The organism is Pseudomonas sp. IPO3774 (assembly GCF_013386835.1).
GTDB lineage: Bacteria > Pseudomonadota > Gammaproteobacteria > Pseudomonadales > Pseudomonadaceae > Aquipseudomonas.
In genome coordinates this window covers 1-56,530 of the sequence record NZ_JACAQY010000017.1, presented here as the reverse complement: position 1 = coordinate 56,530, position 56,530 = coordinate 1, and the positions used below count along the sequence as shown (strand labels likewise).

Annotated in this window: 53 protein-coding genes (1 of these 53 cut by a window edge); 18 read left to right on the top strand and 35 right to left on the bottom strand. The window is 60.4% G+C overall.

What is annotated here, in order from left to right:
• The 3 genes from clpB to rluD form a co-directional block, all read right to left on the bottom strand.
• Positions 1–1,068: the 5' portion of an ATP-dependent chaperone ClpB gene (clpB, locus tag HYE77_RS10655; RefSeq protein WP_003215904.1), read on the bottom strand. It extends 1,497 nt beyond the left edge of the window; the window shows 1,068 of its 2,565 coding nt (coding positions 1–1,068); the start codon lies at positions 1,066–1,068; its stop codon lies beyond the left edge, outside the window.
• 151 nt (positions 1,069–1,219) lie between these two features.
• The gene (pgeF, locus tag HYE77_RS10650; protein WP_008432852.1) at positions 1,220–1,945 is read right to left on the bottom strand and encodes a peptidoglycan editing factor PgeF; all 726 of its coding nucleotides are present in this window, start codon (positions 1,943–1,945) and stop codon (positions 1,220–1,222) included.
• Complete coding sequence (rluD, locus tag HYE77_RS10645; RefSeq protein WP_003215899.1) at positions 1,942–2,904, bottom strand: 23S rRNA pseudouridine(1911/1915/1917) synthase RluD; 963 nt, start codon at positions 2,902–2,904, stop codon at positions 1,942–1,944. The genes pgeF and rluD overlap by 4 nt, the downstream gene beginning before the upstream one ends.
• A gap of 149 nt (positions 2,905–3,053) precedes the next feature.
• On the opposite strand from rluD, the gene HYE77_RS10640 reads away from it, so the two are divergent.
• Both HYE77_RS10640 and HYE77_RS10635 read left to right on the top strand, forming a co-directional pair.
• Entirely contained in the window at positions 3,054–4,079 is a 1,026-nt protein-coding gene (locus tag HYE77_RS10640) for an outer membrane protein assembly factor BamD (RefSeq protein WP_102369923.1), read from the top strand.
• A gap of 126 nt (positions 4,080–4,205) precedes the next feature.
• Entirely contained in the window at positions 4,206–4,439 is a 234-nt protein-coding gene (locus HYE77_RS10635) for a PP0621 family protein (RefSeq protein ID WP_026078011.1), read from the top strand.
• On the opposite strand, the gene thiO is transcribed toward HYE77_RS10635, so the two are convergent.
• The 5 genes from thiO to pilV form a co-directional block, all read right to left on the bottom strand.
• Complete coding sequence (thiO, locus tag HYE77_RS10630) at positions 4,426–5,535, bottom strand: glycine oxidase ThiO (protein ID WP_003215894.1); 1,110 nt, start codon at positions 5,533–5,535, stop codon at positions 4,426–4,428. The genes HYE77_RS10635 and thiO overlap by 14 nt on opposite strands.
• Before the next feature lie 62 nt (positions 5,536–5,597).
• On the bottom strand, positions 5,598–5,999 hold the full coding sequence (locus HYE77_RS10625) for a type IV pilin protein (RefSeq protein ID WP_003215892.1): 402 nt from the start codon (positions 5,997–5,999) through the stop codon (positions 5,598–5,600).
• 12 nt (positions 6,000–6,011) lie between these two features.
• A complete protein-coding gene (locus tag HYE77_RS10620; RefSeq protein WP_102369924.1) occupies positions 6,012–6,539 on the bottom strand; it encodes a PilX N-terminal domain-containing pilus assembly protein in 528 nt (175 codons plus the stop codon).
• 7 nt (positions 6,540–6,546) lie between these two features.
• Positions 6,547–7,254, bottom strand: coding sequence for a PilW family protein (locus tag HYE77_RS10615; RefSeq protein WP_177068767.1), 708 nt, complete (start codon positions 7,252–7,254; stop codon positions 6,547–6,549).
• The gene (gene pilV / locus HYE77_RS10610; RefSeq protein WP_008432845.1) at positions 7,251–7,727 is read right to left on the bottom strand and encodes a type IV pilus modification protein PilV; all 477 of its coding nucleotides are present in this window, start codon (positions 7,725–7,727) and stop codon (positions 7,251–7,253) included. The genes HYE77_RS10615 and pilV overlap by 4 nt, the downstream gene beginning before the upstream one ends.
• Positions 7,728–7,945: 218 nt before the next feature.
• On the opposite strand from pilV, the gene HYE77_RS10605 reads away from it, so the two are divergent.
• The gene (locus tag HYE77_RS10605) at positions 7,946–8,527 is read left to right on the top strand and encodes a GspH/FimT family pseudopilin (protein ID WP_008432843.1); all 582 of its coding nucleotides are present in this window, start codon (positions 7,946–7,948) and stop codon (positions 8,525–8,527) included.
• Here the strand turns inward: HYE77_RS10605 and ispH are convergent.
• The 6 genes from ispH to murJ all read right to left on the bottom strand — a co-directional run bounded on the left by ispH (position 8,481) and on the right by murJ (position 15,932).
• Positions 8,481–9,428: a 4-hydroxy-3-methylbut-2-enyl diphosphate reductase gene (gene ispH, locus HYE77_RS10600; RefSeq protein ID WP_003215881.1), complete on the bottom strand. Its 948-nt coding sequence runs from the start codon at positions 9,426–9,428 to the stop codon at positions 8,481–8,483. The genes HYE77_RS10605 and ispH overlap by 47 nt on opposite strands.
• A gap of 116 nt (positions 9,429–9,544) precedes the next feature.
• On the bottom strand, positions 9,545–9,982 hold the full coding sequence (gene fkpB, locus HYE77_RS10595) for an FKBP-type peptidyl-prolyl cis-trans isomerase (protein ID WP_003215879.1): 438 nt from the start codon (positions 9,980–9,982) through the stop codon (positions 9,545–9,547).
• 7 nt (positions 9,983–9,989) lie between these two features.
• The gene (lspA, locus tag HYE77_RS10590; protein WP_003215877.1) at positions 9,990–10,499 is read right to left on the bottom strand and encodes a signal peptidase II; all 510 of its coding nucleotides are present in this window, start codon (positions 10,497–10,499) and stop codon (positions 9,990–9,992) included.
• Positions 10,492–13,323 (bottom strand): isoleucine--tRNA ligase, encoded by a 2,832-nt coding sequence (gene ileS, locus HYE77_RS10585; protein WP_177068766.1) that lies wholly within the window; start codon positions 13,321–13,323, stop codon positions 10,492–10,494. Before ileS ends, lspA begins: the two co-directional genes overlap by 8 nt.
• 13 nt (positions 13,324–13,336) lie before the next feature.
• Entirely contained in the window at positions 13,337–14,275 is a 939-nt protein-coding gene (gene ribF / locus HYE77_RS10580) for a bifunctional riboflavin kinase/FAD synthetase (protein ID WP_003215874.1), read from the bottom strand.
• Positions 14,276–14,393: 118 nt separating this feature from the next.
• The gene (gene murJ / locus HYE77_RS10575) at positions 14,394–15,932 is read right to left on the bottom strand and encodes a murein biosynthesis integral membrane protein MurJ (protein ID WP_008432837.1); all 1,539 of its coding nucleotides are present in this window, start codon (positions 15,930–15,932) and stop codon (positions 14,394–14,396) included.
• A 254-nt stretch (positions 15,933–16,186) separates the two neighbouring features.
• Here murJ and rpsT point away from each other — a divergent pair, with 254 nt between their 5' ends.
• Positions 16,187–16,465: a 30S ribosomal protein S20 gene (rpsT, locus tag HYE77_RS10570; RefSeq protein ID WP_003215870.1), complete on the top strand. Its 279-nt coding sequence runs from the start codon at positions 16,187–16,189 to the stop codon at positions 16,463–16,465.
• A gap of 100 nt (positions 16,466–16,565) precedes the next feature.
• On the opposite strand, the gene HYE77_RS10565 is transcribed toward rpsT, so the two are convergent.
• From HYE77_RS10565 to rplU, 5 genes are all read right to left on the bottom strand, one after another.
• On the bottom strand, positions 16,566–17,030 hold the full coding sequence (locus tag HYE77_RS10565; RefSeq protein WP_008432835.1) for a CreA family protein: 465 nt from the start codon (positions 17,028–17,030) through the stop codon (positions 16,566–16,568).
• A 17-nt stretch (positions 17,031–17,047) separates the two neighbouring features.
• Entirely contained in the window at positions 17,048–18,166 is a 1,119-nt protein-coding gene (proB, locus tag HYE77_RS10560; protein ID WP_003215866.1) for a glutamate 5-kinase, read from the bottom strand.
• A gap of 123 nt (positions 18,167–18,289) precedes the next feature.
• A complete protein-coding gene (gene cgtA, locus HYE77_RS10555; protein ID WP_003215864.1) occupies positions 18,290–19,513 on the bottom strand; it encodes an Obg family GTPase CgtA in 1,224 nt (407 codons plus the stop codon).
• A gap of 193 nt (positions 19,514–19,706) precedes the next feature.
• The gene (gene rpmA, locus HYE77_RS10550) at positions 19,707–19,982 is read right to left on the bottom strand and encodes a 50S ribosomal protein L27 (protein ID WP_003215862.1); all 276 of its coding nucleotides are present in this window, start codon (positions 19,980–19,982) and stop codon (positions 19,707–19,709) included.
• A gap of 34 nt (positions 19,983–20,016) precedes the next feature.
• On the bottom strand, positions 20,017–20,331 hold the full coding sequence (gene rplU, locus HYE77_RS10545; protein WP_003176051.1) for a 50S ribosomal protein L21: 315 nt from the start codon (positions 20,329–20,331) through the stop codon (positions 20,017–20,019).
• A gap of 239 nt (positions 20,332–20,570) precedes the next feature.
• On the opposite strand from rplU, the gene HYE77_RS10540 reads away from it, so the two are divergent.
• The 3 genes from HYE77_RS10540 (at position 20,571) to HYE77_RS10530 (ending at position 22,524) form a co-directional block, all read left to right on the top strand.
• Positions 20,571–21,539 carry a polyprenyl synthetase family protein gene (locus HYE77_RS10540; protein ID WP_003215860.1) on the top strand — a complete coding sequence of 323 codons (969 nt, stop codon included), beginning with the start codon at positions 20,571–20,573 and terminating at the stop codon, positions 21,537–21,539.
• 188 nt (positions 21,540–21,727) lie between these two features.
• Positions 21,728–22,069: a zinc ribbon domain-containing protein YjdM gene (locus tag HYE77_RS10535; protein ID WP_003215858.1), complete on the top strand. Its 342-nt coding sequence runs from the start codon at positions 21,728–21,730 to the stop codon at positions 22,067–22,069.
• A 197-nt stretch (positions 22,070–22,266) separates the two neighbouring features.
• On the top strand, positions 22,267–22,524 hold the full coding sequence (locus HYE77_RS10530) for a hypothetical protein (RefSeq protein WP_003215856.1): 258 nt from the start codon (positions 22,267–22,269) through the stop codon (positions 22,522–22,524).
• 54 nt (positions 22,525–22,578) lie between these two features.
• Here the strand turns inward: HYE77_RS10530 and HYE77_RS10525 are convergent, their stop codons facing one another.
• Both HYE77_RS10525 and HYE77_RS10520 read right to left on the bottom strand, forming a co-directional pair.
• The gene (locus tag HYE77_RS10525; protein ID WP_003215854.1) at positions 22,579–23,196 is read right to left on the bottom strand and encodes an FKBP-type peptidyl-prolyl cis-trans isomerase; all 618 of its coding nucleotides are present in this window, start codon (positions 23,194–23,196) and stop codon (positions 22,579–22,581) included.
• Between the two features lie 113 nt (positions 23,197–23,309).
• Positions 23,310–23,798 carry a TIGR00645 family protein gene (locus tag HYE77_RS10520; protein ID WP_003215853.1) on the bottom strand — a complete coding sequence of 163 codons (489 nt, stop codon included), beginning with the start codon at positions 23,796–23,798 and terminating at the stop codon, positions 23,310–23,312.
• Between the two features lie 166 nt (positions 23,799–23,964).
• Between HYE77_RS10520 and HYE77_RS10515 the strand changes: the two genes are divergently transcribed.
• Entirely contained in the window at positions 23,965–25,800 is a 1,836-nt protein-coding gene (locus HYE77_RS10515; RefSeq protein ID WP_177068765.1) for a hypothetical protein, read from the top strand.
• A 51-nt stretch (positions 25,801–25,851) separates the two neighbouring features.
• Here the strand turns inward: HYE77_RS10515 and HYE77_RS10510 are convergent, their stop codons facing one another.
• Positions 25,852–26,178, bottom strand: coding sequence for a hypothetical protein (locus tag HYE77_RS10510; protein ID WP_003215849.1), 327 nt, complete (start codon positions 26,176–26,178; stop codon positions 25,852–25,854).
• Between the two features lie 200 nt (positions 26,179–26,378).
• Positions 26,379–28,817 (bottom strand): Lon protease family protein, encoded by a 2,439-nt coding sequence (locus HYE77_RS10505; RefSeq protein ID WP_003215847.1) that lies wholly within the window; start codon positions 28,815–28,817, stop codon positions 26,379–26,381.
• Between the two features lie 267 nt (positions 28,818–29,084).
• Here HYE77_RS10505 and HYE77_RS10500 point away from each other — a divergent pair, with 267 nt between their 5' ends.
• From HYE77_RS10500 to HYE77_RS10485, 4 genes are all read left to right on the top strand, one after another.
• The gene (locus HYE77_RS10500; RefSeq protein WP_003215845.1) at positions 29,085–29,573 is read left to right on the top strand and encodes a DUF3015 domain-containing protein; all 489 of its coding nucleotides are present in this window, start codon (positions 29,085–29,087) and stop codon (positions 29,571–29,573) included.
• A 93-nt stretch (positions 29,574–29,666) separates the two neighbouring features.
• A complete protein-coding gene (locus tag HYE77_RS10495) occupies positions 29,667–31,520 on the top strand; it encodes a DUF4105 domain-containing protein (protein WP_177020432.1) in 1,854 nt (617 codons plus the stop codon).
• Positions 31,521–31,909: 389 nt separating this feature from the next.
• On the top strand, positions 31,910–32,266 hold the full coding sequence (locus HYE77_RS10490; protein ID WP_102369931.1) for a hypothetical protein: 357 nt from the start codon (positions 31,910–31,912) through the stop codon (positions 32,264–32,266).
• Between the two features lie 70 nt (positions 32,267–32,336).
• A complete protein-coding gene (locus tag HYE77_RS10485) occupies positions 32,337–32,834 on the top strand; it encodes a GreA/GreB family elongation factor (RefSeq protein WP_177068764.1) in 498 nt (165 codons plus the stop codon).
• Here HYE77_RS10485 and gdhA read toward each other — a convergent pair.
• Entirely contained in the window at positions 32,831–34,168 is a 1,338-nt protein-coding gene (gene gdhA, locus HYE77_RS10480) for an NADP-specific glutamate dehydrogenase (RefSeq protein WP_177068763.1), read from the bottom strand. The two genes, HYE77_RS10485 and gdhA, sit on opposite strands and share 4 nt — an antisense overlap.
• A gap of 349 nt (positions 34,169–34,517) precedes the next feature.
• Complete coding sequence (ettA, locus tag HYE77_RS10475) at positions 34,518–36,182, bottom strand: energy-dependent translational throttle protein EttA (RefSeq protein ID WP_003215833.1); 1,665 nt, start codon at positions 36,180–36,182, stop codon at positions 34,518–34,520.
• A 285-nt stretch (positions 36,183–36,467) separates the two neighbouring features.
• Here ettA and HYE77_RS10470 point away from each other — a divergent pair, with 285 nt between their 5' ends.
• Together HYE77_RS10470 and glyA are read left to right on the top strand one after the other, a co-directional pair.
• Positions 36,468–40,319 carry a bifunctional diguanylate cyclase/phosphodiesterase gene (locus tag HYE77_RS10470; RefSeq protein ID WP_177068762.1) on the top strand — a complete coding sequence of 1,284 codons (3,852 nt, stop codon included), beginning with the start codon at positions 36,468–36,470 and terminating at the stop codon, positions 40,317–40,319.
• A 241-nt stretch (positions 40,320–40,560) separates the two neighbouring features.
• The gene (gene glyA, locus HYE77_RS10465) at positions 40,561–41,814 is read left to right on the top strand and encodes a serine hydroxymethyltransferase (protein ID WP_008432824.1); all 1,254 of its coding nucleotides are present in this window, start codon (positions 40,561–40,563) and stop codon (positions 41,812–41,814) included.
• Positions 41,815–42,011: 197 nt separating this feature from the next.
• On the opposite strand, the gene yjiA is transcribed toward glyA, so the two are convergent.
• From yjiA to HYE77_RS10450, 3 genes are all read right to left on the bottom strand, one after another.
• Entirely contained in the window at positions 42,012–42,971 is a 960-nt protein-coding gene (gene yjiA, locus HYE77_RS10460; RefSeq protein WP_003215828.1) for a GTPase, read from the bottom strand.
• Positions 42,972–43,118: 147 nt separating this feature from the next.
• On the bottom strand, positions 43,119–43,316 hold the full coding sequence (locus tag HYE77_RS10455; protein ID WP_003176208.1) for a YbdD/YjiX family protein: 198 nt from the start codon (positions 43,314–43,316) through the stop codon (positions 43,119–43,121).
• Positions 43,317–43,331: 15 nt separating this feature from the next.
• The gene (locus tag HYE77_RS10450) at positions 43,332–45,398 is read right to left on the bottom strand and encodes a carbon starvation CstA family protein (RefSeq protein ID WP_003215826.1); all 2,067 of its coding nucleotides are present in this window, start codon (positions 45,396–45,398) and stop codon (positions 43,332–43,334) included.
• Between the two features lie 173 nt (positions 45,399–45,571).
• Here HYE77_RS10450 and HYE77_RS10445 point away from each other — a divergent pair, with 173 nt between their 5' ends.
• Positions 45,572–45,940: a PilZ domain-containing protein gene (locus HYE77_RS10445; RefSeq protein ID WP_177047928.1), complete on the top strand. Its 369-nt coding sequence runs from the start codon at positions 45,572–45,574 to the stop codon at positions 45,938–45,940.
• Between the two features lie 115 nt (positions 45,941–46,055).
• Here HYE77_RS10445 and radA read toward each other — a convergent pair whose 3' ends face one another.
• The 3 genes from radA to katB form a co-directional block, all read right to left on the bottom strand.
• Complete coding sequence (gene radA / locus HYE77_RS10440; RefSeq protein WP_003215821.1) at positions 46,056–47,423, bottom strand: DNA repair protein RadA; 1,368 nt, start codon at positions 47,421–47,423, stop codon at positions 46,056–46,058.
• Between the two features lie 35 nt (positions 47,424–47,458).
• The gene (locus HYE77_RS10435) at positions 47,459–47,998 is read right to left on the bottom strand and encodes an ankyrin repeat domain-containing protein (RefSeq protein WP_023659179.1); all 540 of its coding nucleotides are present in this window, start codon (positions 47,996–47,998) and stop codon (positions 47,459–47,461) included.
• Between the two features lie 92 nt (positions 47,999–48,090).
• Positions 48,091–49,632, bottom strand: a complete 1,542-nt coding sequence (gene katB / locus HYE77_RS10430) for a catalase KatB (protein ID WP_177068761.1) — start codon at positions 49,630–49,632, stop codon at positions 48,091–48,093.
• A gap of 286 nt (positions 49,633–49,918) precedes the next feature.
• Here katB and mscL point away from each other — a divergent pair, with 286 nt between their 5' ends.
• Positions 49,919–50,335, top strand: coding sequence for a large-conductance mechanosensitive channel protein MscL (gene mscL, locus HYE77_RS10425; RefSeq protein WP_003215816.1), 417 nt, complete (start codon positions 49,919–49,921; stop codon positions 50,333–50,335).
• A 40-nt stretch (positions 50,336–50,375) separates the two neighbouring features.
• On the opposite strand, the gene HYE77_RS10420 is transcribed toward mscL, so the two are convergent.
• On the bottom strand, positions 50,376–51,152 hold the full coding sequence (locus HYE77_RS10420) for a ferredoxin--NADP reductase (RefSeq protein WP_087695254.1): 777 nt from the start codon (positions 51,150–51,152) through the stop codon (positions 50,376–50,378).
• Positions 51,153–51,556: 404 nt separating this feature from the next.
• On the opposite strand from HYE77_RS10420, the gene HYE77_RS10415 reads away from it, so the two are divergent.
• Positions 51,557–52,267, top strand: coding sequence for a LuxR family transcriptional regulator (locus HYE77_RS10415; protein ID WP_177054418.1), 711 nt, complete (start codon positions 51,557–51,559; stop codon positions 52,265–52,267).
• 128 nt (positions 52,268–52,395) lie between these two features.
• A complete protein-coding gene (locus HYE77_RS10410; RefSeq protein WP_177036245.1) occupies positions 52,396–53,520 on the top strand; it encodes a methyltransferase in 1,125 nt (374 codons plus the stop codon).
• Positions 53,521–53,561: 41 nt separating this feature from the next.
• Here the strand turns inward: HYE77_RS10410 and HYE77_RS10405 are convergent, their stop codons facing one another.
• The 3 genes from HYE77_RS10405 to HYE77_RS10395 are packed head-to-tail and all read right to left on the bottom strand — an operon-like array spanning position 53,562 to position 56,192.
• The gene (locus HYE77_RS10405) at positions 53,562–53,729 is read right to left on the bottom strand and encodes a DUF2474 domain-containing protein (protein WP_003215809.1); all 168 of its coding nucleotides are present in this window, start codon (positions 53,727–53,729) and stop codon (positions 53,562–53,564) included.
• A gap of 12 nt (positions 53,730–53,741) precedes the next feature.
• Positions 53,742–54,749, bottom strand: coding sequence for a cytochrome d ubiquinol oxidase subunit II (gene cydB / locus HYE77_RS10400; protein WP_008432810.1), 1,008 nt, complete (start codon positions 54,747–54,749; stop codon positions 53,742–53,744).
• A 3-nt stretch (positions 54,750–54,752) separates the two neighbouring features.
• Positions 54,753–56,192: a cytochrome ubiquinol oxidase subunit I gene (locus HYE77_RS10395; protein WP_008432808.1), complete on the bottom strand. Its 1,440-nt coding sequence runs from the start codon at positions 56,190–56,192 to the stop codon at positions 54,753–54,755.
• Positions 56,193–56,530: the final 338 nt, after the last annotated feature.

The following is a 56,530-nucleotide window of genomic DNA, read 5'->3' as shown; positions in this document are numbered from 1 at the left end:
CCGCTCTTTCAAGCCACGCAGGATCGCGATGGTGTCTTCTTCGCTCGGTTCTTCCACCAATACTTTCTGGAAGCGACGCTCAAGGGCCGCGTCCTTCTCGATGTACTGGCGGTATTCGTTCAGCGTGGTCGCACCCACGCAATGCAACTCGCCCCGCGCCAGTGCCGGCTTGAGCATGTTGCCCGCGTCCATCGAGCCTTCGCCTTTACCGGCGCCGACCATGGTGTGCAGTTCGTCGATAAACAGAATGATCTGCCCTTCCTGCTTCGACAGTTCGTTCAGCAGGGATTTGAGGCGCTCTTCGAACTCGCCACGGAACTTGGCGCCGGCAATCAGCGACCCCATGTCCAGGGACAGCAGGCGCTTGCCTTTAAGGCCGTCCGGCACTTCACCATTGATGATGCGCTGGGCCAGGCCTTCGGCAATCGCGGTTTTACCCACGCCAGGTTCGCCGATCAGCACCGGGTTGTTCTTGGTGCGACGCTGCAGGACCTGGATGGTGCGACGAATTTCGTCGTCACGGCCGATCACCGGGTCAAGCTTGCCTTCTTCGGCGCGCTTGGTCAGGTCGACGGTGTATTTGTCCAGGGCCTGGCGGGACTCCTCGTGGTTAGGGTCATTTACCGCCTCGCCGCCGCGCAGGTTGTTGATGGCGTTTTCCAAGGCTTTTTTACTCACGCCCTGGCCCAGCAACAATTTGCCGAGTTTGCTGTTGTCGTCCATCGCGGCGAGCAGCACCACTTCACTGGAGATGAACTGGTCGCCCTTTTGCTGCGCCAGTCGATCCGCCTGGTTAAGCAGACGCGCCAGATCCTGGGACATGTTCACGTCGCCAGTCGGGTTTTGGATTTTCGGCAGTTGGTCGAGCTCTTTGCTCAACTCCTTGCGCAGGCTGTTGACGTCGAAGCCCACCTGCATCAGCAAGGGTTTGATGGAACCGCCTTGCTGCTCCAGGAGCGCTTGCATCAAGTGCGCAGGCTCGATGGCCGGATGATCCAGGCCAACCGCCAGAGATTGGGCGTCAGATAAAGCCAACTGCAATTTGCTGGTTAAACGATCAATACGCATTAGTCACCTTCCTTTTGAGCAGGCCGGAGCTATGAACAAACACATCCTGAATGAAGAAACCTGCCAGATACCCTTATAGATGGGGTGGATTCTGGAAGATTCAAGCGGGCGACCGCTGACTTGCGTCAGGATTGACCCAAGTCAAAGGAGTCTAGCGTTCAAGCCAGACAAGGGAGGCAAACCGACCGGTGCGCGGGCTGCGACGGTAGGAATAGAAGCGGGGATCCGTCACGGTGCACAAGCCGCCACCGTACACGGCAGTGACGCCGCGGGCGGCAAGCCGCAGGCGGGCCAGCTGATAAATGTCGGCCATGAACTTGCCCGGGTTCTGACTGGGCACGAACGCCTCAATCGTTTCCGGAAGTTGCTGCATAAAGGCTTCACGCACTTCCGGGCCGACTTCAAAGGCTTGCGGACCGATGGCCGGCCCCAGCCACACCAGTACGTCGGCAGGCTCGGTATCCAGGCTTTCAACGGTCGCTTCCAATACGCCAGCGGCCAGGCCACGCCAGCCGGCATGGGCTGCCGCGACGCGGGTACCGGCGCGATTGCAAAACAAGGCAGGCAGGCAATCAGCCGTCATCGAAGTGCAGGCGATGCCCGGAGTGCTGGTCCAACTGCCATCGGCTTCGGCAGTCCGGCCGGGATCCGCCTCAACGACAACCACACCGTGAACCTGGCGCAACCAGGCGGGCTGGATATTGAAGGCAGCGCAGAGACGACGGCGATTTTCGAGCACGGCATCGAGGCTGTCCTCGACATGATCGCCGAGATTTAGGCTGTCGAACGGCGCCACGCTGACGCCGCCCGCACGGGTGGTAACGCAGGCTTTCACCCCGGCCGGCGCGGGCCAGTCAGGAATCAGCCAGTCACTCATCCGATAAACGCCTCGCGATCCTGCTTGAGCAGCGACAACAACCAGACAAAATCGTCTGGGAGTGGCGATTCCCAGCTCATCCGTTTACCGCTCGTCGGATGATCCAGCTCTAGGAAGCGTGCATGCAGCGCCTGGCGCGGGAAGGTTTTCAGCGAATCAACCATGGTTGCACTGGCCGCCGGCGGAATGCGGAAGCGCCCACCGTAGGCCGGATCTCCGACCAACGGGAAGTTGATGTGCGCCATGTGCACCCGAATCTGGTGGGTACGACCGGTTTCCAGCTTTACCCGCACGTGAGTGTGGGAGCGGAAACGCTCAAGCACGCGGTAGTGGCTGACGGCTTGCTTGCCGCCTTCCATCACCGCCATGCGCTGGCGCTGCTGGCCGTGGCGGCCGATCGGGGCATTGATTTTGCCACCGGCGGTTACCACGCCGATCACGATGCATTCGTAGATCCGGCTGACGCTGCGGCTCTGCAGTTGTGTGACCAGCTGCGTCTGCGCCTGAATGGTCTTGGCTACCACCATGAGGCCGGTGGTGTCCTTGTCCAGGCGGTGCACGATGCCGCAGCGCGGGACATTGATGATGTCCGGCACGTGGTGCAACAAGGCATTGAGCAGCGTGCCATCAGCGTGCCCGGCGGCCGGGTGAACCACCAGGCCGGCAGGTTTGTTGATCACCAGGATGTCGTCGTCTTCATAGACGATGTCCAGTTCAATGTCCTGGGCGATCCATTCTCCCTGGGCTTCCTGCTCGGCAGTCAGCTCAAGAATCGCACCACCATGGACTATGTCTCGCGGGCGGATAACCGCTCCATCCACAGTCAGGCGGCCGTCTTTGATCCAGGCGGAAAGGCGCGAGCGCGAGTGCTCAGCGAATAATTGTGCGGCGACTTGATCGAGGCGTTGGCCGCCCAATTCGGACGGCACCTCTGCGCGAAGTTCAATTTTATCGGACATGCTCAGACTAGGCGTGGCACAGCCTTTGGTTTCGGCTGCGCGCTTGTGGTTAAATACGGCGTCTTTTGCCCCGAGGCTTTCCAAGGGGCGCTCATCATAACAGGACGGCCCCGCCCAAGACAGCGGCCGTCATAGGGACGCAAGCCGCCATGCAAGTGAAACACCTGCTGCTGATCGCCATCCTCGCCATGACTGCTGCTTGCTCGTCAACAAAGGAAGTCGTCGACGAAAACCTGAGCGAGGTCGAGCTGTACCAACAAGCTCAGACCGACCTGAACAACCACAGCTACACCAGCGCCACGGCAAAACTGAAGGCACTGGAGTCGCGGTATCCGTTCGGGCGTTACGCCGACCAGGCCCAGCTCGAGCTGATCTACGCCAACTACAAGAACGCCGAGCCGGAAGCTGCCAAGTCCGCCGCCGAGCGTTTTATCCGCCTGCACCCGCAGCATCCGAACGTGGACTACGCCTACTACCTCAAGGGCCTGACCTCGTTTGACCAGGACGTTGGCCTGCTGGCGCGCTTCCTGCCGCTGGACATGACCAAGCGTGACCCGGGCGCTGCCCGCGACTCCTACAACGAGTTCGCCCAGCTCACCAGCCGCTACCCCAACAGCCGCTACGCGCCGGACGCCAAGCAGCGCATGATCTACCTGCGCAACCTGCTGGCTTCCTACGAGATCCACGTAGCCGACTACTACCTGACCCGCCAGGCGTATGTCGCTGCCGCCAACCGTGGCCGTTACGTAGTGGAAAACTTCCAGGAAACCCCATCGGTGGGTGACGGCCTGGCCGTGATGACCGAGGCTTACCAGCGCCTGCACCTGGACGCCCTGGCGGCCACCAGCCTGGAAACCCTGAAGCTCAACTACCCGGACCACCCAAGCCTGAAGGACGGCCAGTTCGTACCGCAGGTTGCCGAAGCCGACAACCGCTCGTGGTTGAGCAAGTACACCCTGGGCCTGATCGAGTCCCGTCCACCGCTGCCACCGGGCGAAACCCGCGCCAACCAGGACATCATCAAGCAATACCAGGACGCCAAGGATTCGATTCCATCGGACCTCAAGCCGCGTGACGAAAACGGCGACATCATCGAAGAGCAAGGGCCTCAAGCCCTGGGCAACAACGAAGATCGCTCGTGGTTCAGCTACATGACTTTCGGTATCTTTGACTGATTGTTCGCCGCGATGCAAAAAGGGAGCTCTTCGGAGCTCCCTTTTTTATTGCGCTGCATAATTGCGCTGTGCGCCCATCACGTCCTTGGCTAAACTGCGGGATTCCTTGTCGAGAAGCTGCCCACCATGGTTCGTCTACTGTTCTGGATCGCCGTTATTGCTGCCGCGGTATGGTTTTGGCGCAAATTCAAAAGTCCGGCCGCCAAACAGCAGCGGCCCAGCGAACAGGGCCCGATCCAGATGGTTCGTTGCGCCCACTGTGGCCTTCACCTGCCACAGGATCGAGCCTTGAGCCTGCGCCAGGAATGGTATTGCACCCAGGCGCATCTGGAGCAAGGGCCGAAATCTATCCAGCGTTGATTCGGCCTGCCGGCGCATACGGGGCCGGATCAATGATCGGCTCATGTCCCAGCAACAAATCGGCAAACAGTTGGCAGGACGCCGGCGCCAGCACCAGGCCGTTGCGGTAATGCCCGCAGTTGAGCCACAGCCCGTCGAAACCTGGCACCTTGCCAATATACGGAATGCCCTCCGGCGAACCGGGCCGCAAACCGGCCCAATGCCCCACCACTTCGGCATCGGCCAGGGCCGGAATCAACTCGACGGCAGAGGCTTTCAGGCTTTCCAGTGCAGAGTCGGTGGGCGTCTTGTCGAACCCCTCGTGCTCCAGCGTGCTACCAATCAGAATGTGCCCATCCCGCCGAGGAATCGCATAACGCCCCTTGGCCAGGACCATGCACGACAAGAAGTCCGACGCACACTTGTACAAGATCATCTGCCCCTTGACCGGCTCCACGGGCAACTCAAGCCCCAGGCGGCCCAGCAACTCACCGCTCCAGGCGCCGGCGGCCAGCACTACCTGATCGCCATGGATCGGCCCGAGCGCCGTATTCACCCCAACAACCTTGCCGCCCTGCTGAATAAACCCATCAACCGCACACTGCTCGTGAATCGTCACGCCCGGCAGGGCCAACAAGGCCGCCTTGAGGGATTTGACCAACCGCGGATTACGCACATTGGCCACATCCGCCATATAGATCGCCTGGGAAAACCCGGCACCCAGCACCGGCACAGCGTCATGGGCAGCTGAAACATCCACCTTGCTCAGCGGGCGCCCTTCGCGGGCTGCCCAGGCAAGCGCCTCGGTTTCATCATCCAGGTCCAGCCAATACAGGCCGGTGGTGTGAACTTCCGGGTCAATGCCAGTAGCCGCGAACAGACGCTCTGCCAGTTGCGGATAAAAATCCTGGGACCAGTGCGCCAGGGCCGTCACGGCCGGGCTGTAGCGCCACGGGTAGAGCGGGGAGACAATGCCGCCGCCGGCCCAGGAAGACTCCTGACCGACCGCCGAACGATCCAGCAACACAACCGCTTGCCCTTGGGTCGCCAGGTTGAACGCCGTCAACAACCCTATTACCCCACCACCCACAACCACTACTTGCTGTTGCTTAGCCATTGTTCGATCCAGCCGATAAAAAGAAAAAGGCACGCCCGGCGCCCAATCGTCCAGCTTCCTCATCATTGCCCCCAGCACGCCTTGCGCGTCATATCAGGCGCGGCTCCCGGATTGCTTCGCGCACCGGTACTGCTCAGACTGAAGGCGGCACAGGGATCGCCCGCCATCACCGAGTCAATTGCCGGCGTGGCAAGCAGAACGAAATCCTGAGGGTTCAATGCAGGGGTGATTCTATAGCGATCATTGCCGGCGATGACGCCAGTCGCATCAATAAAAGTGCCGTTCCTCGCGTAATAGCGCTCAAGGTACTGTGCCTGCTCACTCAGCAACCCGGCAATTTCCGCGCGATAGACCTTTTTCATATGGCTGAGATACCCGGGATAGGCGACGCCCGCCAGGAGTCCGACGATCGCCACGGCGATCAGTAATTCGATCAGGGTGAAGCCTGTGCAATCCTTGCCCATCGTGCTGCTCACCTATTGAAGTTGTCGCCACATGATTCGTCGAAAACGCTCGCCGGGCCCGCTGCCCACACGGGCATACACAGACTCCAGGACGGAGCGTGAGTGCCCACTGACGCCCACTGATGTCACGCGATAGACGGTGGCCTGGGCCTCTGCCGGGAGTTGAGCCAAACCCGTTCCCGGCCCCAGGTTTTGAATACCGTAGACGCCATCTTTCATCCCTATCCAGGTCACAGTCGATACGGGATTCGTCCCCGGCCCCACTACCGAAACCGATTCGGCAGGTGGCGCGCACGCAGCCATCGAGTGGCAAGGGCGCAGGGCGAAACCTGACGCCTGCACCAAAGACTCGCCAAGCCTGAGGCCGCTTTCGGCCTGCTGAAACGACTGGTTGCGCTGTCGAAGGCTGCCGGTAATTTTTTCTTGCGAGATTGCTCCCTGCATCGAAGACAATCCGAGGAGTGCCAACAGCAGCAGGAATACCAGGCTGATCAGCAAAACCATGCCTGCCTGCCTCGAACGGGAGAGGTAATAACCCATGGGCACGCTACTCCAGGCGATTACGTAGTGCCGCGACCACGCTGTAGGCCTGGTCTTTCACCAACCCATTTGGATCCTGAAGTGTCAGCAGAATCCGCACGCTGCGGATGAGCGACTCATCGCCGGGGTTGGGGTCATATCGGCTGACAACCGTTGAGCCAGGCTTGTCGGCCACGCCGAAACTGATATCGAATGCCCCCACGTTATCCACCAGCACCGCTTTGCTCGGGGCCGCCAGCGTGCTGAACTTCAGCTGCCCGCCCTCAAAGGTGTAGGTCAGCTTGCGCAGTGGGAAGTGGATTTGCCCGGGCGTCGCTGCCGGCGGGCTTCCAACATAGGCGTGGGCAGAGCCGGTGCAATCGGAAAGCACCGTCCAGTCCGGCTTGCTGCCACCCTGCCCGACGTCGGCGGTCACCAGCGTCAGGGACCGGGAACTGCCGGTGGTACTCCATCCAATGGGACGATCAAAACCTGCGGGAGCGTTGCTGATTGATGCAGCGGACAAGCAGCCAAACATGCCCGCCTGGCGTATTTCCTGTATCAGCTTGCCAAGGGCGAACCGTGCATCATCCTGCAACAGCGAAGCCGCACTCTGGCTGGCATAAGTGGTTCGGGAGCTGAGTGCAATCTGGGTCACCCCCAGGATCAACATCAGGCCGAGGGCCAATGCCAGCAGCATCTCCACCAGGCTGAAACCGCACACTGGACATCTCATGGCAACACCCTCGGGTCGACTGCAACCCGGCTGGTCAGGGTGAATGTTTCCCGGGTGCCTTGAGCCTTCGCTCCACGGGAGTCGTCCCAACTGATGCTGATGGTCACTTCTCGCTGATTGACCGCAACCGACCCCTTGGCGCTTTCCCCGGCGAACCCGACGATATTCGCTTCAAAGTCGTGCAGGTCCAGATCACGCACACTCGCGACCGAGGTGCTGGAGGGCGCGCGTTCACCCTGGCCCCAGGCGTAATCAGCACCCGAATTGGCGCGGATCCGGTCGAGCATGTCGTAGGCAATGAAACTGGCCTGACTGGTCATCCTGGAACTGTCGGTGTATTTCAATGCATTGAGCTGAATGACTGCCGCCCCTAGCAGGCCGACAGCGAGGATCAGCACAGATACCAGGACCTCGATCAGGGTCATTCCGGCCTGGGTCGGTTGCGGGTGGGGCGTTACGGGAAAAGCGTTCATTACCATCGCCATCCATGTCGAAGGTCATCAGAAAGCAGCGCAAACCTGCTGTGCGACGCAAGACTAGCGCCGGTATTGCCTGGGCGCTGCCCCCCGGAACAAAGCGAAATACTTTGGACAGAATGGCCACCATTCGACCCGCCGGACTGGGCGCTATAACTATGTCTGCCATCCGGCACCGACTGAAAAAGCACACCGCGTCCACGGAGGGACGGCCCATGAAACAACGAGGTTTCTCGCTGATTGAACTGATACTCGGCCTGTTCCTGAGCGGCATCCTGGCCAATCTGGCAGTGCCGAGCCTCAAGGGGCTGCTTGAATCGCAACGTCGCCAGAGCGCCGCCGAATCCCTTGCCGGCGGACTGCGTTATGCCCGTACAGAAGCCATCGCACGCAATCGCACGGTGGTTATCCATGCATTGGACGATGACTGGAGCCGGGGTTGGAGGGTGATACTGGACCTGAACGGTCGCGGCCATCTGGACGACAAAAACCCGGTGCTGCTGGAGCGCCAGGACAGTGGGCAGATACCGATTGTGGGGAATACGCCGGTGAGAACCCAGATACGCTTCAGCAGCCTGGGTGAACCGCTGCTGTCAGCAGGGGCATTCAGCGCCGGCACCGTCCACGTGTGTGCGACGGACCAGCAACTGAGCCTGTATCAAATAGTGCTGGCCGCCAGCGGGCGTATCAGCCTGCGCAGTAACAAGACCGAGCAGGCTTTGTGCCGGGGCTATGCCGGCACTCTGGGCCTCAGAGCAGCGAACGAACCCGCAGCTCCTTGGGCATGGAGAAAGTGATGTTCTCTTCACGGCCAGCCAGTTCATCAGCGCCCGTGGCGCCCCAGGCCTGCAGTTGCTGAATAACGCCACGCACCAGGACTTCCGGGGCCGACGCCCCGGCAGTGATGCCAATGCGTTCGACACCGTCGAACCAGCTGCGCTGCATGTCTTCGGCACCATCGATCAGGTAGGCCGGGGTGGCCATGCGCTCGGCCAGTTCGCGCAGGCGGTTGGAGTTGGAGCTGTTGGGGCTCCCCACCACCAGCACAACATCGCATTCGTCGGCCAATTGCTTGACCGCATCCTGGCGGTTCTGGGTGGCGTAGCAGATGTCATCCTTGCGTGGACCGCCGATGGCCGGGAAGCGCGAGCGCAAGGCATCGATGACGCGGCTGGTGTCGTCCATGGACAAGGTGGTCTGGGTAACGAAAGCCAGCTTTTCAGGGTTGTGCACCTGCAATGCAGCGACGTCTTTTTCGTCTTCCACCAGGTAGATCGCCCCACCATTGCTGCCATCGTACTGGCCCATGGTGCCTTCGACTTCCGGGTGACCGGCGTGGCCGATCAGGATGCATTCACGACCATCACGGCTGTAGCGCGCGACCTCGATGTGCACCTTGGTCACCAGCGGGCAGGTCGCGTCGAACACTTTCAGGCCACGGCCTGCTGCTTCGGTGCGTACCGCCTGGGAAACGCCGTGAGCGCTGAAGATGACGATAACGTCGTCCGGCACCTGGTCCAGTTCTTCAACGAAGATGGCCCCGCGGCTGCGCAGGTCTTCGACCACAAACTTGTTGTGGACGACTTCATGGCGCACGTAAATCGGCGGCCCGAAAACTTCCAGGGCGCGGTTGACGATTTCAATCGCCCGGTCCACGCCGGCGCAGAAGCCACGGGGGTTGGCGAGTTTGATTTGCATGCTGTGCCTCGTGTCTTGCCCTGTAGGATCGAGCTTGTGTGGCGAGAGCGCTTGCTCCCGCTGGGCTGCGAAGCAGCCCCAACAAGCTCGCCTCTGCAGTAGGCCGATTTCGTTAGTTACAGCGCTTTAACGTCGATGATTTCAACATCAAAGGTCAAGGTTTTCCCGGCCAACGGGTGGTTGAAGTCGATGGTCACTTGCGCGTCATCAAAGGCTTTCACCACACCCGGCAGCTCGGTATTCGCCGCATCGTTGAAGATCACCAGCAAGCCTTCCGACAGCTCCATGTCCTGGAACTGCGAACGCGGGATGATCTGCACGTTTTGCGGGTTGGGCTGGCCAAAGGCGTTTTCCGGCAGGATCTGCAGGTTGCGCTTGTCGCCGGCCTTGAAACCGAACAGTGCCGCTTCGAAACCCGGCAGCAGGTTACCGTCGCCGACCTTGAAGGTCGCCGGGGCCTTGTCGAACGTGCTGTCGACCGTGTCGCCATTCTCCAGGCGCAATGCGAAATGCAAGGTGACTTCCGTGTTCTGGCCAATGCGTTGCTCAGCCAATACCTGTTCAGTCATGAACGGTCTCTCCGGTTTTCTTGCTTTTGAACATATCCAACGCCAGCATGATTGCACCGACGGTGATGGCGCTGTCGGCAAAGTTGAACGCCGGGAAGTACCAGCGGTTCTGCCAATGCACCAGAATAAAGTCGATCACATGGCCCAGGGCAATGCGGTCGTACAGGTTGCCCAATGCGCCACCCAGCACCAGCGCCAACGCAACGGCCAGCCAGGTGTCGTTACGCCCCAGGCGCTTGAGCCAGACTACCAGCACGGCACTGACCACCACGGCGATCAGGGCAAACAGCCAGCGCTGCCAGCCGGAGCTGTCAGCCAGGAAGCTGAACGCAGCGCCGGTGTTGTAGGCCAGGGTCCAGCTGAAGTAGTCGGGAATCACCACGATCTGCTGGTACATCTCCAGGGCGCCTTCGAAGTGAGCCTTGCTGAGCTGGTCAATGACCAGCACCAGCACGCTCAACACGAGCAAGCCCAGGCGTCCAAAACGACTGGCTTCAGGCATAGTGACGAACCTCGCCAGCGCCAGAGATGTTGTCGACACAGCGACCGCAGATTTCCGGATGCTCAGGGTTCGCGCCGACATCTTCACGGCAGTGCCAGCAACGGGCGCACTTGGCGAAGGAGGACTTGACCACCTTGAGCTTGAGACCCGGGACTTCGGTCGCGACGGCATCTGCAGGCGCCTGGGCAAACGGCGCCAGGCTGGCGGTCGAGGTGATCAGGACGAAGCGCAGTTCGTTGCTCAGCTTGGCCAGGTCAGCGGTCAGGCCTTCTTCGGCAAACAGCGTGACTTCGGCCTGCAGGTTGCCGCCAACGGCCTTCGCCGCGCGCTGCACTTCCAGCTCCTTGTTCACGGCAACCTTGACGGCCATTACGCCTTCCCAGTACTCGCGGCCCAGCTCGAAGTCGGCCGGCAATTCGGTCAGGCCTTCGTACCAGGTGTTGAGCATCACGGACTCGTTCCGCTCGCCCGGCAGGTATTCCCACAGTTCGTCGGCGGTGAATGCCAGGATCGGGGCGATCCAGCGCACCAGCGCTTCAGAGATGTGGTACAGCGCGGTCTGCGCCGAACGGCGGGCCTTGCTGTTGGCGCCGGTGGTGTACTGGCGGTCCTTGATGATGTCGAGGTAGAAACCACCCAGCTCCTGCACGCAGAAGTTGTGGATCTTCGAGTAGACGTTCCAGAAGCGGTATTCGCCGTAGTGCTCTTGCAGCTCGCGCTGCAGCAACAGGGTACGGTCCACGGCCCAACGGTCCAGGGCGAGCATTTCCTCGGCCGGCAGGATGTCGGTGGCCGGGTTGAAACCGGTCAGGTTCGACAGCATGAAGCGTGCGGTATTACGGATCCGGCGGTAGGCATCGGCGCTGCGCTGCAGGATCTGCTCGGAAACGGCCATCTCGCCCGAGTAATCGGTAGAGGCAACCCACAGGCGCATGATGTCGGCGCCCAGGGTGTCGTTGACCTTTTGCGGCGCGATCACGTTGCCCAGGGACTTGGACATCTTGCGACCGTTCTCGTCGACGGTGAAACCGTGGGTCAGCAGCTCGCGGTAAGGGGCGTGATCGTCGATCGCGCAACCGGTCAGCAACGAGGAGTGGAACCAGCCACGGTGTTGGTCCGAACCTTCCAGGTACAGGTCGGCACGCGGGCCGGTCTCGTGGCCCATCGGGTGCGAGCCGCGCAGTACGTGCCAGTGGGTGGTACCCGAGTCGAACCAGACGTCGAGGGTGTCGCTGATCTTGTCGTACAGCGGCGCTTCGTCGCCCAGCAACTCGGCGGCGTCCAGCTTGAACCAGGCTTCGATGCCCTCTTGTTCAACGCGCTGGGCAACCTCTTCCATCAGCTCGACGGTACGTGGGTGCAACTCGCCGCTTTCCTTGTTCAGGAAGAACGGAATCGGCACGCCCCAGTTGCGCTGGCGGGAGATGCACCAGTCCGGACGGTTGGCGATCATCGAGTGCAGGCGCGCCTGGCCCCAGGCCGGAACGAACTTGGTGTCTTCGATCGCCTTGATCGCACGCTTGCGCAGGGTTTCGCCGCGGGTAGGCTCCTTGTCCATGCCGATAAACCACTGCGCAGTGGCGCGGTAGATCAGCGGGGTCTTGTGACGCCAGCAGTGCATGTAGCTGTGGGTGATGGTTTCGGTGTGCAGCAGCGCACCGACTTCCGCCAGCTTGTCGACGATCGCCGGGTTGGCCTTGAAGATGAACTGGCCACCGAAGAATTCCAGGGACGGCACGTACACGCCGTTGCTTTGCACGGGATTGATGATGTCGTCGTTGACTAGGCCGTACTGCTTGCAGATCACGAAGTCGTCTACGCCATAGGCAGGCGAGCAGTGAACCACGCCGGTGCCGGCGCCCAGTTCAACGTACTCGGCCAGGTAGACTGGCGACAGGCGGTCGTAGAACGGGTGACGGAAGTTGATCAGTTCCAGCGCGGACCCGGTAGTGGTCGCGATCACCGAGCCTTGCAGGTTGTAGCGGGCCAGGCACGCCTCCACCAGCTCTTCAGCCAGCACCAGCAGTTTGTCACCGACGTCCACCAGGGCGTAGGTGAATTCCGGGTGCACGTTCAGCGCCTGGTTGGCCGGGATGGTCCACGGGGTGGTGGTCCAGATCACGATGGAGGCTGGCTTGGCCAGGCTCGCCAGGCCGAAGGCTTGCGCCAGTTTGGCTTCGTCGGCGATCGGGAAGGCCACGTCGATGGTCGAGGACTTCTTGTCTTCGTACTCGACTTCGGCTTCAGCCAGGGCCGAGCCGCAATCGAAGCACCAGTTCACGGGCTTGAGGCCCTTGAACACGAAACCGCCCTTGACGATTTCGGCCAAGGCGCGGATTTCACCGGCCTCGTTCTTGAAGTTCATGGTCTTGTACGGGTTGGCCCAGTCGCCCAACACCCCCAGGCGGATGAATTCGGACTTCTGCCCTTCGATCTGCTCGGTGGCGTAGGCACGGCACAGTTCGCGGGTTTTATCCGCGCCCAGGTTCTTGCCGTAGGTCACTTCGACCTTGTGTTCGATCGGCAGGCCGTGGCAGTCCCAGCCCGGGACATAAGGCGCGTCGAAACCCGAAAGGGTTTTCGAGCGGATGATCATGTCCTTGAGAATCTTGTTCAGCGCATGACCGATATGAATCGTGCCGTTGGCATAAGGAGGGCCGTCGTGCAGGACGAATTTCGGACGATCCTTGCCAATCTCGCGCAACTTTCCGTACAGGCCAATACTGTCCCAGCGCTGCAGGATCTGCGGTTCGCGCTGTGGCAGGCCGGCCTTCATTGGGAAGGCGGTGTCCGGAAGGTTTAGCGTGGCTTTATAGTCGGTCATTTAAGGCTCTTCATTAGCGATGGGCGCTAGGTGCGGCTAGTGCACGGGCGGCGGCGACATCCGCATTGATCGCCGTTTTCAACGCCTCCAGGGAGGCGAAACGCTGCTCTTCACGCAGCTTTTGGTGGAAAGCCACCGTCAAACGCCGGTCATACAAATCACCGGCAAAATCCAAAAGGTGAACTTCCAGGTGGGCTTTGCCATCACCTGCAACCGTGGGCCTGACGCCTATGTTGGCGACTCCGGGCCACGATTGGCCGTCGATGTCGACACTCACCAGGTAAACCCCGGTCAGTGGCACACGACGGCGCTTGAGCTGCACGTTGGCGGTTGGCGTGCCCAGTTGGCGCGCCAGCTTCTGGCCGTGCAGCACCCGCCCGGCAATCCGGAACGGGCGACCGAGCAAACGCTCGGCCAAGGCGAAGTCGGCAGCGGCCAGGGCGTTACGCACCTGGGTACTGCTCACGCGCAGGCCGTCCAGTTCGACGGTTTGCGCGGCTTCGACGGTAAAACCCTGGGTGACGCCGGCCTGCTGCAGGAAATCGAAATCCCCTACCCGGTCGCAACCGAAACGGAAGTCGTCGCCGACCTCCAGATGCTGCACGCCGAGGCCGTCCACCAGGATACGGTCGACGAACTCGGCGGCGCTGAGGCTGCGCAAGCGCTGGTTGAAAGCCAGGCAGAGGACGCGGTCCACACCTTCTTCAGCCAGCAGTTGCAGCTTGTCCCGCAGGCGGGCCAGACGCGCCGGCGCCGTCTGCGGGGTAAAGAATTCTCGCGGCTGTGGTTCAAAAATCACCACGCAGCTGGGCACGCCCAACTCAACCGCACGCTCACGCAGGCGGGCCAGGATAGCCTGGTGGCCACGGTGAACACCGTCAAAGTTGCCAATAGTGGCGACGCAGCCCCGATGCTGGGGGCGCAGGTTGTGGAGACCTCGAACCAGCTGCATAACGCGCTTCTTGCTCATAAAGTGGTCGATTATAACCACACCCGGCCCCGGACGACAGGCAACAGCGCAGGCCATTTGCGCGAATCGATAAAACAACCGTCTTATCGACGAAAAGTCTCTAGCTCAGCGACTTGCGATTGAAATCCCGCAAGCGGAAGCCCATCAGCAGCAACATGCCGAAGTACACCAGCACACCAGCCGCCACCAACGCTCCCAGGCGCATGAAGCGCTCGAGCATATGGCCCTGCTCCCAGGCCGGCATGAAGTGCATCAGGCCCAGCAGTACCGCGGCCATCGTCCCCACCGCCACCACCAACTTGAGCGCAAACGAGCCCCAGCCCGCCTGAGGCTGGAACATTTTCTGTTTACGCAGCTGATAAAACAGCAGCCCGGCGTTGATGCAGGCCCCCACACTGATCGCCAGCGCCAGCCCGGCATGCTTCAGCGGACCGATGAACGCTAAGTTGAGCAGCTGGGTAACCACCAGGGTGAAGATCGCGATCTTTACCGGGGTACGGATGTTTTGTTGAGCATAAAAGCCGGGAGCCAGCACCTTGATCACGATAATGCCCAGCAGCCCAACGGAATAGGCGATCAGCGCACGCTGGGTCATCGAGGCGTCAAACGCAGTGAACTGGCCGTACTGGAACAGCGCGACCGTCAGTGGCTCGGCGAGCAACCCCAGGGCCACGGCACACGGCAGCACCAGCACGAAGCACAGGCGCAGGCCCCAGTCGAGAATCCGCGAATATTCGTGGCGGTCTTTGCTGGCATAGGTACGCGACAGCGTTGGCAGCAGGATGGTGCCGAGTGCCACGCCGAGCACGCCGGACGGCAATTCCATCAGACGGTCGGCGTAGTACATCCACGACACCGAACCCGAGACCAGCAGCGAGGCGAAGGCGGTGTTGATGATCAGGGAAATCTGGCTGACGGAAACCCCGAGGATGGCCGGCAGCATGTTGCGCATCACCCGCCAGACGCCGGTGTCCTTGAGATTCAAACGCGGCAGCACGAGCATGCCGATTTTCTTCAGGTGCGGCAGCTGGTACAGCAGTTGTGCCAGGCCACCAGCCAGGACCGCCCAGCCGAGGGCCATCACAGGCGGATCGAAATACGGTGTCAGGAACAGCGCAAAAATAATCATGCTGACGTTAAGCAGGGTCGGCACGAAGGCCGGCACCGAGAAACGGTTCCAGGTATTGAGGATCGCCCCGGCCAGGGACGACAGGGAAATCAGCAATATATAAGGAAAGGTCACCCGCAACAGATCAGTGGTCAGGGCGAATTTTTCCGGTGTATTGGCAAAACCGGGGGCCGTGGCCCAGATCACCCAGGGCGCGGCGAGCATCCCGGCGATCGTCACCAGCGTCAGCACCAACGTCAGCAAACCCGAAACATAGGCAATGAAGGTGCGGGTCGCCTCCTCGCCTTGCTGGGCCTTGTACTCCGCCAGAATCGGCACGAATGCCTGGGAAAAAGCCCCCTCGGCGAAGATCCGCCGCAGCAGGTTGGGCAGTTTAAAGGCAATAAAGAAGGCATCCGTGGCCATGCTGGCGCCAAAAATACGCGCCAGCAGCGTGTCACGCACAAACCCCAGAACCCGGGAAATCATAGTGATAGAGCTGACAGCGGCCAACGATTTGAGCAGATTCATTGAAAGAGTTTTTGCCTATAGATAAAGAGCAGGCGAACAAACGGCCCACATATGCGATACTCCGCGCCTGCAACAAGCACAGAGCCAAAGCTCGCGAGTTTACAGGTCAAGCGCCGGAAATAAATCACCCGCCTCTTAAGATCGACCACTCAGCAGTTCGCATCACACGCCCTTGACAAGACTTCAACTCATCGGCATGATTCGCGGCCTATTTTGTTTGCTATTTCCTAAAAAGTCTTTCGAGGAGCTCGACGGTGGCCAACACACCTTCCGCCAAAAAACGTGCAAAACAGGCTGAGAAGCGTCGCAGCCACAACGCCAGCCTGCGTTCCATGGTTCGTACCTACATCAAGAATGTAGTTAAAGCCATTGACGCAAAAGACGCTGAAAAAGCTCAAGCTGCTTACGTTCTGGCTGTGCCAGTTATCGACCGCATGGCCGATAAAGGCATCATCCACAAGAACAAAGCTGCTCGCCATAAAGGTCGTCTGAATGGCCACATCAAGGCTCTGAACCTTGCTGCTGCAGCCTAAGCGATAAGCTTGTTAAAAAACCGACCCCAGGGTCGGTTTTTTATTGCCTACGATTTGGGAAAGCCAAAAAAAGAGCCGGCATGCCGGCTCTGCTTCAGATTTATTGCGCTGTGGGCCACGGCAGGATCGGAATCGCCGTCACCGCATTCTGCGGGCTGCCTTCGATCAAGCGGTCGCTGTAGACCAGATACACCAGGGTATTGCGCTTCTTGTCGAGGAAACGCACCACCTGCATGGTCTTGAAGACCAGGGACGTGCGCTCCTTGAACACCTCATCCCCATCCTTCAGCTCGCCCTTGAAGCGAATCGCGCCCACCTGGCGACAGGCAATCGACGCCTCGGCGCGATCCTCCGCCAGACCCAACCCACCCTTCACCCCGCCCGTCTTGGCGCGAGACAGGTAGCAGGTCACGCCATCCACCTTCGGGTCATCAAAGGCCTCGACCACGATCCGGTCATTGGGGCCGACAAACTTGAACACTGTCGACACCTGGCCAATCTCTTCGGCCGACGCCAGCAACGGCATCGCCAGCAGCAAACCGAGCAATCCCTTCATTACGCGCATCGAGACTTCCTTTTTACTTAAACCAGAATCAGGTTATCCCGGTGAACCAGCTCCGGCTCAGCCATGTAACCCAACAGACCGACAATCGCCTCAGACGACTGCCCGATGATTTTCTGCGCCTCAAGGGCGCTGTAGTTGGCAAGGCCACGGGCAATCTCACGACCGTCCGGCGCCACACACACCACCATTTCGCCACGGCGGAAGCTGCCCTGGACCAGTTTTACACCCACCGGCAGCAAGCTTTTGTTGCCTTGGGACAACGCTGAAACCGCACCAGCATCCAACACCAGGGTACCGCGCGTCTGAAGATGCCCCGCCAGCCACTGCTTGCGCGCCGCCAGCATGCCACGCTCAGGCGACAGCAGCGTACCGATGCGCTCGCCCGCCTTGAGGCGATCCAGCACCCGCTCAATCCGACCGCCAACGATGATGGTATGTGCGCCGGAACGCGCCGCCAGACGTGCCGCACGCAGCTTGGTCTGCATGCCGCCACGCCCCAGGGCACCGCCGACACTGCCAGCCACCGCATCCAGCGCCGGATCATCGGCACGCGCCTCATAAATCAGCTGGGCCTCAGGGTTATTGCGCGGGTCAGCGTCGAACATGCCGTCACGATCCGTGAGGATCACCAGCAAATCAGCCTCAACCAGGTTGGCCACCAGCGCTGCCAGGGTGTCGTTGTCACCGAAGCGAATCTCGTCGGTCACCACGGTGTCATTCTCGTTGATCACCGGGATCACCTTGAGCTCAACCAGGGCGCGCAGGGTGCTGCGGGCATTCAGGTAGCGCTTGCGGTCGGACAAGTCGTCATGGGTCAGCAGAATCTGCGCCGTGTGGCGCCCGTGCTCGGCAAAGCTGGACTCCCATGCCTGTACCAGGCCCATCTGACCAATCGCGGCGGCAGCCTGCAGCTCATGCATCGCGCTGGGTCGCGCGGTCCAGCCAAGGCGGCTCATGCCGGCGGCAACCGCCCCGGACGACACCAACACCAACTCGACGCCGGCCTCATGCAAGGCCACCATCTGGTCCACCCAGACACTCATGGCCGCACGATCCAACCCCTTGCCATCCGCCGTCAGCAGCGCGCTACCGATCTTAACGACCCAACGCTGCGCACCTGTCACCTTGCTCCGCATCATCTTCAACCTTAGATAGAGGGCCGCGCGACCCAGCGCCGCCCATAACGTTATTCGTGACTACCGATTTCCAGATACCAAAACGCCGCTCGATTGAGCGGCGCTTAAGTTTACTGCAACGAATCAGTCGCGCACGTAAATGATTTCCGGACCATCTTCATCATCCACGTCTTCCTCGTCCCAATCATCGTCACCGATATCATGGACCGACTTGACGCCACTGCGACGCAGGGCACGCTGATCATCCAGCGCCTGCAACTGGGCACGAGCCTCGTCTTCGATGCGCTGATCCAGTTCAGCCAGCTCGGCCTTGTAGACAGGGTCGGCGGCCAGGCGATCGGCACGGTCTTCGAGGTAACGCATGATGTCGCGAGTCAGGCGCTCAGTGCCTTCTTTGGCAATGGCCGAGATCACGTAGACCGGACCGGTCCATTCCAGGCGATCAACGATCTCCTTGACGCGCTCTTCGTGCTCTTCCTCGAGGATCTGGTCGCACTTGTTCAGCACCAACCAGCGATCACGCTCAGCCAGGGACGGGCTGAACTTGGTCAGCTCGCTGACGATCACTTCAGCAGCGTCCGGTGCACTGGTGTCATCCAGCGGCGCCATGTCGACGAGGTGCAGCAGCAAACGGGTGCGGGACAAGTGCTTGAGGAAACGGATCCCCAGGCCTGCGCCGTCGGAAGCGCCTTCGATCAGGCCCGGAATGTCCGCAACCACGAAGCTTTTCCAGCGGTCGACGCTGACCACACCCAGGTTCGGCACCAGGGTAGTGAACGGGTAATCGGCGACTTTCGGCTTGGCAGCAGACACCGAGCGAATGAACGTACTTTTGCCGGCATTCGGCAGACCCAGCAGGCCCACGTCAGCCAGCACCTTCATTTCCAGCTTCAGGTCACGCTGCTCGCCTGGCTTGCCCGGCGTGGTCTGGCGTGGCGCACGGTTGGTACTGGACTTGAAACGGGTGTTGCCCAGACCGTGCCAGCCGCCATGAGCCACCAGCAGGCGCTGACCGGCTTTGGTCAGGTCACCAATGACTTCCTGGGTTGCGGAGTCGATCACGGTGGTGCCGACCGGAACCCGCAGTACAAGCTCTTCGCCTTTTTTACCGGTGCAGTCGGTGCTGCCGCCGTTGGAGCCACGCTCGGCATCAAAGTGCCGGGTGTAACGGTAGTCCACCAGGGTGTTGAGGTTTTCGTCGGCGATCATGTAGACCGAGCCGCCATCACCACCATCACCACCGTTAGGACCACCGTTTTCGATGAATTTTTCCCGACGGAAACTCATGCAACCGTTACCGCCGTCGCCAGCTTTTACTCGGATCGAAACTTCATCAACGAACTTCATAACAAAACGCCTCTCGCCACACGGACGAGCTTAAGAAACCAAGACATAAGACTCTTGCAAAAATGAGCGCAGCGACCTCAAGCAACGACCGCAAATCCACTGCTTTCGCCCATCACAAACAGCTTTGCAAGAGACTCACCCCACAAACGAAAAAGCCCCGTCGCGAGACAGGGCTTTTCCAGCAACTACGTAATTATGCCGCGACGACTTCAGTCTTCGGGACAATGCTCACGTAACGGCGGTTGAAAGCGCCTTTTACTTCAAACTTGATCACGCCGTCGATTTTAGCGAACAGAGTGTGATCTTTACCCATGCCAACACCGTAACCGGCGTGGAATTGGGTGCCGCGCTGACGCACGATGATGTTGCCCGGAATGATAACCTGGCCGCCATACATCTTCACGCCAAGGCGTTTGGCTTCTGAGTCGCGACCGTTACGGGTACTACCACCAGCTTTTTTGTGTGCCATGAGTCAATTCTCCTAGTGAGGAATTAGGCTGAAATTAAGCCTGAATACCGGTGATTTTGATCTCGGTGTACCACTGGCGGTGGCCCATACGCTTCATGTGGTGCTTACGACGACGGAACTTGATGATGCGGACTTTATCGTGACGACCTTGGGAGATCACTTCAGCCACAACGGTAGCGCCTGCAACAACTGGAGCGCCGATGTTCACGTCATCGCCATTGGCGACCAACAGAACGCGATCAAAAGTAACGGATTCGCCAGTAGCGATTTCCAGCTTCTCGATCTTCAGGTATTCACCTGGGGCGACCTTGTATTGCTTGCCACCAGTAACAATTACTGCGTACGACATGGTATTTCTCCGATAATCCTGCTCACCCAGCGCTTTATAAGAAGAGGTATTGGCTGGCATGGCTGCATGGGATGGACGTCCCGAATGCAATTGCGTAAGGCAGGTGCTGCCCAGGAAGTTCAGGGTGCGCGATTGTACGCAAGCTATGGAGGTGTTGCAAGTAGCCGTCTATCGCGCCTTGACACTACGGGACGCGGGTCCTAGCATGCCGCGCAACCCTTCTGGAGCGACTGTCGCTGATGCAACCCCAAGCTTTCTACCGCGCGGTGGCGGACGATTTTAGCGCCGTCGACGGCATCATCAAGAAGCAGCTGACTTCTAAAGTGCCGCTGGTCTCCAAAATTGGCGACTACATTACGTCGGCCGGCGGTAAACGCCTGCGTCCTTTATTAGTGTTGCTGTGTGGCAAGGCCCTGGGCCGCGAAGGCGATGACCTGCGCCTGCTGGCCGCGACCATCGAGTTCCTGCACACCGCCACCCTGCTGCACGACGACGTGGTCGACATGTCCGGCATGCGCCGTGGTCGCGAGACGGCCAACGCGATGTGGGGCAATGCGCCGAGCGTGCTGGTGGGCGACTTCCTGTACTCGCGCTCGTTCGAAATGATGGTCGAGCTGGGCTCGATGCCGGTGATGAAGATTCTTTCACAGGCCACGCGCATCATCGCCGAAGGCGAAGTGTTGCAGCTGTCGAAGGTTCGCGACGCCAGCACCACCGAAGAAACCTACATGGAAGTGATTCGCGGCAAAACCGCGATGCTCTTCGAAGCCTCGACCCACAGCGCCGCCGCCCTGTGCGAAGCAACGCCCGAGCAGAGCGAAGCCCTGCGCACGTTCGGCGATCACCTGGGCGTGGCCTTCCAGCTCGTGGACGACCTGCTGGACTATCGCGGCGACGCCGAAACCCTGGGCAAGAACGTCGGTGACGACCTGGCCGAGGGCAAGCCGACCTTGCCACTGATCTACACCATGCGCGAAGGCACGCCGGAACAGGCCGCCCTGGTGCGCAAGGCGATCCAGAAAGGCGGGATCGAAGACCTGGAAAGCATCCGCGAAGCCGTGGAAGCCTCGGGTTCCCTCGAATACACCGCGCAACTGGCCCGTGACTACGTGGCTCGCGCGATCCAATGCCTGGAAGCCCTTCCAGCCAGCGAATACCGGGACGCCCTGGTTGAGCTGAGTGAGTTCGCGGTCGCCCGTACTCACTGATTCTGCTCTGCTCCATGCAGGAGCTGGCTTGCCTGCGATTGCATCACCGCGGTGTAACAGACAAACCGAGGTGCCTGCATCGCAGGCAAGCCAGCTCCCGCAGCGTTCTCTGGCGTTGCTCCCCCCTGCCCGGCTAAAACCCTATACAATGTGCGCTTTTTAGCCATCCTGAAACCAAAGGAGCTTTAGTGAGCACGTTGCCACCCTGCCCGAAATGCAATTCCGAATACACCTACGAAGATGGCGCCCAGCTGATTTGCCCGGAATGCGCCCATGAGTGGGCCGTCGGCGGCGAAGCCGAGGCGGCCAGCGATGAATCCGTGAAGAAAGACTCTGTGGGCAACGTCCTGCAGGACGGCGACACCATCACCGTGATCAAGGACCTCAAGGTCAAGGGCACGTCCCTGGTGGTCAAGGTCGGCACCAAGGTCAAGAACATCCGCCTGTGCGATGGCGACCACGATATCGACTGCAAGATCGACGGTATCGGCCCGATGAAACTCAAGTCCGAGTTCGTCCGCAAGGTCTGAATATGCTGCCTCCATCCCGCGCCCTGCACGGGATGGCGCTTCACCCTCCCCGCGTCACTTCCGCACTGGCGGCAAAAGGCCAGGCCTTTTGATCAAAAACAATATCCACACAGAAAAGTCCGGAAATGGCCAATAGGGACTTGCTATTCTACGAATAAGAATTATTCTCATTGAAACCCATCAAGGAGATACTTCCCATGACTTATTTGATCGATGCCTGGCTGGACCGTCCACACCCTTACCTGCGAATCCTCCATCGGGAAACCGGGGAAGTCTGCGCGGTGCTGGAAGAAGAGGCGTTAAGCGAACTGCAGGATCAGGGCGACCTGGACGTCAATGGCCTGAGTTCCAGTGAGCCCGGGGTGCTGAAGGAAGTGGTGAGAAATCTGTTTCTGTTCTGCTATGCCCGAGCGTTGCGCCCGGTGACGGATCTCAATGGCAAGTTTCATCCATGAGCAACCGCGCAAAACACTGCAGGAGCGAGCAGGCTCGCTCCTGCAGGTAAGGTCTTACAGAACGTCGAGCAGCTCGACGTCAAACACCAGAACGCTGTGCGGCGGGATGCTGCCAACGCCTTGAGCGCCGTAAGCCAGTTCGCTCGGCACGTACAGGCGCCATTTGCTGCCGGCATTCATCAGTTGCAGGGCTTCGGTCCAGCCGGCGATCACGCCGCCAACCGGGAATTCCGCAGGCTGGCCGCGCTCGTAGGAGCTGTCGAACACAGTGCCGTCGATCAGGGTGCCGTGGTAGTGAGTACGCACCTGGTCTTCACGGGTCGGCTTGGCGCCGCTACCTGCAGTCAGCACTTCAAATTGCAGGCCGGAAGCCAGGGTGGTGATGCCGTCACGCTTGGCGTTTTCAGCCAGGAAAGCCAGGCCTTCGCCAGCAGCAGCTTCAGCCTTTGCAGCGGCTTCGGCTTGCATGATTTCGCGGATGACCTTGAAGCTGGCGGCCATTTGCTCCTGGTCCACACGGCTAGGCTTGCCGGCAAAAGCGTCGGTCAGGCCAGCCAGGATCGCGTCCAGGCTCACGCCCGGTGGCGGGTTGTCGCGCAGCTGGTCGCCCAACTGACGGCCAATGCCGTAGCTCACGCGGGTTTCGTCGGTGGACAGATTAACTTCGGACATGGAAAGGCTCCGCTGTAGGACGACACAGGTGCCGTCCAAACTAAAAGGGCGAGCAGACTAGCACACAAGCCACGCCCTTGATGAGCCCCGCGCAGGAGAGCGCCAGGGGCTGATTAATGCTTGGTAACCTTGTCCAGGTAGCCCATGGCAAACGCCGACACCACGAAGGTCATGTGAATGATCACGTACCATTTCAGGTGCTCGGGATCGACGTTCTTGGCGTCCATGAAGACCCGCAGCAGATGGATCGACGAAATCGCCACGATGGACGCCGCGACCTTCATCTTCAGCGACGAGGAGTCCATGGTCCCCAGCCAGTTGAGCTTCTCCTTGCTTTCGTCGATGTCCAGCTGGGAGACGAAGTTCTCGTAGCCGCTGATCATCACCATCACCAGCAGGCCGCCCACCAGGGCCATGTCGATCAACGACAGCAGCACCAGGATCACATCCGACTCGCTCATGGTGAACACGATGGGAATCACATGAAACACTTCCTGGAAGAACTTCAGGCCCAGCGCCAGCAGCCCCAGGGACAGCCCGAAATAGATCGGCGCCAACAGCCAGCGTGAGGCATACATTGCATTTTCGATAAAGCGTTCCATTGAATCTCACACAGCTTGGCTAAAAATGGCGGCGAGTATACCAGCCGCACCCAAACCCCAGAAACCGTCGAGAAAACTGATCGGTACGGCATCTGTTAAGGAATTTTTCTGCTAGTGTCGAGCTCATCAACTCGGCTCGATGATGTCGGACAGGAAAACTCAGATAATGGATGTGCGATCCCCTTTGGCCAGCCTTGGCCTGTGTGCGGCGTTGCTGATGGGCAGCGGTTGTTCCCCAAGCGATGAACACAAGCAAGCCAGTCTCGAAGAGAAAACCGCCAAGTTCGAACAATCCCTGGACGCCATCCAGGACCCCAAGCTCAAGGACGCCGTGTCCGAGCTCGGAGGCTCGCTGCTGTTGCTGGAACGGGCGCGCGCCAAGCTCGCCACCAAGCCCATCGAGGCCGAGTACAGCGAAGACGCCCTGGCGCTGCTCAAGCATTACCCTACGCCGCAGGCCCTGGTCGATACCTACATCAATGGCCTGTTTGTCCTGCGCAAGGCGTCCCATTCGGACTACCTGACGGACCTGCAGCCGATCTTCCCGTTCAACTTCAACATGCCCGACCAGTTCCCCTTCCCACACGGCCTGGAATGGCAGTCGGTGACCCTGAGCAACAACAAGGTCATCCCGTTCCAGCCGGAATGGTCGGAAACCGACCCGGGCATCCAGTTGAGCCCCACCAGTTCCAACCTGACCAACCCCGATGACCTGACGGTGACCTACCCGTTCGTCGAAGGCGTCGAGACGGAGAACAAAAGCCAGCCGCAGCCCGTCACCCTCAAGGGCAAGGTGGAAGTGATTTCCCCGCGTAAAGTCTTCACCTTCGACTTGTCGAAAAAGGACGTGGGCCGCAAGCGCACCGAAGAAAACGTCACGGTCACCCTGCTGGCCCTGGAAAAGAACTACGCCGAGATCGAACTGACCAACAGCGCCCCGCTGGCGCCGGAAGTCGCGGACGAATCGCCGAACCCGTTGCTGGTGCAGGCTCGTGACACCACCGGGCAATTTCTCTCGCGCTCGGGCTCGATCAACGAAAACGCCGCGCAACTGGCGTTCTACGAGAAGCAACTGGCCGAAATGCAGAAGCAGAAGGCCTGGTCCGACGCCTTCGAGAAACAGCTGGAAGACGAGCAGAAAGCCTTCGAGCTCAAGCAGAACAGCCACTACACCAAGGTGTACTTCAATGGCCTGATCGACAATGTGCAAGTCAGCGTGCTCGACTTTTCCCAGGCCACGGTGACCCGCAAGGACCTGGACCTGCCCGTACGGCGCTTCGACAAGAACAGCCTGGAAAAAACCGTACAGCCGTTGCCGATGCCCGTCACGGTGTATGACGACCAGGCCGCGGATTGGCTCAAGGACGCCACCCTGTCCGAAGACCAACTGAAGAAAAGCGTCACCATCAACCAGTCGGTGGATGACGCCAGTGCGGCGCACGTTGAGTTCGATCACCCCTACACCTTCAACGACGACCTGCTGGGCGAGGACCGCGGCGGCGGCGATGCCCCGGTGACGTTCCTCACCGCCAACGACGAAGGCAAGCTTGGCGAGCCGATCGAACTGCCCGCCGAAGCCTACGAGGTCGACCCGGGGCGCGGCACCATCACCTATGACTTGAACCTGTTTCCTGAAAACCCGGGGTTTGCCGTCGGATCGATGCCGCTGTTCCTGGCGACCATCGAGAAAGGCAGCCTCACTGCCGGGCAACTGCCCAAGGGCCTGGAGCTGAAGGACAACGCGCTGATTGTCGACCAGAAGCTGTTCCCCTCTGACAGCTGGCGGTTCTATGCCAAGGACGCCAGCGGCAACTACCTGAAGGAAATTCTCGGCGTCAGCCACCGCGCCGAGGAATACGGCACGGCGCTGTTCGACGTGCATTACTTCTACGGCCAGCCGACGACATTGGAAACCTACCAGCGCACCGGCCTGGACACGGTGCAGTATGGGTTTGAGGTGAAGCTGGACAAACCCGAGGCGGCCCCTGCCCCCAAGCCATAGCCCCTCCCGCGTAGCAGCTGTCGAGCGCCAGCTGCTACGGGGGGAGTGCGGTCAGCGGATATCGCTTAGCACCGTCTGCCGCCCACCGTTGAGTTGTCGCAAGTGCGCCTGCAGGTGCAGGCACCAGATCTGCGGGTCGTCAGCCAGCTCGTAGCCGTGCAGGGTCAGGCTTTCAACAATCGAATCGAGGATGGTTTGTGCCACGAAAGGTCCGTGGAACGGGCCTTGGGACTTGATGGTGGAGGGTTGTTCGCCGGTCATTCCGGCGGCAAACAACAAGGTCCACATCCCGGTATCCCCCGCGAGAGGGCGAATGGAACATTCGATACGGGTGACCAGGCCCAGGCACTGGCGGGTGAGGCAGAGGTTGCGCGACATGGCGGCGACCCTCGGTAGATCCGGTATTCAGCCTCGCAGGGCAAGACTGTTTCTATCCAGCGACTCCTGTGGCTATCCCTTGAGCTGAGAATAGAAGAAACCCGGTACAAACCAAGGCTGGGGGACCAACGGACGACTGCCGTCACGACGGCGTCAAAAATATGCCGAAGGGACCTGGAACCAGGCCCCTTCGGCATTGATTACACCGGCTTGGTCTCAGCCAGTGCTTCCTGCGCCAACTCCTTCTCGGCTTCCTTCAGGTCATCTTCACTGATCATCTCGGCGATTGCCCGCAGACGCTCCACCACCCGCGCATTGACGCTGCCTTCGGGGAATTGCCCCTCTTCGTCGGGCGAACCCGCAGGCTCACCCACCAGCAGGCTCAAGGCCTCGTCGGCCTGACGCACGGCATAGACGTGGAATTGCCCCTGCCGCACGGCCTGCAACACCTTCTCATCGAGCATCAGTGTCGCGACGTTGGCCTGGGGAATGATCGCCCCCTGCTCGCCGGTCAGCCCGCGGGCCTCGCAAAGACGGAAGAAACCTTCAATCTTCTCGTTGACCCCGCCGACCGCCTGCACCTCACCAAACTGGTTGATCGAGCCGGTGATGGCAAAGCACTGCTTGAGCGGCGTCTTCGACAGGGCCGAGATCAAGGTGCAGGCTTCGCCCAGGGACGCGCTGTCGCCGTCGACATAGCCGTAGGACTGCTCCAGGGCGATACTCGCCGAGATCGCCAACGGGAATTCCTGGGCATAACGGCTGCCCAGGTAACCGGTGAGGATCATCACGCCCTTGGAGTGAATCGGCTGGCCGAGGTTAACTTCACGCTCGATATCGACGATGCCGCTGCCGCCCGGGTACACCGTGGCAGAAATCCGCGCCGGCACACCGAACGCGGAGTCACCCACCTCCAGCACCGTCAGCCCGTTGCACTTGCCCACCGCCGCGCCGGCGGTGTCGATCAGGATCACCCCGGCGAGCATGTCGTCGAGAATCCGCGCCGACACCCGCCCGGTGCGCGTGGCCTTGGCCTTGAGTGCGCGCTCGATGTGCCCGGAGTCGGTGCGCTCATCACCGGCCAAGTGACGAATGAAGTCCGCCTCGCTGACCAGCTGGAACAAATCACCGATACGCGCCGACAAGCGGCCCTGGTTCTCCGCCAACCGCGCGCTGTAGGTCGCCAGCCGCGCCACCGCATCGGAGGTCAGCGGCGCCATGCCTTCTTCCGAGGTGCGGGTTTTCAGCAACTGGGCGAACTGCTCCAGGCTTTCATCCACCATCGGGATGTCTTCGTCAAAATCCACCAGTACCCGGAACATCTCCTGGAAGTCCGGATCCGCGTCCTGCAACGCGTAGTACAACTGGCGGGAGCCGATGATGATCACCTTGAGCTGCAACGGGATCACTTGCGGGTTGAGGGTCACCGTGGCCAGGCGGCCCAGTTCGCCCAGCGGTGATTCCATCTTCAGCTTGCGCGATTGCAAGGCACGCTTGAGGGCGTCCCATACAAACGGCTCGCTGAGCATCTTTTCGGCTTCAAGGATCAGGAAACCACCGTTGGCACGGTGCAGCGCACCCGGGCGCAATTGGCGATAGGTGGTGTAGAGCGCGCCCTGGTCGGTGCTGTATTCAATACGGCCGAACAGGTTGTCGTAGGTCGGATGCGGCTCGAAGACCACCGGCGCGCCACCGTTGATCGGATGCCCCACCACCAGGCTCGGGCAGTACTGTTCTTCCAGCAACTTGCGGGCCTGGGCGTCGGTTTTTGCGTCGTCCACCAACTGCTCGACCACGGTTTTCAGCAGGTAGACCTGCATCGCCTGCAAGTAGCCGCAGACGGCCGCGTTCTCCGCATATTTTTCGGACAACGGCGCCAGCAGTGGCTGCAAGGCCAGCGTGATGGTTTCTTCGTTGAACTGGCGCATCTGGTTATTGGACTCGCGCTTCCACTGGGGCAGGCTGGCGAGTTCTTCGTTGAGGCGTTCTTCCAGTTCGGAAATATCGGTGTGGAAACGCTCGCGGTCGGCTTCGGGCAACTGCGAGAACTCGGCCTCGTCCAGGGCCTTGCCGTCGAGCATCGGGGTAAACGCTATGTTGGTGCTGTCACGGTACAGCGCCACGTCTTTTTCCAGGGCCAGGCGCTCGATGACGTCCAGGGCACGGTCGTAACGCTGGTTGAAGGCACGGTCGATGGCGCTTTTGCGCTGTTGATACGTCGGGTGTTCAAACACCGCCGGGAAGGTCGCGACCAGGTTGTCGATCAGGCCGTTGATATCGGAGATGAACGCGGCAGCACCGCCCGCAGGCAGTTCCAGCGCGCGGGGTTCGCGAGGCTCATCGAAATTATTGACGTAGACCCAGTCGGCCGGGGTCTGCAGGCGCTTGCCTTCGGCCTTGAGGTAGCGTTTGACGAACGAAAAGCGCCCGGTACCGGGCTCGCCCATCACAAATACGTTGTAACCGGGGCGTGGCATGGCCACACCAAACTGCAAGGCTTCGACCGCACGTTCCTGGCCAAGCACACCGCGAAAGGGCTCCAAATCATTGGTGGTCGAGAAGCTGAACTGTTCAGCGGAAAAAGGACGAGTCAGCGCTTCGGGCGCTAGACGCAAGCTGGCAGCAACAGGATCAGGCATCGGGCTTCCTTACATCAGGCGGGGCAGATGACGGCATTCTGGCGCCGGGTTGGGCCGGCTGGCAAGGACGGCTTGGGGAAAGCATAGACCCGTGTTCGGGGCTGTAAAAAAACCGAGTGTTTCCGGCTTGTTTCATAAAAAGTCACGGAACCCTTGGATCATGCCTAAACTCCAACCTGCTGCGGGTTGGACTAATAACCGACCCCTAGGGTGCTGTCAGGCACCTGAACCCTTGTCCATTGGTTTGCACACAAAGAGAACAAAGCTATGAAACGGATCCTTCTCGGTACTCTCTTCACCGTCGTCTCCCTCAATGCAATGGCAGAAGCGCCAGGTGGCCCGAACTGCGGTTGGGGCAACATGTTGTTCGAAGGCCAACGCGGCACTCCGGCTCACTTCCTGGCCTCCACCACCAACGGTACCTCGGGTAACGCCACGTTCGGCATGACCTCGGGCACCAACGGCTGCAGCACCAACAGCGCACTGACCTACGGTGGCAAATCGTGGATTGCCATGAATGGCATGATGAACGAGCTGTCCGAAGACATGGCCAAGGGTAACGGCGAAGCGCTGACTACCTACGCTGTAGTACTGGGCGTTGCTCCTGAAGATCGCGAGCACTTTGCCGCTGTGACTCACGAGCACTTCCAGCAAATCTTCAGCAAGGCTGACGTAACCGCTGATGACGTGCACAACAACACCCTGGCTGTACTGAAAAGCGACACCCGTCTGGCGAAATACGCTACCCAGGCTTAAGCTCGACCCGCCCGTGCCTTTCGAGGCACGGGTTTTATTATTTTTGGACCTGCCTCCCCTTTGGGTCTTTTTATCTCGACTTAAGTTGCCCACATGCTCAAACGCCTTGCCTACCTGGCACTCTTCGCCTGCGCCCCGCTGTATGCGGCGCCGCACCTTGATGATCAACGTTTGCAGCAACTGGCCAACGACCCGTTCTGGCTTTCGCTGGGGCACTACGAATCCGGCAAGTTCAAAGGCTGGCGCAGCTATGTCAGCGACAAGAAATTCTTCCTCGCCCCCGATGGCGCCCACCATCCGGACCAGGAGCTGAAGGCCACTGTCGAGGCGCTGTATGCCCCGGCCAGCCTCGGCGAAAAGCACGCCCAATGCGTTTACCCGGCACGTACACGCTGGCTCAAGGACCAGTTGCACCTGACGGACTTGCCGACGCTGGACTGCAAGGAGTTCAAGCAATGGTTCAAGGACGTCGCCCCCCACAGCGCGGTGATGATCTTCCCGGCGGCCTACCTCAACAGCCCGTCATCAATGTTCGGCCATACCCTGCTGCGCATCGACCAGGCTGACGTGCAGAGCAACAACACCGCCCTGCTCAGCTACGCGATCAACTTTGGCGCCTATATCGAAGGCTCGGACAACAGCATCCTCTACGCCTGGAAGGGCCTGATGGGCGGCTACCCGGGCCTGTTCGCGCTGGTGCCCTACCAGGAAAAACTCTCGGAATACCGTAGCCTGGAGAACCGCGACCTGTGGGAATACCGCCTGAACCTGACCCAGGTCGAGACCGAGCGCATGGTCGAGCACGTGTGGGAACTCAAGCAGATCCAATTCGACTATTTCTTCTTCGACGAAAACTGCTCCTATCGCCTGCTGGAACTGCTGCAAGTGGCCCGCCCAAGCCTGCGGTTAACCGAACAATTCCCGCTGACCGCGATCCCTACCGACACGGTAAAAGCCGTGAAAGAAGCCGGCCTGGTGGAGAAAATCGATTACCGCCCTTCCCGTGAACGGGAGCTGCTGGAACGTGCCAAGCCGCTGGACAGCGACGAGCAGCAATGGGTGCTGAAGATCAGCGACGACCAGAAACAACTGCAGGACCCGGCGTTCAAGGCCATCGCCAAAGACCGCCAGGCCCTGATCATCGACGCCGCCTACCGCCTTGGCCGCTACCGCGCCAACGGCCTGGAGCGCGACACCGAACGCTCCCAGCGCAGCTTCGAACTGCTGCGGGCGATCAACCAGAACCCGGCGCCGGACCTGAAGATCGAACGCCCCGGCCTGCCCGAAGACGGCCACGAATCCCGCACCTGGCAAGCCGGCATCGGCACCCGGGGCGACAAGGCCTTCGGCGAATACGGCCTGCGCATGGCCTACCACGACCTGAACGACAACGCCGAAGGCTTCCCCTTGGGCGCGCAGATTGAAATCCTGCAAATGAAACTGCGCCAGTACGAAGGCAACCACTGGCAATTGCAGCAACTGGATCTGGCAACCATCCGCTCACTGACCCCACGCAACGAGCTGCTGCAGCCGTGGTCGTGGCAAGTCACCGGCGGCCTGGAGCGCGTACCGGGCAAGCATGACGACGAGACCCTCGTCAGCCACGTCAACGGTGGCGCGGGCGGCACCTGGCAACTGCGCGACGACATGCTTGGCTTCGCCCTCGGCACGGTGCGCGTGGAGCACAACAGCGACTTCGGTGAAGCCATCTCCCCGGCTGCCGGGTTCAATACAGGTGTGTTGTGGCGCAACCCGCTGGGCAACCTGAGCCTGGAAGCCAAGGGTGACTTCTTCACCAATGGCGAGGTGCGGCGCAGTATCAGCCTGAATCAACAGTGGGAATTGTCGCGCAACCTGGGGCTGAGACTGAGTGCGCAGCGGGAATACAGCCACCTCGCGACACCGGTGAACGAAGTGATGCTGGAAGTGAAGTGGTATCACTATTAATCCCTGAGCCGTAGATCGTTCCCACGCTCCGCGTGGGAATGCATCCTGTGACGCTCTGCGTCACGACCTTTAAAAGCGGACGCAGAGCGTCCAGAGCGGCATGCCCACGCAGAGCGTGGGAACGATCTCTAATTAGTCCATAAGGAGCTTGCTCCCGCGGGGCTGCGCAGCAGCCCCAAAACCAGACACCTCACCCTCTCTGGAATATCTCAATACCCTGAACAGGGGCCGCTTCGCGCCCCAGCGGGAGCAAGCTCCCTCGCCACAGGGGGCGCGTGATCGCCCGAAGCCGCAGCGTCACACGGATTTCTCACATCCGTTTCACATACCCCGAACGAATCCACTCCTACACTTCCCCCATCAGCCGTTCAACGGCCAGGGAGCAAGCGATGTGGCGGTACGCTGGAGTGCTGGGCCTGTTGGCCCTGCTGTCGGGTTGCCAATCAACCCATGAGGATTTGCTGGCCAAGGGTTATCCACCCGCCTTCGCCGATGGCTATGACGACGGTTGCAGCAGCGGCCGCCAGGCTGCCGGGGTGATCACCGGGGAATTTCGCAAGAACGTCCCGCGCTACCTGAAAGACCGCACCTACGCCGAAGGCTGGGATGATGGCTTTCGCCAATGCAAGGCCATGCGCGAGAACGAAGACCTGAACGACTACAAGAATCGCCACTGGGACGACCGCGAACGCGCCTGGCAACAGGAAAAAGACCGCGACGCTGCCAGGGCCTTTCGCTCGCAATAGGTCGCTTCCAGACATCCAGCGAAACTTAACCCCTGCGACCATGGCCCAAACTCCATAGCAGGAGAACGTCATGAGTCGAGCTTTCGTCAACGAAGACAGCGCCGCTGCCCAGGCCAGCCAACCGGTGGAACGCCAGGTCAGCGCGCAACCCAATCACCTCACTGCCCGCGGACTTGCACAATTGCAGGCCAGGGTCGCGCAGTTGCAAAACGAACACAGCGAAGAATCCGCCAAGGGCGAGCAGGCCGATAAACAGCGCCAGGCCGACCTTGAGCGGGATTTGCGTTACTTCAACCAGCGCCTGCAAAGCGCACAGGTGGTGGCGCCGGCAACCTCCACCGACAAGGTGCAGATCGGCAGCTGGGTGACCTTTGCCAACGAACAGGACGAAGAGCAGCGCATTCAGTTAGTGGGCGAAGACCAGGCCGACGCCACGGTGGGCCTGATCAACTGGGGTTCGCCACTGGGCTGCGCGCTGCTGGGTGCACAGGTGGGCGACGAGGTGCTGTGGAGGCGCCCCGTCGGTGATCAGTTGATCGAAATCCTGCGCATCGAACCCGAGGGTTAAACGATGCCCTGGGCCAGCATTGCATCCGCAACCTTCACGAAGCCTGCAATGTTGGCGCCCTTCACGTAGTTGACCCGGCCGTTCTCTTCGCCGTAGTGCACGCACGCATGGTGGATCGACTGCATGATGGTGTGCAGCTTGCTGTCCACTTCACCGGCGGTCCACAGCAGGCGCATGGCGTTCTGCGACATCTCCAGCCCGCTCACCGCCACCCCGCCGGCATTGGACGCCTTGCCTGGCGCGAACAGGATGCCGGCCTCGATAAAGATATCCACCGCCTCCAGAGTGGTCGGCATGTTGGCGCCTTCGGCCACGCAGACGCAGCCATTGCGCAACAGGGTGCGCGCCGCTTCGGCGTCCAGTTCATTCTGGGTGGCGCAGGGCAACGCGATGTCGCAGGCCAGTTCCCAGGGTGCTTTGCCGGCGCGGAATTCCAGGCCGAAACGCGATGCCAGCTCGCTGATGCGCCCGCGCTGTACGTTTTTCAGTTCAAGCAATGCCGACCATTGTTCTTCGGTCAAACCGCTTTCGCAGTACAGAGTGCCTTCGGAGTCGGACAAGGAAATCACCTTGCCGCCCAGGTCCATGACCTTGCGCGCCGCGTACTGGGCGACGTTGCCGGACCCGGAGATGGCCACGCGCTTGCCTTCGACCCGCTCGCCGTTGCGCTTGAGCATTTCTTCAGCGAAGTACACGCAGCCAAAACCGGTGGCCTCCGGGCGAATCAGGCTGCCGCCGTAGCTCATGCCCTTGCCGGTCAGCACCGAGGTGAACTGGTTGCTCAGGCGCTTGTACTGGCCGAACAGGAAGCCGATCTCCCGGGCGCCCACGCCAATATCACCGGCGGGCACGTCCACGTCCGAGCCGATATGGCGATACAGCTCGCTCATGAAGGCCTGGCAGAAGCGCATCACCTCGGCGTCGCTCTTGCCCTTGGGATCGAAGTCCGAGCCGCCCTTGCCGCCGCCCATGGGCAGCGAGGTCAGGGAGTTCTTGAAGGTTTGTTCGAAGGCGAGAAATTTCAGCACGCCCAGGTTCACCGACGGGTGGAAGCGCAGGCCACCTTTATAAGGGCCGATGGCGCTGTTCATCTGGATCCGGAACCCGCGGTTGACCCGTACTTTGCCCTGGTCATCTTCCCACGACACCCGGAACACAATCGCACGCTCCGGCTCGCAGATGCGCTCCAGGATGCCCGAGTTCAGGTAGTGGGGATTGGCTTCAAGAAACGGCCACAAACTGCGCAGGACTTCTTCCACGGCCTGGTGGAATTCCGGCTGGTCGGGGTCGCGTTTCTTGAGGCGGGCAAGGAAGGATTCAACGGATTCGATCATGAAAAGTCTCGGCAAATTTATTGTCGTTAAAGGAGATTTGTCCCGGACTTTATCAATTCATGTCGCACCGCGACAGGGCAAAATGTCGCTTTTGTGAATTTAAATGGTGCATTAGATATAAATACAGGCGTTTTTTGCACCTTAATGAGGATTTCAATCCAGGCCTTGCACCAACAGTTAATCCGCTATCGCAGGCAAGCCAGCTCCTACATTTGATCCAGTACATCCATGACAATGCGGTCAACTGTGGGAGCTGGCTTGCCTGCGATGCAGACGACGCGGTGCACATGAAAACACGCAAAAAAAAGCGGAGCCCGAAGGCCCCGCTTGTTCAAACCACCAACCCGGATCAGGCCAGCTTCTTGTGCCGTACACGATGCGGCTGGGCAGCAGCTTCGCCGAGGCGTTTCTTGCGATCGGCTTCGTATTCGGTGTAGTTGCCTTCGAAGAACACCGCCTGGGAGTCGTCTTCGTACGCCAGGATGTGAGTGGCCACGCGGTCAAGGAACCACCGATCGTGAGAGATCACAATGGCGGCGCCCGGGAAGTCCAGCAGGGCTTCTTCCAGGGAACGCAGGGTTTCAACGTCGAGGTCGTTTGACGGTTCGTCGAGCAGCAATACGTTGCCGCCTTCTTTCAGGGTCAGGGCCAGGTGCAAGCGACCGCGCTCACCACCGGACAGATCCTTGACGAACTTCTGCTGGTCGCCGCCCTTGAAGTTGAAGCGACCCACGTAGGTGCGCGACGGGATTTCGTAGTTGCCGATACGGATCTGGTCGGAACCGTCGGAAATCTGCTGGAACACCGTCTTGCTGCCGTCGAGGTCGTCGCGGCTCTGGTCAACGCAAGCCAGTTGCACGGTTTCGCCGACTTCGATGGTGCCCGAGTCCGGTTGCTCCTTGCCCATCAGCATGCGGAACAGTGTGGATTTACCCGCACCGTTACCGCCGATCACGCCAACGATGGCGCCTTTTGGCATGGAGAACGACAGGTTGTCGATCAACACGCGGTCGCCGTAGCCCTTGCAGACGTTCTTGAACTCGATGACCTTGTCACCCAGGCGCGGACCGGCCGGGATGTAGATTTCGTTGGTCTCGGAACGCTTCTGGAATTCCTGGGACTGCATCTCTTCGAAACGCGCCAGACGGGCCTTGGATTTCGACTGACGCGCCTTGGCGCCTTTACGCACCCATTCCAGCTCGTCTTTCATGGCCTTTTCATGGGCCGACTGTTGCTTGGATTCGGCGGCCAGACGGTCGGACTTGGCTTCCAGCCAACCGGAGTAGTTGCCCTCGTAAGGGATACCGGCGCCACGGTCGAGTTCGAGGATCCAGCCAGCAACGTTGTCCAGGAAGTACCGGTCGTGCGTGATCGCAACCACGGTGCCCGGGAAGTCGTGCAGAAAATGCTCCAGCCAGGCGACGGAATCGGCGTCCAGGTGGTTGGTCGGTTCGTCGAGCAGCAGCATGTCGGGGGCCGACAGCAGCAGGCGGCACAGGGCCACACGACGCTTTTCACCACCGGACAGGTGTTCAACCTTGGCGTCCCACGCCGGCAGGCGCAGCGCGTCGGCGGCGACTTCCAGCTGGCGGTCCAGGTTGTGACCGTCGGCGGCTTGCAGGATGGCTTCGAGCTTGGCCTGTTCTGCCGCCAGTTTGTCGAAGTCGGCGTCTTCTTCAGCGTAGGCCGCGTAGACCTCGTCCAGGCGGGCCTGGGCGTTCTTGATCACGCTGACCGCTTCCTCGACCACTTCACGCACGGTCTTGGTCGGGTCCAGGATAGGTTCCTGTGGCAGGTAGCCGATGTTCAGGTCGGGCATCGGGCGGGCTTCGCCGTCGAACTCGGTGTCGACGCCGGCCATGATTTTCAACAGGGTGGATTTACCCGAACCGTTGAGGCCGAGCACGCCGATCTTGGCGCCCGGGAAGAAGGACAGAGAAATGTTTTTCAGGATTTCCCGCTTCGGCGGAACAACTTTTCCCAGCCGATGCATGGTGAAGACGTATTGAGCCATGGTGAACCTAGCGTCAGTGACTGATGAATTAAGCGGGCGAAACCCGTGCCAGGCCATGCGCCGCGCGGGCCGCTGATGTCTATCAATGCCTGCGTGCGGTAGATGCCTGATTGTCTGGGGCTGGAACGCCCTCGCGTAACCGGCAAAGCTACCTGAATGCGGGTGGGCAGTCCAGCCAGGCAGGGCTGGCACTTTGCCACAACACAAGGCATGCTAGCCGCCCTCCGGGCGTCCGGCTTATAGTGCACGTCGCGCGCCAGTCCAGCCAAACCGCAGGATCACAGTTTGTCCAACGTAACGCCGCCAACTCCCCTGCGCGCCGCTCATATAGCGCCGGGAGCGCCCCTGCACGGAACCCTGAAGGGCGCATTGGCGACGCTGGTCCTGTTGCTGCTCGCGTTATTGTTCTGGCAACTGCTGGACCAGTTGCAGCAAAACCAGAAAAACCAGCAGCAATACACCATCGACTACAGCGCCGACCTGGCCGAACAGATCAGCCTGAACATGGCCCTCAGTGCGCAGATTGCGCTGAACCTGCTGCCGATCGTCGAACCGCCGCGGGACGCCGAACAGCAACAAATCCTGATGCGCACCTTGCAACGCTCCTTGCCGGAGTTGCGCAGCGTCGCCCTGCTCGCCCCCAGCGGCGCGATGATCAGTGACAGCGCCAGCGACAGCCAGGACAGCGCCTGGCTCGAAGAACTGGTCAAGCGCAGCCACGCCCAGTCCTATTACCTGAGCAACAACAACGACGGCACCGTCATCTACCTGCTGCTGCACCAGCCCAGCGGCGGCACCAAGATGTACTGGGCCTTGCGCCTGGCCCCCAATTACCTGGCCAACCTGACCCGCCAGGACGGCCAGGGCCAGCGCCCGATGTGGGTCATCGAAAACCGCCTCAACCACCGGGTGGTCAGCCGTGACAGCGGGATGCCGGCCCAATGGGCCACCGCGTTGACCCCGGACGAGTTGAACAAAAGTGTACTGGTCACGCCCCTGAGCAAGAGCGACTGGCAACTGCGCGGCCTGTTCGACCGCGCCGCCGTGCTGGAGCAACTGCTGCCGGCCTTTATCGGCAAATGCCTGTTGGGCCTGGCCTTCTCGCTGATCCCGGTGATCGTGCTGCTGAACATGCGCCGCCGCCAGCGCCAGGTGCACGAGGGCCGCCGCCGCTACCAGGATATTTTCGAAGGCACCGGCGTGGCGCTGTGCGTGCTCGACCTGGCGGGCCTGCGCGCGTTCTTCGATAGAGCCCGACTGCAAACCCGCGAGCAGTTGCAACAGTTGCTGCAAGACAACCCGGAACAGCGCCAGCAACTGCTCAAGGAACTGCGCATCACCGAGGTCAACCAGGTGGCGGTGCGCTTGCTGAATGTTGCCTCTTGCGAGCAGGCCTGGGAACGCCTGATCGACGCCTGCCCGTCGAGCCCGACCGCCATCGGCAACCAGGTGATCGACGCGGTGCTGACCCAGCAGAAGCAGCTTGAACTGGAAATCCAGCTCAGCGATATCGAAGGCAACGACCAATACCTGTGGCTGGTGATGCGCCTGCCGGAACAACAGGACGACTTCAAGGCCGTGATCCTGAGCATCAGCGACATCACCAGCCGCAAGCTGATCGAGTTGTCACTGGTGGAGCGCGAGAGTTTCTGGTCGGACGTGGTGCGCACCGTGCCCGATCACCTGTATGTGCAGGACGTGATCAGCCAGCGGATGATTTTCAGCAACCACCACCTGGGCCACACCCTGGGCTACAACAAGCCCGAGCTGCAGCAGATGGGCGAGTACTTCTGGGAGATCCTGCTGCACCCCGAAGACGCCGAGCGCTACCACGACCTGCGCCTGCAACAGCGCCAGGCCGGCTACCTGAGCCAGTTGCAGTGCCAGTTGCGCTTTCGCCACCGCAACAACCAATGGCGGCGCTTCGACATCCGCGAACAGGCCCTGGCCCGTGACAAGACTGACCAGGTGACGCGCATCATCGGCGTCGCCAAGGACATCACCGACCAGATCGAAGCCAGTGAATCCCTGCGTGACAGCGAACAGCGCTACCGCATGCTGGCGGAAAGCATCAGCGACGTAATCTTCTCCACCGACAGCAAGCTGGCCCTCAACTACGTCAGCCCTTCGGTGAACGCGGTGCTGGGCTATGACGTCGACTGGATCTTCGAAAACGGCTGGCAATCGACCATCGCCAACCCGCAGCAACTGACCGGTATCTACTCCCTGGTGGAGCAAGTCAGCCGCGCCCTGGACCAACCCGAATCCCTCGCGGCCTTGCGCAACGACGTGCAGACCCAACTGTTCCTGTTCGACTGCCTGCGGGCCGACGGGCGCAAGATCCCCATCGAACTGCGCCTGGTGCTGGTGTGGGACGAACACGGCGCGTTCGAGGGCATCCTTGGCGTGGGTCGCGATATCAGCCAGCAGCGCCGTGCGGAAAAAGACCTGCGCATGGCGGCCACGGTATTCGAACACTCCACCTCGGCGATCCTGATCACCGACCCGGCCGGCTACATCGTGCAGGCCAACGAGGCGTTCAGCCGGGTCAGCGGTTATGCGGTGGCGGACGTGCTCGACCAGTTGCCGAACATGCTCACCGTCGACGAACAGCAGGAAGCCCACCTGCGCTACGTGCTCAAGCAATTGCACCAGCACAGCACCTGGGAAGGCGAAGTGTGGCTCAAGCGCCGCAACGGCGAGCATTACCCGGCCTGGGTCGGAATTACTGCCGTGTTCGATGACGAAGGCGACCTGGCCAGCTACGTGTGCTTCTTCAGTGACATCAGCGAACGCAAGGCCAGCGAGCAGCGCATCCACCGCCTGGCCTACTACGACGCCCTGACCCACCTGCCCAACCGCACGCTGTTCCAGGACCGCCTGCACACCGCGCTGCAATCGGCGGAACGGCAGAAGTCGTGGGTGGTGTTGATGTTCCTCGACCTAGACCGCTTCAAGCCGATCAACGACTCCCTGGGCCACGCCGCCGGCGACCGCATGCTCAAGGAAATGGCCACCCGCCTGCTGGGCTGCGTCGCCGAAGACGACACCGTGGCACGCATGGGCGGCGACGAATTCACCTTGCTGCTGCAACCGCGGGTCAACCGTGAGATGGCGCTGAACCGGGCGATTCACGTGGCCGAGCAGATTCTGGCCAGCCTGGTGAAGCCGTTTGTGCTGGAGGGCCGCGAGTTCTTCGTCACCGCCAGTATCGGCATCGCCCTGAGCCCGCAGGACGGCAACGAACTCAGCCAGTTGATGAAAAACGCCGACACGGCGATGTACCACGCCAAGGAGCGGGGCAAGAACAACTTCCAGTTCTACCAGGCCGACATGAACGCCAGCGCACTGGAACGCCTGGAGCTGGAAAGCGACCTGCGCCACGCCCTGGAACAGAACGAATTCGTGCTGTATTACCAGCCGCAGTTCAGCGGCGACGGCAAACGTTTGACCGGCGCCGAAGCCCTGCTGCGCTGGCGCCATCCGCGTCGCGGGCTGGTGCCGCCGGGGGACTTCATCCCGGTGTTGGAGGAGTTGGGGCTGGTGGTGGACGTGGGTGACTGGGTGATCAGCGAAGCCTGCCGCCAACTCAAGACCTGGCACCAGAACAAGGTGCGGGTACCCAAGGTCTCGGTCAACATTTCGGCCCGGCAGTTCTCCGACGGGCAACTGGGCGAGCGCATCGCCACCATCCTCAAGGACACCGGCCTGCCGCCGGCGTGCCTGGAGCTGGAGCTGACCGAAAGTATCCTGATGCGCGAGGTCAACGAAGCGATGCAGATCCTCGCCAGCCTGAAAAACCTCGGCCTGAGCATCGCGGTAGATGACTTCGGCACCGGTTATTCATCGCTGAACTACCTCAAGCAGTTCCCCATCGACGTGCTGAAGATCGACCGCACCTTTGTCGACGGCCTGCCGTCGGGTGAGCAGGATGCGCAGATTGCCCGGGCGATTATCGCCATGGCCCACAGCCTGAACCTGGCGGTGATCGCCGAGGGTGTGGAAACCCATGAGCAGCTGGACTTCCTGCGGGAGCACGGTTGCGATGAGGTGCAGGGCTACCTGTTCGGGCGACCGATGCCGGCGAACCGGTTTGAGGCGCAGTTCAGCAATGATGCGCTGTTCATGTTCGATTGAAATCCTCAGGTGATGCGGATGGCCTCTTCGCGAGCAAGCCCGCTCCCACATTCGACCGTATTCCACCTGAAGGAACCCGATTGAATGTGGGAGCGGGCTTGCTCGCGAAGGGGCCCGAACAAACACCACCTATCCCCAGATGAGCCCCGCTTGTCCGCGACATGATGTCCTTTCATATGCCATCTAAAACCCATTGGGTTAGAATGCGCTTCTTTTCTGCCCCCGATCCTTGAGGACCGCCATGTTCAGCCGTGATTTGACTATTGCCAAGTACGACGCCGATCTCTTTGCCGCCATGGAGCAAGAAGCTCAGCGCCAGGAAGAGCACATTGAGCTGATCGCTTCGGAAAACTACACCAGCCCCGCCGTGATGGAGGCTCAAGGTTCGGTTCTGACCAACAAGTACGCCGAAGGCTACCCGGGCAAGCGCTACTACGGCGGTTGCGAGTTCGTCGACATCGTTGAGCAACTGGCCATCGACCGCGCCAAGGAACTGTTCGGCGCCGATTACGCCAACGTCCAGCCACACGCCGGCTCCCAAGCCAACAGCGCCGTGTACCTGGCCCTGCTGCAAGCGGGCGACACCATCCTGGGCATGAGCCTGGCCCACGGCGGTCACCTGACCCACGGCGCCAGCGTTTCCTCCTCCGGCAAGCTGTACAACGCCGTTCAGTACGGCATCGACGGCAACGGCCTGATCGACTACGACGAAGTCGAGCGCCTGGCCGTTGAGCACAAGCCAAAAATGATCGTGGCCGGTTTCTCTGCCTACTCGCAGATCCTGGATTTCCCACGCTTCCGCGAAATCGCTGACAAGGTCGGCGCCTACCTGTTCGTCGACATGGCCCACGTGGCCGGTCTGGTCGCCGCTGGCGTCTACCCGAACCCGGTGCCGTTCGCTGACGTCGTGACCACCACCACCCACAAGACCCTGCGCGGTCCACGTGGCGGCCTGATCCTGGCTCGCGCCAACGCCGAGATCGAGAAGAAGCTGAACTCCGCCGTATTCCCAGGCGGCCAGGGTGGCCCGCTGGAGCACGTGATCGCCGCCAAAGCGATCTGCTTCAAGGAAGCGCTGCAGCCTGAGTTCAAGACCTACCAGCAGCAAGTGGTGAAAAACGCCAAGGCCATGGCCGGCGTGTTCATCGAGCGTGGTTTTGACGTAGTGTCCGGCGGTACTGAGAACCACCTGTTCCTGCTGTCGCTGATCAAGCAGGACATCTCCGGTAAAGACGCTGACGCCGCTCTGGGCAAAGCCTTCATCACCGTTAACAAGAACTCGGTACCGAACGACCCACGTTCGCCGTTCGTCACCTCCGGCCTGCGCTTCGGCACCCCGGCTGTGACCACTCGTGGCTTCAAGGAAGCAGAGTGCAAGGAACTGGCTGGCTGGATCTGCGACATCCTGGCTGACCTGAACAACGAAGCAGTGATTGACGCTGTGCGTGAGAAGGTCAAGGCCATCTGCAAGAAGCTGCCGGTATACGGCGCTTGATTGCAGTTGCTTGAATGAAAAGCCCGGCTCTTGAGCCGGGCTTTTTTATGCCTGAAAACGCTGCTTTCTCAATTTGAAATGACATCAAATGTGGGAGCGGGCTTGCTCGCGAAAGCGCTGTGTCAGTTGATGCATGGGCTGACTGATACACCGCTTTCGCGAGCAAGCCCGCTCCCACATTTTGACTGCGTTTCAAGTCAGGATTGGTAAACCCGCGCAAAGCCTTCGCGAATCTTCTCTTCCGGCAACTCGTCAGCAATAAACACAATCACACTTTCCCGCGCTTCGCCTTCGGCCCATTCGGTGTCCCAATCGAACCCGTAGAGCTTCAGCACGCCCTGGAACACCATGCGCCGGTCTTCCCCGGCAATGTTCAGCACGCCTTTGTAGCGCAGCAATTGCTTGCCGTGGTCTTCCAGCAGCTCGTTCATGAACTCGCTGAGTTTGTCGATATCCAGCGGCTGGTCAGTGCGCAGCACCAGGCTGGAAATACGATCGATGGACGGCGCCTGGCTCACCGGGCGCAGGCTCATGCCGGCGTTGAGGTTGAAGCCGCGCACATCCAGCAGTTCGGCGAGGTCGATCTTGCCGTGCTCCACCACACGAATCGGCGCCCGGCGGTTGATACGAGTCAGGCGCTCGCTGAGGGCGTCGAAGGTGGCATCGTCCACCAGGTCGCGCTTGCTCACCAGCAGGCGGTCGGCAAACCCGATCTGCGCCTGGGCGATGGTCTGGGTCAGGTGGTGCTCGGCGTGGGCCGCGTCCACCAGGGTGATGATGCCGTCGAGGATGTAGCGCTCGCGCAGTTCTTCATCGATGAAAAAGGTCTGGGCCACGGGGGCCGGGTCGGCCAGGCCGGTGCACTCGATCACCAGGCGGTCGAACGCGATCTCGCCGCTGTCCAGGCGCTCCAGCAACAGGTACAGGGCCTTGGTCAGGTCAGTGTGGATGGTGCAACACACACAGCCATTGGACAGGGTCATGACTTGCACCGGCTCGCTGCCCAGCAGTTGGGTGTCGATACCGGCGTCGCTGAATTCATTTTCGATCACGGCGATTTTCAAGCCGTGCTCGGCCTTGAGCAGGTGACGCAACAAGGTGGTCTTGCCAGCGCCGAGGAAGCCGCTGAGGACGGTGACGGGGATGGGAGAGGACAAAGAATTCTCCTTGAAGAAACACAAAACAAATGTGGGAGCGGGCTTGCTCGCGAAGGCGGCGTGTCAGTCAGCACATGCATCACTGAAAGACCGCCTTCGCGAGCAAGCCCGCTCCCACAAGGGATCACCGCAGCCCGAACTACCGGGCTAGCAGCACTTGGGCCCACCCTTGCCGCCGTAACGGGCTTCCTGGCGTTCCCGGAAGAACGCCTTGTAGTCCATCATCGGTTTGTCCGGGTGTTTGGTTTGCATATGCTCGACGTAGGTGTCGTAGTCGGGCATGCCGACCATCAGGCGCGCGGCCTGACCGAGGTATTTACCGAGGCGACTGATGTCATTGAACATGATTGCAATCCTCTATCAAGCGTCCGGGATGGCCTGGTATGGCGCTTCTTTATCCGTACGTTCCTTTTTGCCCCAGGCAGCAATGCCGACCTTGAGCGCATAGAACAGGATGCTGAAGACCACGAACAGGAACAGCGCCGTCAGCGTTGCGTTGGTGTAGGCGTTCCAGATCACGTGTTGCATCTGGTCGATGCTCTTGGCCGGTGCGAGGATCTGGCCGCCGGCCAGGGCATCGCTGTATTTCTTGGCCAGCGACAGGAAGCCGATCGCCGGGTTGGCGTCGAACAGCTTGATGAAGCCTGCGGTCACGGTGCAGATCAGCAGCCATACGGCTGGCAGCATGGTCACCCAGATGTAGCGCTGGCGTTTCATTTTGATCAGCACAACCGTGGCGAGCATCAGCGCGATACCGGCCAGCATCTGGTTGGAGATACCGAACAGCGGCCACAAGGTGTTGATGCCGCCCAGTGGGTCGATCACGCCCTGGTACAGCAGGTAACCCCACATCGCCACGCAACCTGCGGTGGCGATCAGGTTGGCCGTCCAGGACTCGGTACGCTTGAGCGCCGGCACGAAGGAGCCGAGCAAATCCTGCAGCATGAAGCGACCGGCACGGGTACCGGCGTCGACTGCGGTCAGGATGAACAGCGCTTCGAACAGGATCGCAAAGTGGTACCAGAACGCCATGGTGTTTTCACCCGGCAGGACGCTGTGCAGGATCTGCGCGATACCCACCGCCAGGGTTGGCGCACCGCCGGCACGGGCCAGGATGGTGGACTCACCAATGTCATGGGCCACCGCCTGCAACGCTTCCGGGGTAATTGCAAAACCCCAGCTGCTGACGGTTTGCGCCACAGCCACCACGTCACCGCCGACAATCGCGGCCGGGCTGTTCATGGCGAAGTACACCCCTGGCTCGATCACCGAAGCGGCAACCATCGCCATGATGGCCACGAACGACTCCATCAACATGCCGCCGTAGCCGATGTAACGGGCGTGCCCTTCACTGGCCAGCAACTTGGGCGTGGTGCCCGAGGAGATCAGTGCGTGGAAACCCGAGACCGCGCCACAGGCGATGGTGATGAACAGGAACGGGAACAGGCCGCCCTTCCACACCGGGCCGGTGCCATCGATGAACTGGGTCAGCGCCGGCATTTTCAGGTCGGGCATGGTCACCAGGATGCCAATCGCCAGGGCGATGATGGTGCCGATTTTCAGGAAAGTAGACAGGTAGTCCCGTGGTGCGAGGATCAGCCACACTGGCAACACGGCAGCCACGAAGCCATAACCCACCAGCATCCAGGTGATCTGGATGCCGGTGAAGCTGAAGGCCTTGGCCCACACCGGGTCAGCGGCAATCTGCCCGCCCAGCCAGATCGAACCCAGCAGCAACAGCACGCCGACAATCGAGATTTCACCGATGCGGCCCGGGCGGATGTAGCGCATGTAAATGCCCATGAACATCGCGATCGGAATGGTTGCCATCACCGTGAAGATGCCCCACGGGCTTTCGGCCAGGGCCTTGACCACGATCAGCGCCAGCACCGCGAGGATGATGATCATGATCAGGAAGCAGCCGAACAGCGCGATGGTCCCGGGCACACGGCCCATTTCTTCGCGGACCATGTCCCCCAGGGAACGGCCGTTGCGCCGGGTGGACAGGAACAGGACCATGAAGTCCTGCACCGCCCCCGCCAGCACCACGCCGGCGATCAGCCACAACGTGCCGGGCAGGTAGCCCATCTGCGCCGCCAGTACCGGGCCGACCAAAGGCCCTGCGCCGGCGATTGCCGCGAAGTGGTGACCAAAAAGGATGTGTTTGTTGGTCGGCACATAGTCCAGACCGTCGTTGTTCAGCACAGCGGGGGTAGCCCGCAGTGGATCGAGCTGCATCACATGGTTAGCGATGAACAGACTGTAGTAACGGTAAGCAACCAGATAAATGGCCACTGCTGCGACCACGATCCACAAGGCGTTGATCGCCTCGCCGCGGCGCAAGGCCACTACGCCCAGGGCGCACGCTCCTACGATTGCCAGCAGCAGCCAGGGTAGATGGCGTAGCAGGCTATTATTATTTTTCATTTTTATATTCCAGCCAGGGTGGACAGAAAGACAGCCATCCCGAGTTTAGCGCTACTGGCCTTAAAGGCCACCCCCCTACGTTGGTCTAGAGCCTTGCCGGAGCGAAAAAAGCAGAAAAAACCGTCCCATGATGGCGCACGGCTACAATTCCTTTATCCACAGAGGGTTTCACCATGAGCGAACAGCCTTCAGACCGACGCCGTTTCCGACGCATTGCCTTCGACGCCAGGACCGAGCTCACGCAAGACGGCCATGTCTGGTCGGTGCAATTGGTAGATTTGTCGCTCAAGGGCTTGCTGGTGCAACGGCCGCAAGAATGGCACGGCCATCGCTACGAATCGTTCGATGTGGACATTCATCTCGACGCCGAGACCGACGTGAAGATGCAGGTGCGGCTGACCCACGACGATCATGGGCAGCTCGGCTTTGTGTGCGAACACATCGACCTCGACTCCATCAGCCACCTGCGGCGGATAATCGAGCTGAACCTGGGCGATCAGGAAGAACTGGAGCGGGAATTCGCCGCCTTGCTGGAGATCTGAGCATGTGGGAGCTGGCTTGCCTGTGATGGCGGTGTGTCAGTTTGCATATCAATCAGCTGATACACCGCCATCGCGGGCAAGCCCGGCTCCCACAAGGGGGATGTGTGGCTGGCGACTATTCGAACAGGGCATCCAGCGCCTGCTCCAGGCGCGTTACCCCGATCACTTGCAGCCCCGGTGGCATTTCTTTCGGCGCATTGCCCTTGGGCACGATGGCGCGCTTGAAGCCATGCTTGGCCGCTTCCTTCAGGCGCTCCTGGCCGCTGGGCACCGGGCGCACTTCACCCGACAGGCCCACTTCGCCAAACACCAGCAAGTCATGGGGCAACGGCCGGTTGCGCAGGCTGGACATCACCGCCGCCATCAACGCCAGGTCAGACGCGGTTTCCAGCACCTTGACCCCGCCCACCACGTTGAGGAACACGTCCTGGTCATGGGTGGGAATGCCGCCGTGGCGGTGCAATACCGCCAGCAACATCGCCAGCCGGTTCTGGTCCAGGCCCAGGGTGACACGACGCGGGTTGGCCAAGTGGCTGTCGTCCACCAGCGCCTGGACTTCCACCAGCATCGGCCGGGTGCCTTCCCACGTTGCCATCACCACGCTGCCCGGGACTTCTTCCTGGGCACGGGTAAGAAAAATCGCTGACGGGTTGGAGACCTCTTTCAAGCCCCGGTCAGTCATGGCGAACACACCCAGCTCGTTGACTGCGCCAAAACGGTTCTTCACCGCCCGCAACAAACGCAACCGCCCATCGGACTCGCCTTCGAAATACAGCACGGTGTCGACCATGTGTTCCAGCACTCGTGGGCCGGCCAGCGCGCCTTCTTTCGTCACGTGGCCCACCAGGAAAATCGCCGTACCGCTCTGTTTTGCATAGCGCACCAGCAGCGCGGCACTTTCCCGCACCTGGGACACGCCACCCGGTGCCGATTGCAGTTGCTCGGTGAAAATCGTCTGGATCGAATCGATCACCATCACCTTGGGCTTTTCCAGGCGCGCGGTGGCGATGATGCTTTCGATGCAGGTTTCGGTCATCACCCGCAGTTGGTCCTGAGGCAAGCCCAGGCGGCGCGCACGCATGGCCACCTGCTGCTGGGATTCTTCGCCGGTGACATACAACGCCGGCATGCGGCTGGCGATGCTGCACAGGGTTTGCAGCAGGATCGTGGATTTACCGATGCCCGGGTCACCGCCGATCAGTACCACCGAACCATCCACCAGGCCGCCGCCCAGCACCCGGTCCAGTTCACCGGAAGCGGTGGAGAAACGCGGGATTTCTTCGACGCTGACTTCGGCCAGGGTCTTGATCTGGGTTTGTTGCCCGGTCCAGCCGGAACGGCCGCTGGGGGCCACGGCGCCGCCGCTCTCGATCATGGTTTCGGTCAGGGTGTTCCACGCACCGCATTCCGTGCACTGGCCGGCCCACTTGGGAAAGGTCGCGCCGCACTCCGTGCAGCCATACATGCGCTTGGCCTTTGCCATTTGAGAACCTCCAACCGAAAAACCGCGATGATAGCTCAGCGCGGCGCCGGGGTACGGATTTCACCGCTGGCCAAACGTGAAGCGCTGTTACCGATCGGGTCTTCGGCATTCAGATCGGCGCCCTTGGCTTTCAGTTCATCCAGCAGTTCCACGCGCTTGAACAGCCCGGCATACATGGCCGCCGTTTGTCCGGCGCCGTTGCGCTGGTCGGGGTTGCAGTCGGTGGCGAGCAGGCGCTGGGCGATTTTCAGCTCACCCTTGAAGATCGCGCCCATCAAGGCGGTGTTGCCGCGTTTGTCCTGCACGCAGGCATCGGCGCCGGCGGCGAGCAATCGGTCCACGTAGGCACTTTCACCGTGATAGGCGGCGAGAATCAGCGCCGTGTAGCCTTTTTCATCCTGGGTGTTCAGCGAATAGCCGGATTCGATGAAGGTGTTGAGCATGTCCACGTCGCCACGGCGGGCGGCGTCGAAGTAGTAATCCTGCAGTTGTGCCTTAAGCGCGGCCGGGTCAGCTTGTTCGGCCAATACGCTGAACGACAAACACGCAAGGACAGCGCCTATAAAGATTCGCATGGCAAATTCTCAATGATGTGCCACCTGTAGGAGCCGGCTTGCCGGCGATGGCGTACTTGTGGCAAGCCGGCTCCTACAGGGAGCGTGGGCGGTTAGTCGGTCAGCTTTTCGGCCAATGCCTTGACGCGGGCCAGGTCGCCCTTGGCAACTTTGGTCACGCCTGTGCCGTACTCCGGATCCGCCTTGTAGAGGAACGACAGGATGATGTGCTTGCTCTCGTCATCGGTGGTGGCCAGGGAGCCGCCGAAGTTGTCGATCAAGTCCTGACGCTCTTTCTTGTTGAACGAGCGGTACAGGTCGCCGGCTTGCTTGAAGTTCTGCTCACGCTGGATCTTCGCTTGCTGCGTACTGCCCGACAGGGCCGACTGGCTGTACCGCGCGGTTTGCGGCTCTTCCCGTGGCAGCAGGCGGCTTGGCTGGTAGTTCACGCCAGTGGTGGTATTGCCGAAATTCATCGCGCCGTCCTGGTTACCGTTGTTGACGGTCACCCGGGGTGCGTTGATCGGCAGTTGCAGGGCGTTTGGCCCCAGGCGGTACATTTGCGTATCGGCATAGGAGAACACCCGGCCTTGCAGCAGGCGGTCTTCCGACGGCTCGATGCCCGGCACCAGGTTGGCCGGCGCCATGGCGACTTGCTCGGTTTCCTGGAAGACGTTGGCCGGGTTGCGGTTCAGCACCATCTGCCCGACTTTGCGCTCCGGCACGTCCGGCCAGATCTTGGTGGCATCCAACGGGTCGAAATCAAACTTGGCCAGGTCTTCCGGTTTCAGCACTTGCACATACAGGTCCCACTTGGGGAAGTCGCCCTTATTGATGTGCGTGACCAAATCATTGGTCATATGGCTGTAGTCACGGCCCTGTACTTCAGTCACTTGTTTAGGATCGAGGTTCTTGATGCCTTGCAGGCTCTTCCAGTGGAACTTGACGTAGTGCACTTCGCCCTTGGCGTTAATCAACTTGTAGGCATGTACACCGTTACCGTCCATTTCCCGGTAACTGGCTGGAGTACCGGAGTCCGAGTACAACTCGGTCAACGTACGAGTGGACTCCGGAACATGGGAAAAGAAGTCAAAGCGACGGGAATCATCGTCCAGGTTAGTGCGCGGATCTGGTTTAAAGGCGTGAACCATGTCCGGAAACTTGATCGCATCGCGAATAAAGAACGTCGGGAAGTTATTACCGACCAGGTCCCAATTACCTTCGGCGGTGTAGAACTTGGTGGCGAAGCCGCGCGGGTCACGCAGGGTTTCCGGCGAATGGTTGCCGTGAACGACCGCAGAGAAGCGCACAAATACCGGCGTGGCTTCGCCGGCGGCAAACACCTTGGCCTTGGTCAGGTCGCTGAGGTTATCGGTGACGGTGAAAGTACCGTGAGCGCCGGTGCCACGGGCGTGCACAACGCGCTCCGGAATACGCTCGCGATCAAAGCGCTGCAACTTCTGGATCAGTTGCACGTCTTGCAACAGGACCGGGCCATTCGCACCGGCGGTTTGAGAGTTCTGATTGTCACCGACCGCCGCGCCATTATCGCGCGTGAGGTTGGCGGCGTGTACGGACAGCGAAAGAAGACTGGCGCTCACTGCAAACAGCACCTGTCGCGCAGAAATAGGCCCGCGGCTAATAGGGTTTTTCATCGAGGTATCCTCTGGTTTTTTTAGTGCACATTGAGTTGTGCTTGCCAGAGGCTAGTGACCCGCGAGTCAGAAGATAAATAGAAAAGCCGTACCACCCCGATAAAGAAAATAGTGTGGTAACCCACTGAAATAGCGGGTATTCCGCGCGCGATTGGTGGCACTTTGCAAACTATTTGCGATTTAATGTGTCGATAAAAACGGACACTGTTAGCAGTTGTGTCGAGCAAGCCTCGCCACACTGTCTTACAATGGCTTCTACCTCCTCATCTGTAACAAGGAATAACCTATGGGCGTGTTAAGTGAGTTCAAGGCCTTCGCGGTCAAAGGTAATGTGGTCGACATGGCGGTCGGTATTATCATCGGCGCCGCCTTCGGCAAAATTGTTTCATCCTTTGTAGGCGACGTGGTGATGCCACCTATCGGCCTGTTGATCGGGGGTGTCGACTTCGGCGACCTGGCCGTAACGCTTAAAGCCGCCCAGGGCGATGCGCCTGCCGTCGTACTGGCGTACGGCAAGTTCATCCAGAGCGTGATCGACTTTGTGATCGTTGCGTTTGCGATCTTCATGGGCGTTAAGGCCATCAACCGCCTGAAGCGTGAAGAGGCCGTGGCACCTAGCCTGCCGCCGGTCCCGACCAAGGAAGAAGTGCTGCTGGGGGAGATCCGCGATCTGCTCAAGGCACAGAACAGCAAGCCCGAGTAAGCTCGGCAAAAAGTAAAGGCGCCTGCAGGGCGCCTTTGTTTTACCAGTAGTTTTCTACCGCGACCTGCCCCGGACGGCGGGTCAGGCTCAGTTGCATGTCGCGCTGTTTCAGCAACTGACGCGTGTCGTCGATCATCTGCGGGTTACCGCAAATCATCACCCTGGAATGCTCGGGGGTCAGCTCGATGCCTGCGGCGCGCTCCAATTCGCCGTTCTCGATCAGGGTGGTAATCCGCCCATTCAGCGCGCCCGGATGTTGCTCGCGGGTGACAATGGGAATGTAGGTGAGCTTGTGGGCGTATTCTGCCAGGTATTCACGTTCGCCCAGTTCATGGATCAACGACTGGTAAGCCAGCTCCCTTGCTTCGCGGGCACTATAGACGAGGATAATCCGCTCGAATTTCTCCCACACTTCGAAGTCCTGCAGAATTGAGAGAAACGGCGCAATACCGGTCCCGGTGCCCAACAGCCACAGATCACGACCATCCACAAACCGGTCCAGGGTCAAAAAGCCCGTGGCCTGGCGCTCCACCAGCAAGGTATCGCCTTCCCGCAGGCGGCTCAGCTCACTGGTGAACTCACCGCCCGGCACCACGATGGAAAAGAAGTCCAGGTATTCATCAAAGGGCGAGGACACCACCGAATAAGCACGCCACACAATGCCGCCATCGGCCTTGGTCACCCCAAGACGCACGAATTGTCCGGCGCGAAAACGAAAACCAGGGTCTCGGGTAGTACGCAGGGTAAACAGGCTGGGAGTCAGCGATTTCACGTCGAGCAGGGTCTGGCGGGTGTATTTTTCAGCACTGGCCGTCATGGGAAACTCCATTTGCAGAGGCCCCTAGTGTCCCCCAAAGCGCCGCCTGGAAACACCGATGGTTTGTGCTGGCATTGCCGCTGCCAATTGTGGCAACCGCTGGGCGGTACTAAATATTTGGCTATTAGTCGCCTTCCAACAAGCCATTAGATGAGGGAGTGTAACTAAATACTAACAAGGCGCATTTAGAGCAAGTTCTTAAAACTAATGGAAAAAAATCTTATCGAACGCCTGAAACCTGTACACCGTAGCCAGGTTGTACAAATGTTATTGGCCTAACGCCCGCTTGAACATAACCAAATTTTCATTTCGAGCTGTAGCCGTTGTCCTACACTATTTTTCACGCTGTAAACGGGGGCCTTGGAAGTACCCCATGTAAGAACCGTTCACATGGAGAGTTACCGATGGTCAACTGGCACAACACTCGCCTGCCCAAACTCGAAGGGGAAAGCGAAATAACCAGTATGTACGAAGCTGCCCTCAACCTTACCTACGAGCTTGGCTTCCAATACTGCGCATTCACCCTTAGTTCTCATCTACCCAACAACCAAACGAAAACCGTCAACCTCAACAACTATTCCAATGAATGGAATACGCTGTACAGACAAGAGCACTACTTTGATCTCGACCCTGTGGTTGCGCATTGCAAACGCTCGGTTCTACCGATCGTATGGGACGAGAAAACCTTTTCTTCGGTACCGGACTTATGGGCCCATGCCCAGTCCAACGGACTGAATTTCGGATGGACCCAATCGGTTCATGACTTCCAGGGTGTTTTCAGCATGTTGAGCCTGGGGCGTGCCACCGGCCCAGTGGGCCCTGAAGAACTCTATGAAAAAGCCGGGCAAGTGCTCTGGATTTGCCACGCCATGCACGCGGTGGTGGCCAAAAAATACGCAGACAATCCCAGCCCGCAAGCGCCCAGCAAATTGACCCCGCGGGAAACCGAAATCCTGCAATGGTCGGCCTTGGGCAAGACCGCCTCGGACATCGCCACCATCCTGTGCCTGTCCGAACGCACGGTCGGCTTCCATATCAGCAGTGCGATGAAGAAACTGGGGGTCAGTAACAAGATTGCCGCAGTGATCACGGCAGTCAAATGCGGGTTGTTTTAAACACCGCATGTAATCCAGGGGAAAAAAACGTAACATTTGCGGCCAGTTCCGGGTGATGACGCGAGCCCCTGATGCGCCTCGCGTCGCCGCTCACCCCGATGGTTCGCTTACCCAGAGTCTCACCCGCCATGCCCCTGCTCGACAGCCCCTTCGCCCAACTCGACCTGATCCGTCAGCCAGAACAGCACAACGACCCGCTGCAAGCGTTTGATGCAGCCGATGAGTATTTGCTCAGCTACCTGGCGGAACAACAGCTGACGACGGCGACCCGCGTCCTGGTGCTCAACGACAGTTTCGGCGCGCTGGCGGCCAGCCTCGAAGGGCATGTGCGGGTCACCTCCAGTGGTGACTCGTTCCTCGGCGCCCTGGGCCTGGAGAAAAACCTGGCGCGCAACGGCAAGGCTTTCGACGCGGTAACGTTCCTGCCCGCCAGCCAGACACCTGCCGGGCCGTTCGACCGCGTACTGATCCGCGTGCCGAAAACCCTGGCCCTGCTCGAAGAACAATTGATTCGCCTGCAAGGTCAACTGGCACCCGGCGCCGAAGTGATTGCCGGGGCGATGGTCAAGCACCTGCCACGGGCTGCCGGCGAACTGCTGGAGCGCTACATCGGCCCGATGCACGCCTCACTGGCGGTAAAAAAGGCCCGACTGCTGATCGCCACCCTGGCCGATCGGCCACACGCCGTATCGCCCTACCCTACGCGCTACAGCCTGGAAACCCCGGCCATCGAACTGCTCAACCACGCCAACGTGTTCTGCCGCGAAGGCCTGGACATCGGCACCCGGGCCTTCCTGCCGCACCTGCCACAAAACCTGGGCGGCGCCCGCGTAGCCGACCTGGGTTGCGGTAATGGCGTCCTGGCGATTGCCAGCGCGCTGCAAAACCCCGAGGCGCAGTACACGCTGGTCGACGAGTCTTATATGGCGGTGCAATCGGCGGCCGAGAACTGGCGCGCGGCGCTGGGCGAACGTGACGTGCTGATTCGCCCCGGCGACGGCCTGGCCGATCAGGAAGCGCAGTCACTGGATGTGGTGCTGTGCAACCCGCCGTTCCACCAGCAGCAAGTGGTGGGAGACTTCCTCGCCTGGCGCATGTTCCAGCAAGCGCGGGAAGCGTTGGTAGTGGGCGGCGCCCTGTATATCGTCGGCAACCGTCACTTGGGTTATCACACCAAGTTGGCGCGGTTGTTCCGCGGTGTCGAGCAAGTGGCGGCCACGCCGAAGTTCGTGATTCTCAAAGCGCGCAAATAAAAAAGCCCTCCATAAAGGAGGGCAATAGTTACAACGGGATGTCAGTGGGTGGTCAGGCCCGCGGCATTCATGAACATGCGCATCAGGCTGGCCACCACGAACAGGGCCAGGACGCTGCCGGTCCAAATCATCGCCAGCCAGCCCAGGCGCTGCCAGAGCGGCTTTTTCTCGGCCTGTTCGATGTCGTGCAACGAAGGTTTGCCGGACATGAGTCAATCCTCCTAGTGATAACCGTCTTCGTGGGTGACCTTGCCGCGGAACACGTAGTAGCTCCAGAAGGTGTAGCCCAGGATGAACGGAATGATGAACAAGGTGCCCACCAGCATGAAGCCCTGGCTTTGCGGCGGTGCGGCGGCGTCCCAGATCGAGACTGACGGCGGGATGATGTTCGGCCACAGGCTGATCCCCAAGCCACTGTAGCCAAGGAAGATCAGCACCAGCGTCAGCAGGAACGGCGTGTAGTGCGCATTGCGGGCCACGGCGCGAATCAGGCCGTACATGGTCACCAGCACCAGGATCGGCACCGGCAGGAACCAGAACAGGTTCGGCAGGGTGAACCAGCGCGAGGCGATTTCCGGGTGGGCCAGCGGCGTCCAGAGGCTGACGATACCGATCACCGCCAGCACCACGAATGCCAGGGGCCGGGCCAGGTTGTGCATCTTCTCCTGCAAGCTGCCTTCGGTCTTCATGATCAGCCAGGTGCAGCCCAGCAGCGCATACGCCACGATCAGGGCCACGCCGCAGAACATCGTGAACGGCGTCAGCCAGTCCAGGGAGCCACCGGCAAACTGCCGGTCGACCACCGGGATGCCATCAATGAACGCCCCCAGCGCCACGCCCTGGAAGAACGTCGCTGCCAGCGAGCCGCCGATGAAGGCCTTGTCCCACAAGTGACGCTTGTCGTCCTTGGCCTTGAAGCGGAATTCAAACGCCACGCCACGAAAGATCAGCCCGATCAGCATCAGCATCAGTGGCAGGTACAGCGCCGAGAGCACCACCGAATAGGCCAGCGGGAACGCGCCAAACAACGCCGCGCCGCCGAGTACCAGCCAGGTTTCGTTGCCGTCCCACACGGGGGCGACGGTGTTCATCATCACGTCACGGTCGGTCTTGCCCGGGATGAACGGGAAGAGAATGCCGATCCCCAGGTCGAAGCCGTCCATGACCACGTACATCATGATGCCGAAGATGATGATCACGGCCCAGATCAGCGGAAGATCAATACCCATGGCTCAGTTCCCCTTGTTCAAGGTGTCGCCGTGATCGGCATCGGCACTGTCATCAGCCGCCGACAACGGACGCGCCGGTGTGCGTTTCTGCCCAGGGCCACCGTGGGTGGGCTCGGTGCTTTCGTGGGTCACAGGCCCTTTGCGCACCAGGCGCATCATGTAGCCCAGGCCCGCGCCGAACAGCGCGAAGTACACCACCACAAACAACACCAACGTAATGCTCATCTGCGCAAAACTGTGGTTGGACGAGGCGTCCGCCGTGCGCATCAGCCCGTAGACCACCCACGGCTGACGGCCGATCTCGGTGGTGAACCAGCCGGCGAGAATCGCGATCAGGCCGGACGGGCCCATCCACAGCGCCAGGTACAGGAACGGCTTGGACGTGTACATCTTGTCGCCACGGCGCAGCCAGAGGCTGAACAGGCCGGTGAAGATCATCAGGAAGCCCAGGCCCACCATGACCCGGAACGACCAGAACACGATGGTCGAATTCGGACGATCCTCAGGCGGGAACTCCTTGAGGGCCGGCACCTGCTTGTCCAGGGAGTGGGTCAGGATCAGGCTGCCCAGGTACGGAATTTCTACTGCGAACTTGGTTTTTTCAGCCTTCATGTCCGGCCAGCCGAACAGGATCAGCGGCGTGGGCTCGTTGCCGATATTTTCCCAGTGGCCTTCAATCGCGGCGATCTTCGCCGGTTGATGCTTGAGGGTATTCAGGCCGTGGAAGTCACCGATGACCGCCTGGATCGGCGCAACGATCAGCGCCATCCACATTGCCATCGACAGCATGGTGCGGATCGCCGGGTTGTCCTTGCCGCGCAGCAAGTGCCAGGCCGCCGAGGAGCCGACGAAGAACGCGGTAGCGACGAACGCGGCCGTGGCCATGTGCATCAGGCGGTAGGGGAACGACGGGTTGAAGATCACGGCCAGCCAGTCGGTTGGAATCACCCGGCCATCAATGATTTCAAAGCCCTGTGGCGTCTGCATCCAGCTGTTGGAGGCAAGAATCCAGAAAGTCGAGATCAGCGTGCCGACGGCCACCATCACCGTGGCAAAGAAGTGCAGCTTGCGCCCGACCTTGTTCCAGCCGAACAGCATGACCCCAAGGAAGCCGGCTTCGAGGAAGAACGCCGTGAGCACCTCATAAGTCAGCAACGGCCCGGTGACGGCACCGGCGAAGTCCGAGAAGCGGCTCCAGTTGGTGCCGAACTGATAGGCCATGACCAGACCGGAGACCACGCCCATGCCGAAGTTGACGGCAAAGATCTTCGACCAGAAATGGTAGAGGTCACGGTAGGTGTCGTTGTGGGTCTTGAGCCACAGGCCTTCCAGCACCGCAAGGTAACTGGCCAGGCCGATGGTGATGGCCGGGAACAGGATATGGAATGAGATGGTGAACGCGAATTGAATTCGGGCGAGATCTAGCGCCTCCAAACCGAACATAAGTCTTCCTCTGTCAGGTAATACCGAATGCTGGCTGGAGGCCTGCACCCACTGCCCCCACGGATATGGAGTGTGGCGAATTCAAATTCGTTTCTTTTTATGACCAACCACGCAGGGATTCTGGCCTTGCGGCCGCCAGAGCAATCCCGGCGAAGGTTTTGATCTGGGTCAAGCATTGCTGAAAGAGTAGTCCCATTTTCGCGAGAGCAAGGCGTGGTCTTTTGCCGCGTGACAGGTTGCCTCAGTGGTCACTGGGTGTTGTCTTTGGTGAGATTGGGCGTGTTTTGGGTGTATATCCGTTATTTGGGTGATGGCTGGTATTGGTTCCGCTCTTACAG

Excerpts from the sequence above, each read along its gene's own strand:
- pgeF (WP_008432852.1), bottom strand. The coding sequence starts at position 1,945 with ATGAGTGACTGGCTGATTCCTGACTGGCCCGCGCCGGCCGGGGTGAAA.
- rluD (WP_003215899.1), bottom strand. The coding sequence starts at position 2,904 with ATGTCCGATAAAATTGAACTTCGCGCAGAGGTGCCGTCCGAATTGGGC.
- HYE77_RS10640 (WP_102369923.1), top strand. The coding sequence starts at position 3,054 with ATGCAAGTGAAACACCTGCTGCTGATCGCCATCCTCGCCATGACTGCT.
- HYE77_RS10635 (WP_026078011.1), top strand. The coding sequence starts at position 4,206 with ATGGTTCGTCTACTGTTCTGGATCGCCGTTATTGCTGCCGCGGTATGG.
- thiO (WP_003215894.1), bottom strand. The coding sequence starts at position 5,535 with ATGGCTAAGCAACAGCAAGTAGTGGTTGTGGGTGGTGGGGTAATAGGG.
- HYE77_RS10625 (WP_003215892.1), bottom strand. The coding sequence starts at position 5,999 with ATGGGCAAGGATTGCACAGGCTTCACCCTGATCGAATTACTGATCGCC.
- HYE77_RS10620 (WP_102369924.1), bottom strand. The coding sequence starts at position 6,539 with ATGGGTTATTACCTCTCCCGTTCGAGGCAGGCAGGCATGGTTTTGCTG.
- HYE77_RS10615 (WP_177068767.1), bottom strand. The coding sequence starts at position 7,254 with ATGAGATGTCCAGTGTGCGGTTTCAGCCTGGTGGAGATGCTGCTGGCA.
- pilV (WP_008432845.1), bottom strand. The coding sequence starts at position 7,727 with ATGAACGCTTTTCCCGTAACGCCCCACCCGCAACCGACCCAGGCCGGA.
- HYE77_RS10605 (WP_008432843.1), top strand. The coding sequence starts at position 7,946 with ATGAAACAACGAGGTTTCTCGCTGATTGAACTGATACTCGGCCTGTTC.
- ispH (WP_003215881.1), bottom strand. The coding sequence starts at position 9,428 with ATGCAAATCAAACTCGCCAACCCCCGTGGCTTCTGCGCCGGCGTGGAC.
- lspA (WP_003215877.1), bottom strand. The coding sequence starts at position 10,499 with ATGCCTGAAGCCAGTCGTTTTGGACGCCTGGGCTTGCTCGTGTTGAGC.
- ileS (WP_177068766.1), bottom strand. The coding sequence starts at position 13,323 with ATGACCGACTATAAAGCCACGCTAAACCTTCCGGACACCGCCTTCCCA.
- ribF (WP_003215874.1), bottom strand. The coding sequence starts at position 14,275 with ATGCAGCTGGTTCGAGGTCTCCACAACCTGCGCCCCCAGCATCGGGGC.
- murJ (WP_008432837.1), bottom strand. The coding sequence starts at position 15,932 with ATGAATCTGCTCAAATCGTTGGCCGCTGTCAGCTCTATCACTATGATT.
- HYE77_RS10565 (WP_008432835.1), bottom strand. The coding sequence starts at position 17,030 with ATGCGCGTAATGAAGGGATTGCTCGGTTTGCTGCTGGCGATGCCGTTG.
- proB (WP_003215866.1), bottom strand. The coding sequence starts at position 18,166 with ATGCGGAGCAAGGTGACAGGTGCGCAGCGTTGGGTCGTTAAGATCGGT.
- cgtA (WP_003215864.1), bottom strand. The coding sequence starts at position 19,513 with ATGAAGTTCGTTGATGAAGTTTCGATCCGAGTAAAAGCTGGCGACGGC.
- rpmA (WP_003215862.1), bottom strand. The coding sequence starts at position 19,982 with ATGGCACACAAAAAAGCTGGTGGTAGTACCCGTAACGGTCGCGACTCA.
- rplU (WP_003176051.1), bottom strand. The coding sequence starts at position 20,331 with ATGTCGTACGCAGTAATTGTTACTGGTGGCAAGCAATACAAGGTCGCC.
- HYE77_RS10540 (WP_003215860.1), top strand. The coding sequence starts at position 20,571 with ATGCAACCCCAAGCTTTCTACCGCGCGGTGGCGGACGATTTTAGCGCC.
- HYE77_RS10530 (WP_003215856.1), top strand. The coding sequence starts at position 22,267 with ATGACTTATTTGATCGATGCCTGGCTGGACCGTCCACACCCTTACCTG.
- HYE77_RS10525 (WP_003215854.1), bottom strand. The coding sequence starts at position 23,196 with ATGTCCGAAGTTAATCTGTCCACCGACGAAACCCGCGTGAGCTACGGC.
- HYE77_RS10520 (WP_003215853.1), bottom strand. The coding sequence starts at position 23,798 with ATGGAACGCTTTATCGAAAATGCAATGTATGCCTCACGCTGGCTGTTG.
- HYE77_RS10515 (WP_177068765.1), top strand. The coding sequence starts at position 23,965 with ATGGATGTGCGATCCCCTTTGGCCAGCCTTGGCCTGTGTGCGGCGTTG.
- HYE77_RS10510 (WP_003215849.1), bottom strand. The coding sequence starts at position 26,178 with ATGTCGCGCAACCTCTGCCTCACCCGCCAGTGCCTGGGCCTGGTCACC.
- HYE77_RS10505 (WP_003215847.1), bottom strand. The coding sequence starts at position 28,817 with ATGCCTGATCCTGTTGCTGCCAGCTTGCGTCTAGCGCCCGAAGCGCTG.
- HYE77_RS10500 (WP_003215845.1), top strand. The coding sequence starts at position 29,085 with ATGAAACGGATCCTTCTCGGTACTCTCTTCACCGTCGTCTCCCTCAAT.
- HYE77_RS10495 (WP_177020432.1), top strand. The coding sequence starts at position 29,667 with ATGCTCAAACGCCTTGCCTACCTGGCACTCTTCGCCTGCGCCCCGCTG.
- HYE77_RS10490 (WP_102369931.1), top strand. The coding sequence starts at position 31,910 with ATGTGGCGGTACGCTGGAGTGCTGGGCCTGTTGGCCCTGCTGTCGGGT.
- HYE77_RS10485 (WP_177068764.1), top strand. The coding sequence starts at position 32,337 with ATGAGTCGAGCTTTCGTCAACGAAGACAGCGCCGCTGCCCAGGCCAGC.
- gdhA (WP_177068763.1), bottom strand. The coding sequence starts at position 34,168 with ATGATCGAATCCGTTGAATCCTTCCTTGCCCGCCTCAAGAAACGCGAC.
- ettA (WP_003215833.1), bottom strand. The coding sequence starts at position 36,182 with ATGGCTCAATACGTCTTCACCATGCATCGGCTGGGAAAAGTTGTTCCG.
- glyA (WP_008432824.1), top strand. The coding sequence starts at position 40,561 with ATGTTCAGCCGTGATTTGACTATTGCCAAGTACGACGCCGATCTCTTT.
- HYE77_RS10455 (WP_003176208.1), bottom strand. The coding sequence starts at position 43,316 with ATGTTCAATGACATCAGTCGCCTCGGTAAATACCTCGGTCAGGCCGCG.
- HYE77_RS10450 (WP_003215826.1), bottom strand. The coding sequence starts at position 45,398 with ATGAAAAATAATAATAGCCTGCTACGCCATCTACCCTGGCTGCTGCTG.
- HYE77_RS10445 (WP_177047928.1), top strand. The coding sequence starts at position 45,572 with ATGAGCGAACAGCCTTCAGACCGACGCCGTTTCCGACGCATTGCCTTC.
- radA (WP_003215821.1), bottom strand. The coding sequence starts at position 47,423 with ATGGCAAAGGCCAAGCGCATGTATGGCTGCACGGAGTGCGGCGCGACC.
- HYE77_RS10435 (WP_023659179.1), bottom strand. The coding sequence starts at position 47,998 with ATGCGAATCTTTATAGGCGCTGTCCTTGCGTGTTTGTCGTTCAGCGTA.
- katB (WP_177068761.1), bottom strand. The coding sequence starts at position 49,632 with ATGAAAAACCCTATTAGCCGCGGGCCTATTTCTGCGCGACAGGTGCTG.
- mscL (WP_003215816.1), top strand. The coding sequence starts at position 49,919 with ATGGGCGTGTTAAGTGAGTTCAAGGCCTTCGCGGTCAAAGGTAATGTG.
- HYE77_RS10420 (WP_087695254.1), bottom strand. The coding sequence starts at position 51,152 with ATGACGGCCAGTGCTGAAAAATACACCCGCCAGACCCTGCTCGACGTG.
- HYE77_RS10415 (WP_177054418.1), top strand. The coding sequence starts at position 51,557 with ATGGTCAACTGGCACAACACTCGCCTGCCCAAACTCGAAGGGGAAAGC.
- HYE77_RS10410 (WP_177036245.1), top strand. The coding sequence starts at position 52,396 with ATGCCCCTGCTCGACAGCCCCTTCGCCCAACTCGACCTGATCCGTCAG.
- HYE77_RS10405 (WP_003215809.1), bottom strand. The coding sequence starts at position 53,729 with ATGTCCGGCAAACCTTCGTTGCACGACATCGAACAGGCCGAGAAAAAG.
- cydB (WP_008432810.1), bottom strand. The coding sequence starts at position 54,749 with ATGGGTATTGATCTTCCGCTGATCTGGGCCGTGATCATCATCTTCGGC.
- HYE77_RS10395 (WP_008432808.1), bottom strand. The coding sequence starts at position 56,192 with ATGTTCGGTTTGGAGGCGCTAGATCTCGCCCGAATTCAATTCGCGTTC.